The organism is Paenibacillus sp. FSL R5-0887, from assembly GCF_038002305.1.
In the GTDB taxonomy this organism is placed as follows: Bacteria; Bacillota; Bacilli; order Paenibacillales; family Paenibacillaceae; genus Paenibacillus_AQ; species Paenibacillus_AQ odorifer.
In genome coordinates this window covers 2,018,054-2,075,724 of record NZ_JBBOCE010000001.1, presented here as the reverse complement: position 1 = coordinate 2,075,724, position 57,671 = coordinate 2,018,054, and the positions used below count along the sequence as shown (strand labels likewise).

The 57,671-nt window shown below is 43.1% G+C and carries 49 protein-coding genes, 1 pseudogene and 1 other annotated feature (2 of these 51 running past the window's edge); of the genes and pseudogenes, 30 read left to right on the top strand and 20 right to left on the bottom strand.

The features are described 5' to 3' along the window. Positions 1-86: the 3' portion of a phosphate propanoyltransferase gene (gene pduL / locus MKY14_RS09265; protein WP_036688383.1), read on the top strand. 487 nt of this gene lie to the left of the window's left edge; the window shows 86 of its 573 coding nt (coding positions 488-573); its start codon lies beyond the left edge, outside the window; the stop codon is at positions 84-86. A gap of 862 nt (positions 87-948) precedes the next feature. Then, the gene (locus MKY14_RS09260) at positions 949-2,337 is read left to right on the top strand and encodes a DEAD/DEAH box helicase (protein WP_081383205.1); all 1,389 of its coding nucleotides are present in this window, start codon (positions 949-951) and stop codon (positions 2,335-2,337) included. Between the two features lie 150 nt (positions 2,338-2,487). Here the strand turns inward: MKY14_RS09260 and dapA are convergent, their stop codons facing one another. Beyond that, positions 2,488-3,384, bottom strand: coding sequence for a 4-hydroxy-tetrahydrodipicolinate synthase (gene dapA, locus MKY14_RS09255; protein WP_076179900.1), 897 nt, complete (start codon positions 3,382-3,384; stop codon positions 2,488-2,490). A gap of 121 nt (positions 3,385-3,505) precedes the next feature. On the opposite strand from dapA, the gene MKY14_RS09250 reads away from it, so the two are divergent. Then, positions 3,506-4,381: a LysR family transcriptional regulator gene (locus MKY14_RS09250; protein ID WP_076127886.1), complete on the top strand. Its 876-nt coding sequence runs from the start codon at positions 3,506-3,508 to the stop codon at positions 4,379-4,381. On the opposite strand, the gene MKY14_RS09245 is transcribed toward MKY14_RS09250, so the two are convergent. After that, positions 4,352-4,774 (bottom strand): VOC family protein, encoded by a 423-nt coding sequence (locus tag MKY14_RS09245; RefSeq protein WP_340976366.1) that lies wholly within the window; start codon positions 4,772-4,774, stop codon positions 4,352-4,354. The two genes, MKY14_RS09250 and MKY14_RS09245, sit on opposite strands and share 30 nt — an antisense overlap. Positions 4,775-5,054: 280 nt before the next feature. Between MKY14_RS09245 and htpG the strand changes: the two genes are divergently transcribed. Continuing rightward, the gene (gene htpG, locus MKY14_RS09240; RefSeq protein WP_340976365.1) at positions 5,055-6,935 is read left to right on the top strand and encodes a molecular chaperone HtpG; all 1,881 of its coding nucleotides are present in this window, start codon (positions 5,055-5,057) and stop codon (positions 6,933-6,935) included. Between the two features lie 61 nt (positions 6,936-6,996). On the opposite strand, the gene MKY14_RS09235 is transcribed toward htpG, so the two are convergent. After that, complete coding sequence (locus MKY14_RS09235; RefSeq protein ID WP_076301612.1) at positions 6,997-7,461, bottom strand: DUF4362 domain-containing protein; 465 nt, start codon at positions 7,459-7,461, stop codon at positions 6,997-6,999. Between the two features lie 125 nt (positions 7,462-7,586). Beyond that, positions 7,587-7,848: a binding site (T-box leader), on the top strand. Positions 7,849-7,891: 43 nt separating this feature from the next. On the opposite strand from MKY14_RS09235, the pseudogene metG reads away from it, so the two are divergent. Then, positions 7,892-9,538: pseudogene (metG, locus tag MKY14_RS09230) on the top strand (methionine--tRNA ligase). Between the two features lie 9 nt (positions 9,539-9,547). Here the strand turns inward: metG and MKY14_RS09225 are convergent. Continuing rightward, positions 9,548-10,417: a LysR family transcriptional regulator gene (locus MKY14_RS09225; RefSeq protein WP_340976364.1), complete on the bottom strand. Its 870-nt coding sequence runs from the start codon at positions 10,415-10,417 to the stop codon at positions 9,548-9,550. Positions 10,418-10,567: 150 nt separating this feature from the next. Between MKY14_RS09225 and MKY14_RS09220 the strand changes: the two genes are divergently transcribed. The 4 genes from MKY14_RS09220 (at position 10,568) to MKY14_RS09205 (ending at position 18,089) form a co-directional block, all read left to right on the top strand. Next, positions 10,568-12,304 carry an ABC transporter ATP-binding protein gene (locus MKY14_RS09220; RefSeq protein WP_076306620.1) on the top strand — a complete coding sequence of 579 codons (1,737 nt, stop codon included), beginning with the start codon at positions 10,568-10,570 and terminating at the stop codon, positions 12,302-12,304. Further along, the gene (locus MKY14_RS09215; protein ID WP_312148480.1) at positions 12,301-14,040 is read left to right on the top strand and encodes an ABC transporter ATP-binding protein; all 1,740 of its coding nucleotides are present in this window, start codon (positions 12,301-12,303) and stop codon (positions 14,038-14,040) included. Before MKY14_RS09220 ends, MKY14_RS09215 begins: the two co-directional genes overlap by 4 nt. Before the next feature lie 1,741 nt (positions 14,041-15,781). Then, positions 15,782-16,495: an ABC transporter ATP-binding protein gene (locus MKY14_RS09210; RefSeq protein ID WP_036688363.1), complete on the top strand. Its 714-nt coding sequence runs from the start codon at positions 15,782-15,784 to the stop codon at positions 16,493-16,495. Next, positions 16,488-18,089: a hypothetical protein gene (locus MKY14_RS09205; RefSeq protein WP_340033255.1), complete on the top strand. Its 1,602-nt coding sequence runs from the start codon at positions 16,488-16,490 to the stop codon at positions 18,087-18,089. Before MKY14_RS09210 ends, MKY14_RS09205 begins: the two co-directional genes overlap by 8 nt. A gap of 87 nt (positions 18,090-18,176) precedes the next feature. Here the strand turns inward: MKY14_RS09205 and MKY14_RS09200 are convergent, their stop codons facing one another. Beyond that, entirely contained in the window at positions 18,177-18,881 is a 705-nt protein-coding gene (locus tag MKY14_RS09200) for a TetR/AcrR family transcriptional regulator (RefSeq protein ID WP_076304461.1), read from the bottom strand. 230 nt (positions 18,882-19,111) lie between these two features. Between MKY14_RS09200 and MKY14_RS09195 the strand changes: the two genes are divergently transcribed. Next, positions 19,112-20,545 carry an MDR family MFS transporter gene (locus MKY14_RS09195; protein ID WP_340976363.1) on the top strand — a complete coding sequence of 478 codons (1,434 nt, stop codon included), beginning with the start codon at positions 19,112-19,114 and terminating at the stop codon, positions 20,543-20,545. Between the two features lie 94 nt (positions 20,546-20,639). Then, positions 20,640-22,250: an S-layer homology domain-containing protein gene (locus MKY14_RS09190; protein ID WP_340976362.1), complete on the top strand. Its 1,611-nt coding sequence runs from the start codon at positions 20,640-20,642 to the stop codon at positions 22,248-22,250. 100 nt (positions 22,251-22,350) lie between these two features. Here the strand turns inward: MKY14_RS09190 and MKY14_RS09185 are convergent, their stop codons facing one another. The 5 genes from MKY14_RS09185 to MKY14_RS09165 form a co-directional block, all read right to left on the bottom strand. Next, positions 22,351-23,067, bottom strand: coding sequence for a glycosyltransferase family 2 protein (locus MKY14_RS09185; RefSeq protein ID WP_076129813.1), 717 nt, complete (start codon positions 23,065-23,067; stop codon positions 22,351-22,353). Further along, a complete protein-coding gene (locus MKY14_RS09180; RefSeq protein ID WP_076190936.1) occupies positions 23,064-23,801 on the bottom strand; it encodes a glycosyltransferase in 738 nt (245 codons plus the stop codon). The genes MKY14_RS09185 and MKY14_RS09180 overlap by 4 nt, the downstream gene beginning before the upstream one ends. A 187-nt stretch (positions 23,802-23,988) precedes the next feature. Next, on the bottom strand, positions 23,989-24,975 hold the full coding sequence (locus tag MKY14_RS09175) for a phosphotransferase enzyme family protein (RefSeq protein ID WP_340976361.1): 987 nt from the start codon (positions 24,973-24,975) through the stop codon (positions 23,989-23,991). A 20-nt stretch (positions 24,976-24,995) separates the two neighbouring features. Continuing rightward, on the bottom strand, positions 24,996-25,868 hold the full coding sequence (locus MKY14_RS09170) for a glycoside hydrolase family 43 protein (protein ID WP_340976359.1): 873 nt from the start codon (positions 25,866-25,868) through the stop codon (positions 24,996-24,998). Between the two features lie 68 nt (positions 25,869-25,936). Next, a complete protein-coding gene (locus MKY14_RS09165) occupies positions 25,937-26,842 on the bottom strand; it encodes a helix-turn-helix transcriptional regulator (RefSeq protein WP_232061395.1) in 906 nt (301 codons plus the stop codon). Positions 26,843-26,997: 155 nt separating this feature from the next. Here MKY14_RS09165 and MKY14_RS09160 point away from each other — a divergent pair, with 155 nt between their 5' ends. Further along, a complete protein-coding gene (locus MKY14_RS09160; protein ID WP_076277801.1) occupies positions 26,998-29,073 on the top strand; it encodes a beta-galactosidase in 2,076 nt (691 codons plus the stop codon). A gap of 49 nt (positions 29,074-29,122) precedes the next feature. Here MKY14_RS09160 and MKY14_RS09155 read toward each other — a convergent pair whose 3' ends face one another. Next, a complete protein-coding gene (locus tag MKY14_RS09155) occupies positions 29,123-29,668 on the bottom strand; it encodes a GNAT family N-acetyltransferase (RefSeq protein WP_076129818.1) in 546 nt (181 codons plus the stop codon). Beyond that, positions 29,665-30,315, bottom strand: coding sequence for an NUDIX hydrolase (locus tag MKY14_RS09150; protein WP_076190947.1), 651 nt, complete (start codon positions 30,313-30,315; stop codon positions 29,665-29,667). Before MKY14_RS09150 ends, MKY14_RS09155 begins: the two co-directional genes overlap by 4 nt. A gap of 142 nt (positions 30,316-30,457) precedes the next feature. On the opposite strand from MKY14_RS09150, the gene MKY14_RS09145 reads away from it, so the two are divergent. Next, a complete protein-coding gene (locus MKY14_RS09145) occupies positions 30,458-30,982 on the top strand; it encodes a hypothetical protein (protein WP_340976358.1) in 525 nt (174 codons plus the stop codon). Between the two features lie 2 nt (positions 30,983-30,984). Further along, positions 30,985-31,425, top strand: coding sequence for a hypothetical protein (locus tag MKY14_RS09140; protein WP_312149812.1), 441 nt, complete (start codon positions 30,985-30,987; stop codon positions 31,423-31,425). A gap of 309 nt (positions 31,426-31,734) precedes the next feature. Here the strand turns inward: MKY14_RS09140 and kduD are convergent, their stop codons facing one another. Genes kduD through kduI form a run of 3 tightly spaced genes read right to left on the bottom strand, consistent with a single transcriptional unit; the run spans position 31,735 to position 34,157 of the window. Next, on the bottom strand, positions 31,735-32,490 hold the full coding sequence (gene kduD / locus MKY14_RS09135) for a 2-dehydro-3-deoxy-D-gluconate 5-dehydrogenase KduD (protein ID WP_036688326.1): 756 nt from the start codon (positions 32,488-32,490) through the stop codon (positions 31,735-31,737). A gap of 43 nt (positions 32,491-32,533) precedes the next feature. Further along, positions 32,534-33,289, bottom strand: coding sequence for a DeoR/GlpR family DNA-binding transcription regulator (locus MKY14_RS09130; protein WP_076129821.1), 756 nt, complete (start codon positions 33,287-33,289; stop codon positions 32,534-32,536). A 34-nt stretch (positions 33,290-33,323) separates the two neighbouring features. Beyond that, positions 33,324-34,157 (bottom strand): 5-dehydro-4-deoxy-D-glucuronate isomerase, encoded by an 834-nt coding sequence (kduI, locus tag MKY14_RS09125; RefSeq protein ID WP_036688322.1) that lies wholly within the window; start codon positions 34,155-34,157, stop codon positions 33,324-33,326. A gap of 229 nt (positions 34,158-34,386) precedes the next feature. Between kduI and MKY14_RS09120 the strand changes: the two genes are divergently transcribed. Together MKY14_RS09120 and aspA are read left to right on the top strand one after the other, a co-directional pair. Continuing rightward, the gene (locus MKY14_RS09120) at positions 34,387-36,063 is read left to right on the top strand and encodes a hypothetical protein (RefSeq protein WP_340976355.1); all 1,677 of its coding nucleotides are present in this window, start codon (positions 34,387-34,389) and stop codon (positions 36,061-36,063) included. A 398-nt stretch (positions 36,064-36,461) separates the two neighbouring features. After that, complete coding sequence (gene aspA / locus MKY14_RS09115; RefSeq protein ID WP_036689072.1) at positions 36,462-37,886, top strand: aspartate ammonia-lyase; 1,425 nt, start codon at positions 36,462-36,464, stop codon at positions 37,884-37,886. A gap of 146 nt (positions 37,887-38,032) precedes the next feature. Here aspA and MKY14_RS09110 read toward each other — a convergent pair whose 3' ends face one another. After that, on the bottom strand, positions 38,033-38,575 hold the full coding sequence (locus tag MKY14_RS09110) for a MerR family transcriptional regulator (protein WP_340976353.1): 543 nt from the start codon (positions 38,573-38,575) through the stop codon (positions 38,033-38,035). 213 nt (positions 38,576-38,788) lie between these two features. Between MKY14_RS09110 and MKY14_RS09105 the strand changes: the two genes are divergently transcribed. The 5 genes from MKY14_RS09105 (at position 38,789) to ybaK (ending at position 41,658) form a co-directional block, all read left to right on the top strand. Continuing rightward, entirely contained in the window at positions 38,789-39,409 is a 621-nt protein-coding gene (locus MKY14_RS09105) for a bifunctional transcriptional activator/DNA repair enzyme AdaA (RefSeq protein ID WP_076182533.1), read from the top strand. Continuing rightward, a complete protein-coding gene (locus tag MKY14_RS09100) occupies positions 39,399-39,932 on the top strand; it encodes a methylated-DNA--[protein]-cysteine S-methyltransferase (protein ID WP_340976352.1) in 534 nt (177 codons plus the stop codon). The genes MKY14_RS09105 and MKY14_RS09100 overlap by 11 nt, the downstream gene beginning before the upstream one ends. After that, positions 39,929-40,747 carry an SPL family radical SAM protein gene (locus MKY14_RS09095; RefSeq protein ID WP_340976351.1) on the top strand — a complete coding sequence of 273 codons (819 nt, stop codon included), beginning with the start codon at positions 39,929-39,931 and terminating at the stop codon, positions 40,745-40,747. Before MKY14_RS09100 ends, MKY14_RS09095 begins: the two co-directional genes overlap by 4 nt. 85 nt (positions 40,748-40,832) lie before the next feature. After that, positions 40,833-41,084, top strand: coding sequence for a YolD-like family protein (locus MKY14_RS09090; RefSeq protein ID WP_036688306.1), 252 nt, complete (start codon positions 40,833-40,835; stop codon positions 41,082-41,084). Positions 41,085-41,184: 100 nt separating this feature from the next. After that, on the top strand, positions 41,185-41,658 hold the full coding sequence (gene ybaK, locus MKY14_RS09085) for a Cys-tRNA(Pro) deacylase (protein WP_076129827.1): 474 nt from the start codon (positions 41,185-41,187) through the stop codon (positions 41,656-41,658). Here the strand turns inward: ybaK and MKY14_RS09080 are convergent. The 3 genes from MKY14_RS09080 to MKY14_RS09070 form a co-directional block, all read right to left on the bottom strand. Next, positions 41,647-42,399, bottom strand: a complete 753-nt coding sequence (locus MKY14_RS09080) for a YdcF family protein (RefSeq protein WP_340976350.1) — start codon at positions 42,397-42,399, stop codon at positions 41,647-41,649. The two genes, ybaK and MKY14_RS09080, sit on opposite strands and share 12 nt — an antisense overlap. Before the next feature lie 61 nt (positions 42,400-42,460). Next, a complete protein-coding gene (locus MKY14_RS09075) occupies positions 42,461-43,696 on the bottom strand; it encodes an MFS transporter (protein WP_248548812.1) in 1,236 nt (411 codons plus the stop codon). A 156-nt stretch (positions 43,697-43,852) separates the two neighbouring features. Continuing rightward, positions 43,853-44,335: a MarR family transcriptional regulator gene (locus MKY14_RS09070; protein ID WP_076182515.1), complete on the bottom strand. Its 483-nt coding sequence runs from the start codon at positions 44,333-44,335 to the stop codon at positions 43,853-43,855. 279 nt (positions 44,336-44,614) lie between these two features. Here MKY14_RS09070 and MKY14_RS09065 point away from each other — a divergent pair, with 279 nt between their 5' ends. From MKY14_RS09065 to MKY14_RS09045, 5 genes are all read left to right on the top strand, one after another. Continuing rightward, positions 44,615-46,216, top strand: coding sequence for a response regulator (locus MKY14_RS09065; protein WP_076190964.1), 1,602 nt, complete (start codon positions 44,615-44,617; stop codon positions 46,214-46,216). Positions 46,217-46,248: 32 nt separating this feature from the next. Beyond that, positions 46,249-48,030, top strand: a complete 1,782-nt coding sequence (locus MKY14_RS09060; protein ID WP_076182507.1) for a cache domain-containing sensor histidine kinase — start codon at positions 46,249-46,251, stop codon at positions 48,028-48,030. 202 nt (positions 48,031-48,232) lie between these two features. After that, positions 48,233-49,582 carry an ABC transporter substrate-binding protein gene (locus MKY14_RS09055; RefSeq protein WP_340976349.1) on the top strand — a complete coding sequence of 450 codons (1,350 nt, stop codon included), beginning with the start codon at positions 48,233-48,235 and terminating at the stop codon, positions 49,580-49,582. A gap of 83 nt (positions 49,583-49,665) precedes the next feature. Then, on the top strand, positions 49,666-50,604 hold the full coding sequence (locus tag MKY14_RS09050) for a carbohydrate ABC transporter permease (protein WP_076129834.1): 939 nt from the start codon (positions 49,666-49,668) through the stop codon (positions 50,602-50,604). A 1-nt stretch (position 50,605) separates the two neighbouring features. Then, on the top strand, positions 50,606-51,442 hold the full coding sequence (locus MKY14_RS09045; RefSeq protein ID WP_175619013.1) for a carbohydrate ABC transporter permease: 837 nt from the start codon (positions 50,606-50,608) through the stop codon (positions 51,440-51,442). Positions 51,443-51,520: 78 nt separating this feature from the next. On the opposite strand, the gene MKY14_RS09040 is transcribed toward MKY14_RS09045, so the two are convergent. Then, a complete protein-coding gene (locus MKY14_RS09040) occupies positions 51,521-52,435 on the bottom strand; it encodes a helix-turn-helix domain-containing protein (protein WP_076277792.1) in 915 nt (304 codons plus the stop codon). A gap of 173 nt (positions 52,436-52,608) precedes the next feature. On the opposite strand from MKY14_RS09040, the gene MKY14_RS09035 reads away from it, so the two are divergent. From MKY14_RS09035 to MKY14_RS09020, 4 genes are all read left to right on the top strand, one after another. Beyond that, the gene (locus MKY14_RS09035) at positions 52,609-54,720 is read left to right on the top strand and encodes a glycoside hydrolase family 52 protein (protein WP_340977038.1); all 2,112 of its coding nucleotides are present in this window, start codon (positions 52,609-52,611) and stop codon (positions 54,718-54,720) included. A gap of 183 nt (positions 54,721-54,903) precedes the next feature. Continuing rightward, positions 54,904-55,758: an AraC family transcriptional regulator gene (locus MKY14_RS09030; protein WP_076301593.1), complete on the top strand. Its 855-nt coding sequence runs from the start codon at positions 54,904-54,906 to the stop codon at positions 55,756-55,758. A 138-nt stretch (positions 55,759-55,896) separates the two neighbouring features. Then, the gene (locus MKY14_RS09025; protein ID WP_076182490.1) at positions 55,897-56,784 is read left to right on the top strand and encodes a DUF6923 family protein; all 888 of its coding nucleotides are present in this window, start codon (positions 55,897-55,899) and stop codon (positions 56,782-56,784) included. 33 nt (positions 56,785-56,817) lie between these two features. Next, positions 56,818-57,671 carry the 5' portion of an ABC transporter substrate-binding protein gene (locus tag MKY14_RS09020; RefSeq protein WP_339168347.1) on the top strand. It continues 523 nt past the right edge of the window, so 854 of the gene's 1,377 nt are visible here — the first part of the coding sequence; it begins with the start codon at positions 56,818-56,820; the stop codon falls past the right edge of the window.

The following is a 57,671-nucleotide window of genomic DNA, read 5'->3' as shown; positions in this document are numbered from 1 at the left end:
GCTTTAAACTGGATATGCATATTGACACTGACGAAGCTAACGCTGCAGGTGCCAACAACGGCGATACTGCTGAAATCGTAGAATAGTCATCATAGTTATAGCAAAGATAAGAAGCGGGGGAGAAATCCTCCGCTTTTTTTGCGTGTCTGATCGGCGTGCTGTAAGGATTGCGTGGCTGATCGGCGTGCTGTAAGGATTGTGTGGCTGATCTGTGTGCTTTAAGGAATGCGTGTCTGATCTGCGTGCTATAAGGATTGCGTGTCTGCTCGGCGTGCTGTAAGGATTGCGTGTCTGATCGGCGTGCTGTAAGGATTGTGTGTCTGATCGGCGTGCTGTAAGGATTGTGTGGTTGATCTGTGTGCTATAAGGAATGCGTGTCTGATCTACGTGCTGTAAGGATTGCGTGGTTTACCCGACGGCTTGTACTTATCGGACTGTATTGCAGCTATTTCAGCATTTTGATCTATTTTGCCAAGGTTTCGGACTGCATAGCTCTTATTGCCTTATATTTGTACTGAATTGGGCTTCGAAGGTGTGAATAACTGCATCTGAGTCCGATAGCATGTCCAAAATCCACGAATTTTCAAAATAAGGGCGTCTGAGTCCGATGGCTCAGCAGTCTCCAGGCTCAACAGGCTCAACAGGCTCAACAGTCTCAGCAGACTCAGCAGGCTCAACAGTCTCAACAGTCTCAGCAGGCTCAGCAGGATCAACAGGCTCAACAAAAGATACGCCGCAGGATAAATTGAGGAGGAGTATTTTACGGTTAGTAAAAATATTTTTGTAAGAGCAGAACGGATAGTATCCTGAAATGGATTATTAATGAAAATTGGTGTGATGATAAAGAAAATCTATTATTATGTAACTTATTGTGTTATGATTATGGTTTATGACGTGACAAAAGGATTTATTGTTAAGAATATATGTATTAGAAATTAAGGAGACCCAATGACATTTAATGAACTGAATATTGTGCCTGCAATTTTGAAGGCTTTAAGCAAAGAAAACTATACATCACCTACACCAATACAGGAGCAGTCGATTCCAGCTGTATTAGCGGGTAGAGATTTACTTGGATGCGCGCAAACGGGAACAGGAAAAACAGCTGCATTTTCCGTGCCTATTATTCAATTGCTAAGCGAACAATCGAGCCCAAACAAATCCAATAATGTGCGACGCATTCGCTCGTTGATTTTAACACCGACAAGAGAACTAGCGATTCAAATTGCTGATAACATAAAAGCGTATAGCCAATATACAGATATCCGCTCTGCTGCCATTGTTGGCGGTGTGTCACAGAAAGTGCAAGAGCGCGCACTGAATCAAGGTGCCGATATTCTTATTGCTACCCCTGGTAGACTTATCGACCTGATCAATCAGAAACGTGTAGATCTGCAATATGTACAAATTTTAGTTCTGGATGAAGCTGACCGGATGCTGGATATGGGCTTTATTCATGATGTGAAACGAATCATCGCCAAAATGCCTACGAAGAAGCAAACTCTGTTTTTCTCGGCAACGATGCCAACTGAGATTTCTAAATTGATCAAAACATTGCTTGTGAATCCAGTGAAGGTAGAAATCACACCCGTGTCATCTACTGCGGATAGAATCAATCAATCGATCTATTTATTAGAGAACGGAAATAAGCAAAACCAATTGAACCTGCTGTTACAGGATAAATCCATCGTCTCAGCATTGGTGTTTACTCGTACCAAACGTGGTGCAGACCGTGTTACCCGCGATCTGGCTAAAGTGAACATTGCTGCTCAAGCCATACACGGCAATAAATCTCAAAATGATCGCCAGAACGCTTTGCGAAATTTTAAAAGCGGTGCGACTCGTGTTCTCGTAGCTACGGATATAGCTGCCCGGGGAATTGATATTGATGAGCTGTCTCACGTAATCAACTTCAACTTACCGAACATTCCGGAAACCTATGTGCACCGGATCGGTCGTACAGGCAGAGCGGGATTGAGCGGAACGGCAATTTCTTTTTGCGAAGCTGAAGAGCTTCCTTTCCTTAAAGATATTGAAAAATTGATTGGAAAATCGATTCCGGAAGTTAAGGACCATCCGTATCCGATGTCTCGTAAAACGCAAATGAAGACAGATCGTTCGGCGAAACCGTCAGGTTCGAAAGCAGCAGCTTCGAGACCATCGTCTTCCAGACCGTCGAATTCCAAACCAGCAACTGCTAAACCTGCGGCAACAAAACCGGCAGCAACAAAATCAGCGGCATCTAAACCAGCTAAAGCAAAACCTAAGTCTAACCCTCCATTGAAGCCAAAGTCCGAGTGGTTCACAAAAGGAAGACAAAAAACGAGCAGCAGATAAGTTAGTTTGAATGCGTATCGTTTCTATAGCAAAATAAAAAAAACCGTCAGAGTAAATCTGATGGTTTCTTATGTTTTATTTCCTGATAATTTACAACAAAAAACAGCCGCTAAACAGTTCCTCACTGTACAACGGCTGTTGTTATATCATTTATGCGGTTGCTTCAATTGTATTGTCCTGAACATAGGGGCTCAGTTCTTGCTGAAGTCCTGCGCTGATGGAAGTCATAGGGAGGCGAAGCGTATCCGAGGACAGTAGGCCGTTTTGGCTAAGCATCCATTTAATTGGAGCGGGATTCGATTCCTTGAACAATAGGCGGATGATCGGCAGTAGTTGTTCAAAGCTTTCTTTAGCGAAGTCCACTTGACCAGATGTAAAGGCTTCAAAGATACGAAGGCATTCTGCCGGGAAAACGTTGGCAGTAGCGAGCATCCCCCCAGCTGCTCCGCAGCTAAGCATTTCATAAAAGAGGGAATCATCGCCGCCAAGCACAGGTTTAGCACCTGTACGGACTAACTCTGTAACCATTTTTGTACTGCCTGAGCAGTCTTTTAAACCGACAACATTATTCATTTCTAGGATTGTACGTGCAGTATCTACCGTCATGGCCGTACCTGTACGACTTGGAATATCATAAGCCATGATTGGTATGCCTACTTCTGCTGCTTTGCGGAAATGGGCAATGATACCCTCTTGTGAAGGACGACTATAATAAGGTACGACTACTAGTGCACAATCAGCACCAAGGTTTGCAGCAATTTCCGTGCGTGCAACCGTAGAGGCTGTATCATTGGTACCTGTACCAACTACTAAGGGGATTGATGTGGATTGTAGAAGCTCACGGGAAGTGTTTACTAGAAGCTGCATTTCATTTACGGTTACAGTGGGCGATTCTCCGGTGGTTCCATTAACGACCAGACCTTGTATGCTGTTGTTAATAATGTTCTTTACATAACGCTGATACGAATCCAAATCAACTTCACCAGCAGCATTGAACGGGGTGACCACGGGGACATAAACTCCATAAATCTGTTGTTCTGTAAGCATAAATTATCGGCCTCCAAAATATTTTAATTCCTCTACATACACTTTACCATGGAAAGTAGCATCGTCGTTAGCTATAATAAATGATATGGATCATCAAAAATATTGATGTTAGGGTGAGGTAATGGATTTAACCTATTTACGAACCTTCCGCGAGGTGGCTAAACGTCAGAGCTTTACGCGAGCTGCTGAAGAATTGGGATATGCACAATCAAGTGTGACGATGCAGATACAGAAGATAGAGAAGGAATATGGAGTACCTTTAATAGAGAGGCATGGCCGTCAGCTGCGGCTTACCCCGCCAGGAGAAGAGTTATTGAAGCTGTTCGTGGAGATTTTGGATTTATATGATCGTTCAAAAGAAACCATCGCCCAGCAAATCGGAGGTACGTTAACTATTGGGACAATAGATTCTTTAGCGGCCTTTTATTTACCTCCTTACCTGCAGCAGCTAAGGACTAAATTTCCGAAGCTGGATATTCATCTGCAAACGATGCAGGAAGCTAATCTTCTTGCCAAAATAAAAGATGGCGAAGTAGATCTAGGCTTAATGTTGGATCGCACCACTGCGGATTCCATCCTTGAGCGTACGATCGTCAGAGATGAGCCACTTGTTTTGATAGCTCCCATTCATCATCCGCTTGCCCAGATGGATACGGTAACCCTACAGGATCTGAATAACTGTGAGCTAATAGTCTCGGAGGAAAGCTGTATTTACCGGAGTTTGTTCGAGAATTTGTTAAAAGAGCACGGGATCATATTCCGCATAGGTTTTGAGCTTTCGAATCTGGAGGCCATTAAACGTTGTGTAATGAATGGTCTTGGAATTGCTTTGTTACCAAAAATCGTGGCAGAGGAAGAAATTGAACGGGGAAGCTTGGCTGAGCTGTCCTTTGTTCATCCCGAAATTCACTTTGATCTGCAGCTTCTGATGCACCCTAAGAAGTGGAAATCACAACCACTGCAATTTTTAATCCAAATGCTGTTTGCAAATCATTAGTTTATTCCCATCAGGGTCTTTTACTACAAACCATTTTTGATCTTGAATTTCGGTTACTATATCTACACCGAGCTCCTTTATATAGTTGAAAGAGGTTTGCAGATCATCGGTTATAAGCATAAGAGCAGGTGTTGTAATTGGAGGAGCCCCTTCAGGCTCTAAACCTCCCCACATGGGCATGGTGTCCAGAATGATCCCAGTGCTTCCTTGCATAGTTAACGGACATAAATGACCGTTTATAATCGAATGATCTGCTTCTTGGAGTCCTAGGACTTGGCAATACCAGTTACGGGCTTTTTCAATATCGTGTACGGGGATAAATACACTGCCAATCAAATTCTTAATGGGACTTGTTGCTGAAGAATTTACAATGGACTGTGCTTGTTCATGCATTTGAATCCCTCCAGAGAAGATGCTAGACCTTTATTTGTAATTTATGTATCTAATCTATTTAAAACATAGAATCATCCTATGTGCAAGTTGATTGTTATTTATCGATCAAATCCTAAATTTGTATGCAAAATACAGCTTTATTTAATGAAAGTCGCTGTAAATATTGACATTGAAAATGAGTTTATGTTATATAAAAAGAAGAATTAGCACTCATCTAAGAAGAGTGCTAATCACGATGTGCTGGATAAGAAGGTTATTTTGAAAGGAGATTTATTTATTCATGGCCAAAAAAGAGTTTAAAGCCGAATCGAAAAGATTGCTGGAAATGATGATTAACTCCATTTATACACAACGGGAAATATTCCTGCGTGAGCTGATTTCCAATGCAAGTGATGCGATTGATAAGATCTATTACAAAGCATTAGCTGATGAAGGCCTGGTCTTCAATAAAGAGGATTATTATATTAAAGTGACCGCCGATAAGGCGAACAGAACCTTGACGATTTCCGATACAGGTATCGGGATGACACAAGAGGAGCTGGAGAATAACTTAGGTACAATCGCGAAGAGTGGATCTCTTGCTTTTAAGAAAGAGAACGAAGCTAAAGATGGCCACAACATCATCGGGCAGTTCGGGGTGGGCTTCTACGCTGCGTTTATGGTGGCTGATGACGTTATAGTGATCAGTAAGGCATTAGGCAGTGACGAGGCCTTTAAATGGGAGTCTAAGGGCGCTGAGGGCTATACCATCGAGACTGTCGAGAAGGATTCTGTCGGCACTGATGTGATTTTGAAGATTAAAGAGAATACGGAAGAAGATCAATATGATGAATATTTGGAAGAATACCGCCTGAAATCCATCATTAAAAAATACTCCGACTTCATTCGTTTCCCAATTAAAATGGACGTGAAGGAGCAAAAGCCAAAAGAAGGCACGGAGAACGAGTTCGAAGAAGTTATTCAAGAACAAACCGTAAACAGCATGGTGCCTATCTGGCGCAAGAACAAAAGCGAGCTGACTACAGAAGACTATGATAACTTCTATGCAGAGAAACGTTACGGCTTCGATAAGCCGCTTAAACATATTCATATCAGTGCTGATGGTGCTGTAGTGTACAATGCAATCCTGTTCATTCCAGAAAATACGCCGTTTGACTATTACACAAAGGAATATGAAAAAGGTCTTGAGCTCTATTCCAATGGTGTGCTGATTATGAACAAATGTGCGGATCTGCTGCCTGATTACTTCAGCTTTGTAAAAGGTATGGTGGACTCAGAGGATCTTTCCTTGAACATTTCCAGAGAGATGCTCCAGCATGACCGTCAGCTGACTCTGATCGCTAAGAACATTAAGAATAAAGTGAAAAGCCAACTGCAAAGCCTGCTGAAGGATGAAAGAGAGAAATATGAGCAGTTCTATAATGCTTTTGGCAGACAGCTTAAGTTTGGTGTCTATAACGATTATGGGATGCACAAAGACACCCTTCAAGATTTGTTGATGTTCTACTCCTCTAAGGAGAAGAAGCTGGTTACGCTGGACGAATACGTCTCAAGAATGCCAGAAGATCAGAAATATATCTACTATGCTTCCGGAGAGTCGATCGACAGAATCGAGAAGCTCCCGCAAACCGAGCTTGTATCGGATAAAGGGTATGAAATTCTCTACTTCACTGATGATATTGATGAATTTGCGATCAAGATGATTCAGTCTTATAAGGAAAAAGAATTTAAATCCGTATCCAGCGGAGATCTGGGGATCGAAGCCGACGAAGCGGACAAGCCAACGGAAGCGGAAGAGAACGAAAACAAGGAGCTTTTTGAAGCGATGAAGGACATCCTGTCCGGCAAAGTGAAAAATGTCAAAGCTTCCAAACGTTTAAAGACTCATCCGGTATGTCTCTCTGCTGAAGGTGAACTGACAATCGAGATGGAAAAAATCCTGAAATCGATGCCGAATGGCCAAGAGGTGCAAGCGGATAAGGTACTCGAAATCAACATCCATCACGAAGTGTTCCAGTCCTTGAAGGCGGCAGCAGAGAACGACAAAGAAAAGCTCGGTTTATACACGAACCTGCTGTACAACCAAGCCCTGTTGATCGAAGGTCTACAGGTTAGTGATCCTGTTCAGTTCACCAATGATATTTGCAAAATCATGAAATAATATGAAGTACAGAGACCATCCAATTGTATTATGATTGGGTGGTCTTTTTTATTTCAGTATTTCATTTTGTTGTGCGAAAAAGGTAGTAATCAATTTCAGAGTCATTATTTGTGCAACCGCTGATCGAATAGATAATTTCACCTTGTGTGCTTTTTTTACTCGTCACTTCGGAGCAGGTATCGGTTCTGACTCCTGTGTTGCTTCCACCAAATGCATCATTAGAAGTATCATAGCTGTAATTAATCACGTTACCGTCAAATTTTAAATCCTTAAATATGGGATCGCCTTCATCTGTGTAACTTGTAACGCGTATATTGTCTGCTTTTTTGCTGGAGAGATTAGTTATAAATTTCTCGAATTTATCGAGGTTGTACACTTTTTCAAAAGAAACAATATCCCCTCTACTGATGGCTTCTTTGGAAGTATAGGGTTCACTTTTGGGAACAGAATTAACTTTATTATCGGAACAACCCCATACTCCTGCTAGTAAAAGAACAGAGAGTGTAAGCAAATTTACTTTTTTCACTGAGGGACCTCCTTGTAACGTATTTATATAAAAGACGGAGATTAACTGGAAAAGTTACAGAGAGCTTGATGTTTCACATTGACAATAAACAACAAATTGAGTATTATTTTCTCTAACTTGAATATGTAAAAGCAAAGAAGAGAAAGAGTACCACGGCAATTCTTTCAACAGAGAGCTCCGGTCGCTGAAAAGGAGTAAAGAAAACCCTTGGGAATATGGTCTCAGAGCTGCGCATCGAAACCTTATGGGTTGTAGGCTGCGCCGGAACCTGCATCCGTTACAGTGCTAGGGTATAAACGTTAATTAACGTCGTACCTGAAGAGGTAAATGTCATGAGGCATTTATAAAATTAGGTGGTAACACGTGAGTAGAACTCTCGTCCTTTGTGGATGGGAGTTTTTTGTTGTCTAAAAAAAGGAGGAGAAGGTTAATGAGTAATGTGTTTATAGGTGGCGCTTGGCCGTATGCGAATGGATCTTTACATCTGGGGAGATTATCAAGTGTGTTGCCTGGGGATGTGCTGGCACGATATTTTCGCTCCAAAGGGGATAACGTATTATATGTATCAGGCAGTGATTGCCATGGCACACCCGTAGCAGTTCAGGCTGCGAATGAAGGGATTACGCCGGGAGCTTTTGCAAGCAGATATCATGAAGAGTTTCTGAAGTGTTTTGAACAGCTGGGATTTAGTTATGATCTATATACTCGAACGGATCAACAGCAGCATCATAAGGTTGTGCAAGCGTTGTTTACAAAGCTGCTAGAGAATGGTCATTTATAAAAAAAAACCATTGCTCAATGTTACTGCGAGGTGGATCAGCGCTTTTTGCCAGACAGATATGTGGAAGGGACTTGTCCGGTATGTGGTGAGCGGGCGCGAGGGGATCAATGTGATTATTGTTCTACGATTCTAGATCCTGCCGATTTGTTAGACAGAGTCTGCAAATTATGTGGGAATACACCAACAGAAAGGCCGACAGAACATTATTATCTTAGCTTATCTAATTTTCAGTCTGAATTAACGGAATATGTAGAGGAAGCACAATTTTGGAGAGAAAACGCTATAAAACTGACCAAACGTTATTTACAAGAAGAGCTGCAGGACCGCGCGGTAACAAGAGACTTGTCTTGGGGTGTAGATGTTCCTGTGGCTGGATTTGAAGATAAAAAAATTTATGTTTGGATTGAGGCGGTAAGTGGTTATTTATCAGCCAGTAAGCAGTGGGCTGCACAGTCCGGAGGAAACTGGGAGGATTTTTGGTTAGAGGAAAAAGGGGCGATTACCGCTTATTATGTGCATGGTAAAGACAATATTCCTTTTCACACTTTAATATGGCCGGCTGTGTTATTAGGAGCAGGAGGTCTGCATTTACCGGACAGGATTATATCTAGCGAATATTTAACCCTTGAAGGGCAGAAATTCTCCACTAGCCGAAATTGGGCGGTCTGGGTACCTGATATTTTAGAGCGGTATCAGCCAGATTCTATTCGTTATTTCTTAATTGCCAATGGACCTGAGAAGCGGGACACGGATTTTTCCTGGAGAGAGTTTATTTATAGCCATAATGGAGAGCTGCTTGGAGCATTTGGTAACTTTGTGAACCGTTCATTGGCTTTTATAGATAAGTTTTATGAAGGGAAAGTGCCAAATGGGCAATTAGATAAGGGGTGGAAGGACAATATTGACCTCTTGTATCTGGAATCAGGACGGCTTATTGAGGCTGGGAATCTAAAAGATGCGCTGGAGTTTATTTTTTCTTATGTGCGCAAGGCAAACCAGTATTTCGATCTGCAAAAACCATGGATACAGATAAAAGAGGATCAGGTTTCTTGTGATTCTGCAATATACACATGTGTGCAGATTATTGCGAACTTAGCGAATTTGTTGCATCCGTTTCTACCGTTCTCTTGTGACAAGATCAGGGGGTTCCTGTCGTTAGAACTACCGAATTGGCAGCCTTGCTCGGTGCACCCTTACCAACAGGTTACTGATTTACAATTATTGTTTGAACGAATTGATATTAGCCGTATTAAAGAAGAAGAGGATAGGCTAGATCAACAGCAAGTGAATAAATAGAGCTGGTATTTATCCATTCCTGAAGCTTTCAATAAACTTGGAAGCCAATGATGATAAGTATTTATCCTTAATCCAGACGGCGGCGACCCGCGTGCGTAGTGATTCACTACTGATTTCTTTATAGATCAAATTATGGTTACTCGTTAATTCGAAAGCGGATTTGGGGATGATTCCGATGCCAAGACCAGCGTTTGCCCAGAGCAATGTTGTTCTAGCATCATCATTCATACAGAAAATCAGCGGATCAAAGCCGTTCTCAAGACATGTTTCCCGGATAAGCTGCTCAAAACGGCGGTAGATAATAAGTGGCTTATCCTTTAGCTCACCGATCTCAATAAAGGTTTCATCCGTTTTCCAGTCATACTCAGGTGTCATTACGGCAATCATAGGTTCAGCTTGTGTGTAAAGACATTCTAAATTTGTACCATTAAAGGGTGTCCTAACAATTCCGACTTCGACAATACCTTTATTCAGGAGGTCAATGATTCTAAAGGTATTTCCTTCATGAATCTCAAATTTCACACCTTTATACGTTTTGTGGAACTCACATAGCCGATCTTGAAGCAACGTAGCTCCAGAGGAGGAAACTGTACCAATGGCTAGGGTTCCTTTTAAACCTTTGACAAAATCAGTGAGCTCACGGGCAGTGGAATCTGCCAGCTCCAGGATTTGTTGGGCACGGTCCCGCAATATGGCTCCAGCTTCAGTGAGCTGCACGCTGCGTGGACCCCGTTCCACTAGCTTTACACCGAGTTCTTCCTCTAGGAGCTTTAGCTGCTGGCTCAGCGGAGGCTGGGCCATTTGCAGTTTTTTGGCTGCAGATGTAATCTGTCCTTCCTCAGCTATCGCCATAAAATATTTAAGTTGTCTAATATCCATATAAAAATCCTCCGAACTTGAGATATGCTAATCGTATGGGAGCGATACGAATCCAATATTATTAATATGTGAGTAGATATGCCATAATCATAACTGTTCTTATACATATTTCAAGTGGTTAAATACTTCTTATGTTGGGTGTGGATGAATTTGTTCAAAATTGCAGTATATTTAAAGCCGTACAAAAAAGAAGCGATCATTGGACCGATCTTCAAACTGATGGAAGCGATTCTGGAGCTGATTTTGCCTACCATTGTCGCATTGATCATCAACAACGGGGTTGGTAATCATGACAGCGCCTATGTTTACCGCATGGGTGGCCTAATGGTGCTGATGTCACTGCTTGGCTTCGGCTGCTCCATGGTATGCCAATACTATGCAGCCCGGGCTTCACAGGGATTCGGTACGACACTACGCAATAAGATGTTTAGACATATCACCTCTTTGTCGTATGCTGAGCTGGATACCTTAGGTACACCTACACTGATTAATCGGATTACCAATGACGTAAACCAGCTGCAAATTGCTGTGGCTATGCTAATTCGTCTAGTTATTCGTGCACCGTTTATCTGTATCGGGGCTATCCTAATGTCCATGATTTTGGATTTTAGATTATCGCTGATTCTAATTGCGGCAACACCGATTTTTGGCATTATTTTATATTTTATTATCACCCGTAGTGCTCCTTTGTACCGAAAATACCAGCAGAAGCTGGATGCCCTTGCGCTCGTACTGAGTGAGAATTTATCGGGGATTCGAGTGATTCGTGCTTTTGCCAAAAGACGTACAGAAAAAGAACGTTTTGATGCTTCATCCGATGATTTGACTACTACAGCGATCCGGGTTTCGCGGATTTCTGCTTTGCTTGGGCCGATGACTACACTTGTAGTAAATGCGGCGATCATTGCTATTTTGTGGGTAGGCGGAATTCATATCGATGGGGGCCGATTGTCTCAAGGGGAGATCATTGCCTTCATCAATTACATCACTCAAATCTTGCTGGCGCTGATAGTGGTCTCCAACTTGGTCATTATTTTTACCAAAGCCTCATCCTCAGCTAATCGTGTAAATGAAGTGCTGGGTGTTAAGGTCTCCGTGTCTGAGGAAGGAAATGCTGTGATTGCTGAACCTGACCATGCTGCCCCTGCTATACAATTCGATCACGTATCCTTTGGGTATAATACGACAGGTGAATCGGCATTAGAGGATATATCTCTAGTAATTAATCGCGGAGAGACCGTGGGCCTGATTGGCAGTACGGGTTCAGGTAAGTCTACTTTTGTGAATTTGATCCCTCGTTTTTATGATGCGGTGCAAGGTGAAGTAAAAGTGGATGGTGTGAATGTCCGAGATTATAAGCTGCAGCAGCTTCGTGAGAAGATCGGGATTGTACCGCAGAAAGCTGTGCTGTTTACAGGAACGATTGCTGAGAATATACGTTGGGGCAAGGAAGATGCAACTGAGGAAGAAATCATGCAGGCAGCCTCTATTGCTCAAGCGGAGGAGTTTATACGTAAATTACCCGAAGGGTTGAATACGCAAGTATCTCGTGGGGGATTAAATTTATCCGGTGGACAAAAGCAGCGCTTAACCATAGCTCGTGCAGTAGTAGGAAAGCCATCGATTCTTATTTTGGATGACTCCTCCAGTGCGCTGGATTTCTCCACAGATGCGGCACTTCGAAAGGCTCTCAAAGAGAGCAGCCAGGAAATGACCGTACTCCTTGTCTCGCAGAGGGTAAGCACTGTAAGGCAAGCGGATAAAATAATGGTATTTGAGGAAGGGCGGATCGCCGGTGTCGGAACCCATGAGGAGCTGATGCGTGGTTGTGAAGAGTATAAAGAAATCTGCCTGTCCCAGCTATCAAGTGAGGAGTCGGGCCAATGAACAAAAATAACATTTGGAAAAGACTTATTGTATACACAGGGCATTATAAAAAAATAGCTATAGGTGCAGTAATCTGCGCAATACTCAGTGTGATTGCCAGTCTAATTGGCCCGCTGTTCATCGGCAGCGCCATCGATTTTATGATCGGGCCGGGAGAGGTTGATTTTGACGCCGTACTTAGACTGCTTTTGATTCTGGCAGGGGTGTATATTGTCGGCAGCTTTTTCGGATGGCTTCTTACCTACCTGACTAATCGAATTGCCTATCGGACTGTATATGACTTACGGCGGGAGCTTTTTGATAAATTAAATGTTTTGCCGTTAAAATTTCACGATAACCACCCGCAAGGGGACAGCATCAGCCGGTTTGTTAATGACATGGATGCGGTCTCTGATGGACTGCTGCAAGGCTTCTCAACACTGCTCACGGGGATCATCACTATCGTGGGGGCAATTGTACTTATGTTGTACATTAGTCCTTTAATGACCCTAGTTGTTCTTCTGTCAGCACCCGTTACATTTTTTGTGGCAAGATTCATTACGATGCGCTCTCAGAAGATGTTTAAGGAGCAGGCTAAAATTCTGGGCGGTCTCAACGGATACGTGGAGGAAATGATTGGCGGACAAAAAGTGGTCACAGCTTATCATTATGAAGACCGTGCACTGACCCAGTTTGAAGAACGAAACGAGACTTTGTACCAGACTGGCGTGAAATCACAATTTTACGGTTCCTTGTCCAATCCGACAACACGGTTAGTAAATAATATTACCTTCTCTGTTATCGCGATGATCGGTAGTGTTATGGTGATTCGCGGGCTTGTGACGGTAGGGGATTTGTCCAGCTTTTTGATCTTCTCCAACTTGTTCGCTAAGCCGTTTAATGAAATTACAGGTGTGATTACGCAGCTTCAATCGGCAACGGCATCAGCGCAGCGGATCTTCGCCATTCTAGACCTCTCGCCTGAACCAGCGGATGCAACAGACGCCAAAATTATGAATACAAGCCAAGGGACGATTACCTTTGAAAAAGTATCCTTTGCTTATAATCCTGAACGTCCTCTGATTAATGATTTCAGTCTGGAAGTGAAACCAGGTACCCGGGTTGCAATTGTAGGGCAGACGGGAGCGGGGAAGACCACACTGGTTAATCTGCTTATGCGTTTTTATGATGTGGATAAGGGTTCCATCAAGATTGACGGCGTGGATATCAAGACGATTACCCGTGACAGTCTGCGGCGTAATTTCGGGATGGTGTTGCAGGACACCTGGCTTTTTGGCGGCACAATTAGAGAAAACATTGCCTACGGCAAACCTGAGGCTACCGAAGAAGAGGTCATCGCTGCTGCTAAGGCTGCAAATGCTCATAGCTTCATTAAACGCCTGCCTGAGGGATATGATACAAAGATCAGTGGCTCAGGAGATAATTTGTCGCAAGGACAAAAGCAGCTGCTTACCATAGCACGAGTGATGCTCGTAGATCCGCCTATGCTCATTTTGGATGAAGCCACCAGCAGTATTGATACGCTGACTGAGGTACGGATTCAGAAGGCTTTTCTAAAAATGATCGCTGGTCGGACCAGCTTTGTAATTGCTCACCGTTTGTCAACGATTCGAGAATCGGATCTCATTCTTTTCATGAAGGACGGAGACATTGTCGAAAGTGGCACGCATGACCAACTCCTAGCCAGCGGTGGATATTACGCCAGATTATATAACAGTCAGTTCGCATCAGCTTAGACTTTGCATTAAGAAAAAGAGCATTCAATCCCTAAATTGGGGGTGAATGCTTTTTTTGGTTGAGTTAGTTTTGTTTGGTTTGGTTTGGGTGTAGCCCGCCGTCACCAAAGATTTGCTTAGCGTTCGAAAGTAGTTAGCTCCTCGTCACCAAAGTCAGTCTGCTTAATGTTCCAAAGTAGCTATCTCATCGTCACTAAAGTAATTTGTTTACCGTTCCAAAGTAATTGTTTACCCTTACGGACCGTATTGCAGCTAAATTGTGTTTTTGGCGCCTTTTTTCGAGGTAACGGACTGCATAGCACTTATTCGGCTGAATTTGCAGGAAAAAGGAGTGGATATGGCACAATAGCTGCATCTGAGTCCGAACGATGTGTAAAAAGGCATGAATTTGCGAAATAAGGGCGCCTCGGTCCGATACATAGTAATGGCAGCCACCACCAAAGGTAGATTGCTTCTGATCCGGAGTAGATTGCTTAGAAAGTCGTTTGCTCAGTGTTCCAATGTAGTTAAATCATCGACAGTTTGCTTAGCGTTCCAATTTAGTTAGCTCATCGTCAGTCTGCTTAGCGTTCCAAGTAGTTAAATCATCGTCCCTAAAGTAGTTTGTTTAGCGTTCCAAAGTTAGCAATCTCATCGTCACCAAAGATTTGCTTAACGTTCGAAAGTAGTTAGCTCCTCGTCACCAAAGTCAGTCTGCTTAATGTTCCAAAGTAGCTATCTAATCGTCACTAAAGTTATTTGTTTACCGTTCCAAAGAAATTTTTTACCCTTACGGACCGTATTGCAGCTAAATGGTGTTTTTGGCGCCTTTTTTCGAGGTAACGGACTGCATAGCGCTTATCTAGCTGAAATTGCAGGAAAAAGGAGTGGATATGGCAAAATAGCTGCATCTGAGTCCGAACGGAGTGGAAAAAGGCATGAATTTGCGAAATAAGGGCGCCTCGGTCCGATACGTTGCAATGGCAGCCACCACCAAAGGTAGATTGCTTCTGTTCTGGAGTAGAATGCTTAGAAAGTCGTTTGCTTAGCGTTCCAAAGTAGTTAGCTCATCGTCACTAAAGTAATTTGTTTACCGTTCCAAAGTAGTTTGTTTAGCCTTGCGGACCGTATTGCAGCTAAATGATGTTTTTGGTGCCTTTTTTCAAAGTAACGGACTGCATAGCACTTATTCGCCTGATTTTGCAGCAAAAAGGAGCGGATATGGCACAATAGCTGCATCTGAGTCCGAACGGAGTGGAAAAGTGCGTGAATTTGCGAAATAAGGGCGCCTCGGTCCGATACGTAGCAATGGCAGCCACGACCAAAGGTAGATTGCTACTGTTCTGGAGTAGAATGCTTAGAAAGTAGTTTGCTCAGTGTTCCAATTTAGTTGGCTCATCGTCAGTCTGCTCAGTGTTCCAATGTAGTTAGCTCATCGTCAGTCTGCCTTAGCGTTCCAAAGCTGTCAGCCAACCGTCTCCAAAGTAGTTCGCTTAGCGTTCCAAAGTTAACTATCTCATCGTCACCCAAGTAGCTATCTCACCGTCCCCAAAGTAGTTTGTTTGTCCTTACGGACCGTGTTGCACTTAATCGTAATTTTATCCCACCCGTTAGAGGTGAAAATCTCAAAATAAAATATTTGCAAACGAATGAACTATCTGGACGGGCTAAACGTATTATAAGAAACGTATATTGAACACGACGAAGCTACAGTAAATATGGCATATTGAGAGTGTTATGAGATTGGAAGGGGAGTGGCAAGATGTTGACAATCAAACATTTTACCAAAAGCTATAAGGGTGGCAAGAAGGCAGTAAATGATCTGAATTTGGTGGTCGAAAAAGGTGACATCTACGGCTTTATCGGTCATAACGGTGCAGGGAAAACAACGACTATCCGAGCAGTGGTCGGAGTTTTAGATTTTGAGGAGGGGGATATCGAGATTGGTGGGTACTCCATTAAAAAAGATCCCTTAGCCTGCAAAGCGATTACTGCGTATATTCCAGATAATCCGGATTTATACGATCATCTGACGGGCATTCAGTACTTGAATTTTATTGGTGATCTTTTTAGCGTATCGAAAGCGGATCGGGAGTTACTGATAAAGAAATATAGCGATGAATTTGAGATTACCTCTAATCTGGGGGATTTGATCTCCGCGTATTCTCATGGTATGAAACAGAAACTCGCGATTATCTCTGCGCTTATTCATAAACCGAAGCTGCTAGTTCTGGATGAACCCTTTGTGGGACTTGATCCAAAAGCGGCACACACGCTCAAGAGAATTATGGCGGAGATTTGCAGCCAGGGCAGTGCGATCTTTTTTTCGACGCATGTACTGGACGTGGCCGAGAAGCTCTGCAATAAGATCGCCATTATCAAAGCGGGTGAATTGATCACTCATGGGAAAACAGAAGAGGTGAAGGGTGACAGCAGCCTTGAAGATGTGTTTTTGGAGTTGATAAAACATGATTAATATCTGGAGATTGACGAAAATTCAGCTGATCTCATCCTTTGGGTTAAATAAAGCTTTGCATACACGAGATATGAAAGAAAGACGAAAAATGCTTTTGCTGAGCATCGGTATCTTAATAGGGATAGTCATGATGGCAGTGGTTTCGTTTGGATATAGCTTCATGATAGCAGAGACCCTTGAACAGATAGGCCGTCCAGAGCTGCTGCTTGCGATTATGATGGCTGTTACATGCTTGATTGGATTTTTTACAACGATCTATAAGGCGAGTGGGGTATTATTTGGCTCCAAAGATTACGATCTCGTAATGTCGCTGCCTATCAAAACGAGCCATATCGTAGCAAGCCGTGTAGTTCAGCTCTACGTGCTGAATATACTGTTCTCATTGATGGTGATGGTGCCAGCAGGTGTAGTTTATGCTATAAAGGTAAATCCGGCAGTAGTGTATTATTTATTTTTCATGATAACGCTGCTATTTATCCCATTAGTGCCGATCATTGCTGCAACGATTATTGGGGCATTGATTAGTTGGATCTCCTCACGGTTTAAAGGAAGTCGTTTAATAAGTCTCATTCTGACTTTTGCCGTAATCATTGTTATTATTTTAGGTTCAGGCCAAATGAATGGGAATGACCCGCAGTTAATTGCGGATATGAGCACACAAATTGCCGATCAAATCTTTAACTTATATCCTTTGACGGTCATGTATGTAGATGCTGTCTGCTCGTATCAGGTAGCTCCATTACTATTATTTATAGGAATTTCATTACTTTCTTTTATGCTGTTTACCCTTATTCTTGGCAGCAAATATAAAGCAATACACACAGGCCTTACGACTTCTTACTCAAAGAATAAGTATCAAATGAGGTCACTTGCAGTCTCTTCACCGCTTTACACATTGTATAAAAAAGAGCTGCGCCGCTATTTCAGTTCTTCTATATATGTGCTAAATACAAGTATTGGTATGGTAATGCTACTTGTCATGGCGATCACCTTACTGTTTGTTAGCTCAGAGCAATTAGGAAAGATTATTGAGATACCAGAACTCTCTAATTATCTAAGCAGATTGGCGCCACTATTTGTTTCCTTCTTTGTAGCATTAAGCTGTACGACCTCGAGTTCGATTTCGCTTGAAGGTAACCATATTTGGATTTTAAAAAGCGCTCCCGTTCCGACAAAAACTATATTATTAAGTAAAATCGCAGTGAATCTCACCATTACTGTGCCGATTGTGATTGTTAGTAGTGTGCTTCTTATGATTTCTCTGGGCACTGGCTGGATGGAGAGCTTGTTATTGCTAATAATCCCCGTCCTATACGCTTGTCTTACCGCAATGGTAGGTGTGATCGTAAACTTGAAGCTTCCTAAACTAGAGTGGACCAATGAAGTCTCTGTAATTAAACAAAGTGCTTCAGTCCTTGTAGCGATGATTATAGGATTTATCAGCTTGCTGATTCCATTTGGTTTGAGTTTTCTTTTATCTGATCTAAATGGTAATCTCGTTATGTTAGGGATTGGTGTGGTGATATTAGTGGCGTGTGGAGTGATGTATAGATACATCCAGTCCACAGGAGAATTTTTATTTCGGGCTCTTTAAAAAAATAGGGCATTCCAAAAGCCGAAATTGGCTGCTGGGATGCCCTTTTTATGTGCAAGATTTATTTTCGTGAAAAATCCCTAAGTTCTACCGTCGCACTTGTTGTTCTTGTTGTTCTTGTCGCTCATTAGCTAACTGTTCAATTCCGCCCACCATTATTTTTAGACCTGTATAGAACATCTTATCGGAGCCAATTTCATTAAAAATATTGTTTTCGTACATTCGTTTTATAACATTAGGTCCATCCCCGGATAAGTGCTCAAGCGATTGTTTAAAAACCACTCTAGCATCTCCATTAGGTTCATTTTTCATGGCTAAGTCTATTCGATCCTGCTCATATTTGTCCAATTCGAATGAGATTACATAGTTTAACACGCATGCAATCAAGGAGAATTTATCACTATCGCTTAAAGGAAGATGATCCACGATCTGAAGCAAAGTATTCAGTAAAGATAGATAATTAGGTTCAGAAGGCAAGGTTCTCATCATCAGCTGAGCCGAGCAAGGATACTTATGTAAAACCCCACGAATTCGGTCCACAAAATTAAATAACTGTTCTTGCCAAGTACCTTCGAGATTCGCAGTTTCGAGGGCTTCTTTGGCGACCTCATTAGCAAGCGTCTGGAAAATGCTCTGTTTACTCTTAAAATGCCAATACAGAGAGGCGGCTTGTATTTTTAGTAGTTCTGCTAATTTACGCATACTAAATGCCTCTATGCCGATATCATCCAACAGCACCCAAGAAGCTTTTATTATATCTTGTTCAGTGATTTGCAGATTTTTGATTCTCATCGAAACGACCTCCTGTTACTGTCTTTCTTTATCATAAGCGAAGATGAATGGCTGGTCTACCATCGTTAGATTACTGCTTTATCTTACACTGTTAGATATTTATATTTACAAGTGAATAAACGGATGCTATATTAATCTTACACTGTTAGTTTAAAGGTGCGATTTTTAAAAAAAGGAGGCAGCAGTTAGCAATTTTATTAGTAAAAATTAAAAAGGATGTGTATAGACCCATGAGTAATCTTCAAGTGGAACAATCCCAACCAGTCACCAAAGAATTTTCTATAAAAGCAATACTTCCCGTAATACTGGCACTTATAACAGGAATGCTGCTGGTTATGCTCGACAGTACAATTATGAATGTAGCGATCCCGCAGCTTGAAAAAACCTTTGATACCAGCCTAAAAACAATACAGTGGGCCATTACGGGTTATACGCTGGCTTTATCCGTAATTATCCCATTGGCCGGTTGGTTCTCGGATAAGTTTACTGCCAAACGTGTTTTTTTAGCTTCGATCGTATTGTTTACCATAGGTTCTTTATTATGCTCTATGGCACAATCCACAACAGAGCTGATAATCTTTCGTATTTTGCAGGGATTAGGCGGAGGGATGATTGCTCCAATTGGTATGGCTATGTCATTCAAAATCGCACCTCCCGATAAAAGAGGTTCAATCATGGGATTGCTTGGACTACCGATGTTAATTGCGCCTGTTCTTGGTCCTGTACTGTCAGGATGGCTGTTGGAATATGCCAGTTGGCACTGGATTTTTCTGATTAATGTTCCAATTGGCATTATTGCAATGATTGTTGGAGTGAAATTTCTTCCGGTAATAGAGAAGGGGAATAAAGCTAAATTGGATATTTGGGGTGTGATTTTATCACCGCTCGCCTTCTCCAGCTTGGTATTTGGGGTGCATAGAGGGGGAGTAGATGGCTGGGGGGATCGTATAACGATTATATCTCTTGCGTTCAGCTTCATTGCTTTAGCCTTGTTTATTTTCGTGGAATTGCGCCAAAAAGAACCGTTATTGGAACTTCGCTCTTTTCGATCTCTAGAATTTAGTAAAGGTATGATTTTGACCTGGATTAATCAGTTCGCCTTATTTGGTTCGATTCTGTTAATTCCAATTTTTTTGCAGCAGGTCAGAGGTTTTTCTTCCTTTGAATCGGGGCTTTTAGTAATTCCCCAAGCATTAATATCCTTTGCTGGCATGATTATTGGAGGAAAGTTATTTGATAAGTATGGAGCTCGGCCCGTTGTGTTCTCTGGACTTGTGCTGCTGTCCACCGGACTCTTTCTCTTGTCACGTTTACAAAATGATACAAGTGTATACGTTATGATCAGTTATTTTGCCATTATGGGGCTTGGCCAAGGATTAACTACTATGCAGCTCGGTACACATGTGCTTAAGGCCGCTCCGAAGGATCTGATCAGCCGTGTTACCCCACTTACTGCCTCTGCGCAACAAATTGTGGGTTCCTTTGCTGTCGCTATAATGTCGGGCTTATTGACTTCCAATATAGCTACACATATGAGTCAAGGGAATCAGAAACTACCCTCAGCGGCTATGGTTGCAGGATTCCACGACACGTTCCTAGTTTCATTGGGCTTGGCGCTGTGTGGTGTGGTTCTTAGTCTCTTTTTGCGTAATCCGAAGAGCTGATCCTATCGTACTCTACCAATATTTTAGCGATGTTTATTGATTGTATCCTTGGTATAATTCAAAGATTGATAACCAAGGGGGAATCTCTTAACCCGTGAAAAATATATTTGCTAGATTTACTATAATAACCCTCGCTGTCGTGCTAGCCGCCGGAGTATTTATTCAGCATATATCGGCCGATAACGGGGTTCCTTTTGACGATATAAACACTAGTTATGCAAAAAAAGAAATCATAGATTTATATAACCGGAATATATTAACTGGCACCTCGAATACTAAATTTTCACCTACTCAATCGATTACTAGAGCTGAATTTATAACAGTTCTTGATCGACTGTTGAGGCTTGATCCAGCGTTGAGTCCGGTATCTCCTTATACCGACGTAGCCAAAAGCGCTTGGTATTACGGCTGGATCCAGGCTGCGGTTCAGCTTGAACTGGCGAACGGCACTTCGGCAACTACTTTTGCACCCGCAAAAGCAGTCACTCGGCAGGAAGCGGCTGTGTGGATAGCCAAAGCTCTAAAGCAAACAAACACTGCAACTGCCGCACAAACTAATTTTAAGGATCGGCAACAAATTGCTAGCTGGGCAAGTGCTGCTGTTGCTAAGGTTAATGATCGCGGATTAATGAAGGGCGATAATAGCGGGAATTTTCGGCCCACTGACCCGATAACCAGGCAAGAGACGGCAGTGTTGATGGATCGGGTGCTGCAACATACAAGCTGGGCGGCAGAGCTGGAAAGTAATCCGGACAAACGTATTGTTATAGGCTGGCAGTATGGTCTCACGACGGCACAATTTGAGAATCATGTTCTGCAATCGAACGTCAACACATTATCACCACGTTGGTATTATGTTGGGAAAACAGGGGCAGTAACGGATTCGACAGACGCCTCACTGGTAACTTGGGCAAAAAAGAATAAAAAGCAAGTCTGGGCGATGGTTGGCAATCGATCGGATCAAGAAGCGACGCATCAGATGCTGTTGAGTACAACCGCAAGGAATACGGCAGTTAATCAGTTAGCTGCTTTAGTGAGTAAATATGGATTAGATGGACTAAATATAGATTTTGAAAATGTAGCGGCCGAAGATCGTGTGTATTTGACTTCGTTTATTACTTTATTAGCCGAGAAAATGCATTCGCTCGATGTTATCCTGTCGATGGATGTATCTCCTGATCTTGGAACGGATTGGACAGAAGCTTTTGACTATGCTGCCCTAGGCAAGCAAGTGAATTATATGGTGATGATGGGTTATGATGAGCATTATGACGGGAGTCAAGTTCCGGGGTCCAATGCCTCGCTTTCTTATGATCAAAAGGCTGTGAATACAATCCTAAAAGTTGTACCTAGTCAAAAAGTTATATTGGCATTGCCCTTATATAATCGGGATTGGACATTGAACCAGAAGGGGACGGTTTTATCCTCTCAATATATTACGCTTCCGGAGCAAAATCAGATTATCAGCAGCTATGCATCGAGACCCGTGTGGAATCCTTCGCTGGGACAATATGTCGCGGGCTACTCGAAACAAGCTATAAAACATACGATCTGGATTGAGGATGGGCGTTCATTAATAACAAAATACAACTTAGCGGTTACTAAAAAACTTGCTGGAGTAGCTTATTGGTATATAGGCGGAGAAAGCTCTGATGTATGGTCCAGCTTAAGGAATGCAGAGAAATTTTACGATTATACTTTTTAAAAATATGAAAGACTGGATGCGAATAGCCGCTTAGCTATATTGCTGTCCAGTCTTTTTATTGGGTTACTAAGGCATAGCTGGTAGGATTAGATTGATTAAATCAGCCTCGCGTTACGTATTTTTTGAAGTTTTTCACGTTTAGAACTTTAACATTTTGAGCTAGAAGTTTCTTGTCGCTAACGACCCAAGTGTGATCTTTGGAGTTTTTTCTACGAATCGCAGCGAAGTTATACTTATTTCCTGCATAGATCTTAAAGCCCTGTGCAGCACAATCAGCACAAAACTTAACGCATTCACCTTTATTCCAATCTGGAAAGGAAATCTGCTGGAAGACATTTCGTTTTACGAGTAGGGTCGCACCCTGAACATTGGTTACCTGTTTATTTTCCATATGAAGATAACGAAGCAAAAGTAGCTTCTTATCAGTTAAATACATATAGTGAGCTCGTTTTCCAACGATATCAGCTTTAGTTTTATGGAGGGTGTTCATACTATCCGTTAAATAGTTGGCAGAGTAATAATCGTCGTCATCAAATTTAGCGATACAGCTATAATTCGCTAAGTGCACACCAAAATTCAGACAAAACCCCAGTGAACGATATTCAGGTAGTTTATAGATCCGTACATTTTTATGTTTTTTTGCAGCATGTATATAGTCTTCTATTTTCAAGCTATCATTATTAATGATCACGATAAGCTCTTTAGACTTGAAATTCTGTCGTTGATAGTTATCAAATATTGTTTTAATACAATCCATTCGTTTTGTACAAGTTAGAATAGACACAGCAGATGAAGTAGATTCAGCAGTTAATTTCATAACGAAATCTTTGGACGGCGTCCAACAAAATTCCTGTAGTTTTTAATATTCCGGATGATCTTATGGTTAGCTATTAGTGTACTATCACTGATGATCCATGTATGTTTTGAAGAGTTTTTTCTACGTATGGCAACGAAGTTATTTTTACTTGCAGAATAAACCTTATAACCTTTCTTTTTGCTTCTGCTGCAAAAGAGATCATCCTCACCTACGTTTTTATTAGGAAATTTCACATGATCGAATACTTTTCGTTTGAAGACGAGCGTAGCGCCAGGGAGATGGGTAACCATTCGGTGTTCATCATTTGCGAAACGAAGAATCAAAGTCTTTGAACCTAGTAAATACATATAGTGAGCCCGTTTTCCTAGGATATCAGCTTTAGTTCTTTTTAAGGTCAGAATACTTTCCGTCAAATAATAAGGGGCATAATAATCGTCGTCATCAAATTTGGCGATGGTATGATATTTGCATTTTGTTACGGCATAGTTTAAGCATGAACCGAGGGATTGCTGTTCAGGTTTACGATATATCTTAATATTTTTGTGTTTTTTAGCTAAGGTTTGGTAGGGGGGAAGTGGAATTTTATTATTATTGATAATAATGATAAGTTCTTTATTTGCATATCTTTGTCTGCTGAAATTTTGGAGTAGGTTGTTTAAATAATTATGGCGATTGGTACAGGTAATAATGGAAACACCTTGTTGCTTCGCTTTGTTGTGAGGTACAGCACTCATTTAACCAACCCCTCATATGCATTTTTGGGAAAAGTCTCATAATACGATATGTCCAAGTTAGGATAGAGTAACGGCATATCAACCTCTTAAAAGCAAAAATGGACTTGTTTAAAGAACACAAAACCCACAGTGATAGCTGTGGGTTTTGTAAGAGAGACAATTCATATGAAACGCTTTGGATGTTTGTTCAGAAATAAGATTCAATGATGGATACGCTATTCTCGATTCTCGCCTTACTCTGCGTTAAATAATCTTTGGTCCAATCATCTAGGTTAGACATATCAAAACTCCGGTACATCCCTGTATAAACAATAATCTCTCTTAATCGAAGAAAAAGAGGAATTAGCTTCAGCTCATTTTCTGAAATCCTGTTCTCTTTAACGTAGCCTTTCAGAAAATGCTCCATAAAACGCTGACATTGAAGCTGCCTGTCCTCCATACTATCATCCCCGTAAACGTAGACTAGATAATACAGTTGAATGGCGATATCTTCTACAAACCAGCTGTACTGAGCTTCATCAAAATCAAACAAAGTCAGCTTACCATTGTCGACCAAAAAGTTGCCTACATTGATATCCCCATGGATGAGACCATAGGTATTTATTTCAGCGTCGAGATGCTTTAGCCGATTCATAAGCGCCTTACAGCTTTCCAAAACGCCACTTTGGGATGGAGGAATAAACCTGGTTACATTCTGTAGGTAGTAGTTCTGATGCCACGCCTGTCTTTTGGACTGTGGTTTATAAGATTTTGCTAATCTGTGCATTTGTCCAGTGATCATGCCACACTGCTCATAGAGGTCTAGATCCTTCAGGCAGTCTGGGTAACCTATTCGTTTCCCTTGTGCTTTTTCAAAGGAAGATACCATAAAGCATGAATCACCAATCTCTATTTGCTCAACTAGATTACCCAGAAGAGAACCTACGGGTCTTGATACGGAAACGCCATGATCTGCCAGGTATAGAATCCATTCAAGTTCAGCCGTTAACAATTCCATACTGCGCAGCGAGCTATGAGTAAATCTTAGAATATATTGATGATTGCTAAGTTGATATTCATAAACAAAATTTTGAAATCCGCCAATGAAGCTTAGCTCATCTATGGGGATACCGTATTTCGTGCAGGCAGCACTTACAATCTGGTCATTAAATAAGGACTTAATCTTTTGTTCCAAGGGTTCTACTCCGTTCTACACTACAATGATTTTATCGAAATCGTTCTGGAGCTTTCCTGGACCTCAATAAGCAGCGGCCGTTCTTGTGGGTTGAGATTTGGGGCATGAATGGCCAGCATAAGTCTGCCCGTCAAATCACGAAACAACATTCCATGTCCGCCATCTTTGGCATAAAGAGGCTCAGGATCATGTTGCCAAGGTCCACTAATGTCACCGCTGACGGATCGGGTTATACCCATGGCATAACCACTAGCTCCACTGCTAGACCACAACATAAGCAGCTCACCACTGCTAGTCTGATGCATAAAAGGACCGTCAGTTACGTATTGCCCTTCTTTGCCGCCTACCGTCCAAGGAGCTTGTGAAGCCTGGAAAAGCAGCATAGGTTCGCCAATAGTAGCACTTAAATCCTCCTTCAGCCGAACGGCATACATTTCTCCATCCGTCACTTCAATCCATTCACGGCAAAAGATCATCCAAGGTTTGTCTTCTTTATCTACATATAACGTTCCGTCAAGGCACTCCCAAGAAGCAGGGGTAATCGGATGATTGCTGATAGGGAGATAAGGACCCTCAGGTGTTTCCGCGCTTAATATTTGTGTCCCCCGTGGAACGCCATGTCTTTTAAAAGAAGCGAACATATAATATTTTCCGTTGTAGCGATGAACCTCTGGTGCCCAGAAATGATGATCAGCCCAAAAATCAGCATCTGGACGAAAAGCAGCAATGGGCCCGGACCATTCCTGAAGATCTGAGCTGATATATACATCGAAGCCGTGAGGTGCGCCACTCCAAGCTGTTAGGCCATCTGTGCCAAATAAATAGTATTGACCAAGTTCAGGAACAGATAGGATATAGGGATCTCTAAAGTTAATATCAGATAATGTTTTCATTAAGGTGCCCCCAATTTACAAGCTATCATCTGCTTAATTTTACAATATCTTCTTTAGGCTTGGAAGCGTTACTTCATTTGCTCGCCTTGTAGCAAACGTATTTTCATTACTCCGGGTGTACAGCCGTAGTTTTTTCGGAAGACACGTATAAAATAATTAGTCTCCATGCCCAGCTGAAGCGCAATATCTTGAACGGGGATCTCCACATCCTCCGTCATTAATTGCAGCGCCCGCTCCAGCCGCAGATTCTGCAAATATTTATGCGGAGTGACCCCATATTCCTGCACGAATAAACGCTGGAAATGCTGCACAGAGTAGCCGACTGCTGCTGCAAGATTGGAGATCAGAAGCGGTTCTGTGTAATGCTCGTTGATCAGCCCGACGGCTGTAGTTAGGGCTTCATTTCGGACCGACTCGAAGGCTAGACGATTACCGGAGCCTTCTGAACTCTTGGCAGGGCGCAGCATTAAGAGCAGTCTATAGAGCGTGATAGACAACTCCTGCATCCACATCTCGTCCTGCCGATTGGGGGCAGGAGAATTCACCGTATGCCAGATTTGGCCGATTTCTTCCCAGCATTGTTCAAAACGATCCGTTCGATAAGGAACAGAAGGGAGCAGTTCAAGCGCTTCCAGCAATCCATGAGCTTGACTGCCTTGAAAGCCGATAAAGCCAACATGCCACGGTTCATGAGAGGTAGGATAATATTCATGGCCTCGATCGGGCGGGAAGGCAAAAGCCATCCCCGGTTCCAGTATGATTTCTGTGCCACTTTCCAGATCACGAAATAACCCGGTTCCGGTCCGGATTAAAAAGATTTGATACACAGGAAATCCTGCTGGGCGCACATGATGGAATTGGATATGGCGACCTACAGAGTAGGGGGATAGGGGCAACGTTCCAGAGTCGCGCGGTAATTCAATCAGAGAAAAAGGCAGCAGGTTTATCACCTCATCTTCATTTTGTGCTATCACTTCGAGACTATATTCCTACTGATTGAAATGAATTTTCTTATATTATAAATAGTATAAATGATGATTACTGAATAAGATAGCTTACGCTTCTAGCCTATCATCAGAGAATAGTCCCATTCTATAAATGGGCAGAATTGAGAGGATGATCGTACACAATGAATAAAAAACATTCCCCGATAAGCAGTAAAGCTGGTGTCATGCTGCACGGTGCTGATTATAATCCTGAACAATGGCTGAAATATCCGGAAGTATTGCGTGAGGATATCCGATTAATGAAGCTGGCGGGCTGCAATGTCATGTCCGTAGGCATTTTCTCGTGGGTATCTCTTGAACCAGAAGAGGGTGTGTTCACTTTCGAATGGTTGGATGGTGTACTTGATTCTTTTGCAGAGAATGGGATTTACGCTATCTTGGCAACGCCAAGTGGTGCCCGCCCAGCATGGATGTCGCAAAAATATCCAGAAGTCTTAAGAGTGGAGCGTAACCGTGTTCACAATTTGCATGGCTTCCGTCATAACCATTGCTTTACCTCACCAGTGTACCGGGAGAAAACTGCAATTCTGAATGCAAAGTTAGCGGAACGGTACAGCCAGCATCCAGCCATTATCGGTTGGCATATTTCGAATGAGTTCGGTGGGGAGTGTCACTGCGAGCTCTGCCAGGATGCTTTTAGAGAATGGCTGAAAGTGAAATATAATAACAGTTTGGATGAGGTGAATCATGCTTGGTGGGCTACTTTTTGGAGCCATACCTACACTTCATGGTCACAGATTGAATCCCCAGCTCCACATGGTGAGACACAAGTACACGGCTTGAATCTTGACTGGCGGCGTTTTGTTAGTGAACGGACGATTGATTTCTGCCAGCACGAGATCAATACCGTTCGTCCTTATAATCCAGAGCTGCCAATCACGACGAATATGCATATGATCGATGGCATTGATTACCGCGAGCTGGCCAAAATCCTGGATGTGGTCTCATGGGACGCTTATCCAGACTGGCATTATACCGAAGACGGTGACGATACTAGATTGGCAGCATGGACGGCGATGCACTACGACTTAATGCGCTCTTTTAAAAAGAAACCGTTCCTGCTGATGGAAAGCACGCCATCCCTTACGAACTGGCAATCGGTCAGTAAGCTGAAACGTCCCGGAATGCACAAGCTGTCTTCCTTGCAAGCGGTAGCGCATGGTTCGGATTCTGTGCAGTATTTCCAATGGCGCAAAAGCCGCGGATCAAGTGAGAAGTTCCACGGTGCAGTTGTAGACCACAGTGGCCACTCCGAGACTCGAGTATTCCAAGATGTAGCGGAAGTAGGAAAGACGCTGGCGGGAATGACGGAAGTAGTGGGTACGTCCACTCCGGCGCAGACGGCGATTATTTTCGATTGGGACAACCGCTGGGCGATAAAGGATGCGCAAGGCATCCGTAATTCCGGATTACGTTATGAGGAGACGGTGCTACAGCATTATCGTGCACTTTGGGAGCTGGGCATTCCAGTTGATATTATAGGCTCTGGAGATGATCTGTCTGCCTACAAGCTGGTTGTTGCCCCTATGTTATATCTGATTAGTGAAGAGAATGGAAAGCGCATTGAGAAATATGTGGAGCAAGGCGGCACTTTCCTCGCAACCTATTGGTCAGGAGTAGTTAACGAAACGGATTTATGTCATCTGGGAGGATTCCCTGGTCCACTGCGCAGAACACTGGGGATTTGGGCAGAGGAGACAGAAGGGCTGCACAGCCGTGATCTGAACGGGTTAGTAATGGAGGTAGGTAATAAACTTAAGCTAAGCGGTGACTACGATGCGCATGAGATAGCCGAGCTGATTCATTTGGAAGGTGCAGAGGCTTTGGGGCATTATCGCAACGATTTCTATGCGGGCCGTCCAGCGCTTACAGTCAATCGTTTTGGTGAAGGAAATGCGTACCATCTTGCTACCCGTGTGAAAGACACTTCGTTCTATGTTGAGCTATACGCAGCGATCACATCTAAGGCAGGAATTACCCGTGCGATGGATAGTGAGCTTCCAGCAGGTGTGACTGCACAACTTCGCACAGATGGCGAAAGTGATTATGTTTTTGTGCAAAATTTCAGCGGCAGTCCGCAAACGGTAGAGCTGGATGGAGCGGAATACACAGACTTGGAAACAGGTCTTTCAGCTCCGGCCCTATTGAATCTAGCGGTGAATGGACTTGCGATGTTGAAGCGTAAAGCATTAGTATAATAAAAAGGCAGGACCTGAGTTTCAGGTTCTGCCTTTTTTTTGAATAGAATCAGTTCTTAACTCTTCCCATCATAATGGTGTTATACAATTTGCCGTCCGATAGAAGTTTATCTTTCTTTAAAATCCCTTCAATTTCAAAGCCAAGCTTTTGATATAGCTTAATAGCGTTGGTGTTCGTTTCCAGCACATTTAGGGTGATCTTTTGAATACCATTAGTGTCAGCCCAGGCAATCGATTCGGCGAGAAGATTTTTTCCAATACCATATCCCCAATAATCCTGCAGCACACATACTCCGAATTCTACTTTATGAGCAAATCTTTTTAAGGGATAACCTTCGCATCTGGAGAACGCAACGATTTGATTATCAACTACTGCGACTAGAAAAAGGTTATTATTTTTCTCAGAATCGGCTTGAATAAGCTGTTCAAACCCTTTTTCGTCAATAAAGGCTTCGCCTGGTTCCCGATCTAAATTCTCGGTTTCTCCATCGATCCGCACCCTTAATTCAGATAACACTTTAGCATCATGAGAGGCCGCAGATCTAATGCTGTATTGGATTCCATTCACTGTAAATGTTTGAGGATTAATGATCATATGTCCTCCGTGACGATGGGTGATGTTAGAATTATTGCTTCGATGCCCTCAATGATCCGAGTGAAATAGGCTGCTTCATGAGGCACAAAATGAGTCCGATCCACACTTTGTTGAATGTTGATTTTTTGTCCGTTTGAATCCACTTTGAAACCATTGATTTGTAGACTATGTATTTCTCCCTGCCAAAAGCTTCGGAAGTCGGCAAACTTTGTGATAACTATTCCTGCGACCTCTTCTTCTTGCAGCTTAAAATCGTCCAGAGGATAAGGATTGTTATAAACAAAAACATGCGCTCGTTCTTTATCGATAAGATTTTCTTTGATCATACTGTAAGGAATCGTACCTAAGGGAATCAGTTCATCAAAAGCTAGCTCCAAACCGAGTTCTTCTTGAACCTCGCGAATCCCGTCCTCTACCGTTTCGTGTGTCAGCAAATGTCCAGCGGCCGTGATGTCCAGCAATCCTGCATAATCTTGTTTCTGCTCACTACGAAGCTGTAAATAAATATAGGGGATTTCTTGAGTTTTGCTTATAAACCAGCAGTGGAAGGTCTCGTGCCAATGTCCTAACCGATGTACTTCTGCCCGTGGAGCTGTACCGATTCGGTGACCCGCTTCATCAAATATAGTAAGTATCTCATTATGCATAGAAAAGCTCCTTTGTGAAAATATCTACTGCTTAAAGCCTATCATAAAAACGATCGAATTGCTTAATGTCCCCAAGTGATTTTTATTGACATCGTTAAGAAATATATGTATATTTTTGGATGTTAATCAAAGGAGGAGTTAAATGAATTTAGTAGCCATGAAGCGGGAAGACTTGGACACTTTAAGTGATGAAAGGTTAGGATGGGCCTGTATGGAGCCTACCTTTCAGCTGATTCGCGGAAAATCGCCATCGAACAAATCAGAAGTGATCTCGAAGCTCACAGAGGGGCAACAAGCCTTATGTATGTTCAGAGTGCTATATGGTCACAGCTGTAATTCCGAAGGGGAATATTATGCTTGGATTTCCTACATGCAAGACCTGCCAGGGTATTGGACAGGGGTGATAGGAGGCATACGATTTTTTGACGATTCACCCATGATTCTTTTGCTTCAGGAAACAAAGACATTTCTCGAGGAAAGAAATCATCGACTGGGTAAAGAGTGGGCGGATGCGGCCATCACGGATTTGGATCGAGACCCTCAGCTGTTAGAAGTAATTAGTGAGTTATTCGAACGATATAAGAACCTGACACCAAATACGCATAGAATTATCGGCAATTATATTCGCACTCATCCAGAGGAGTTTGTAGAAATAGGGTGTTCATAATTATGAATATGAAGAAACGTTATGTATTTCTCGTACTCATTTTTTTATTAATCGAAATCCCTGTAATCATTAATCTCTACCATAGTTATAATTCATTTGAGAATTTAGTGTTGGATCAAATCGATGAAACTGAAATCACCTCAATCGAGATTGAGAAATCTTTAGTGGATGAAAAGGTAGTGATTGAAGATCCGAAGGAAATTGAAAAGATCATTTATGCTTTTTCAGATGTAAGATTGAGAAGAAGTAGTGCTTTGGACAAATCTACGGAGACCTACTGGATAAGTATTATTGTAAATAACAGCTTGAGGTTTGGCATGAATCTTACGGATACTAACTTCCTGTATGTGACGGATCTTGATAAGAAGGACAAATACAGTTCGGGAAACTTTAGAATGACTAGTGATTTTGATGTGGATTCCATTGCAAGCTTATTTAAATGATGCAGAACGATCCACAACCACTGATACTGAGATTTTCGGACCCAGATGCCCCTATTTGCGAATTTATCGTCTTTTGAGCAGGTTTTCGGACTCCAGCGTCGCTATTGCTCATGAAAGAGCTTATAATTGGTGTTTTTTGCACCAATAGCGGCTATGAGGTCCGATAGCTATCCAAATAGCGGATAAAACGGTGTATAAGGTCAGCTGAGTCCTTTAGCTACTGCGTGTGCAGATCGGTCAGCTGAGTCCGATAGTGCTTCATATCCACACAAAAAATGGGTGCCCCTATGGGACACCCATTTTTTTGGATTATCTAGCCATCCATCCGCCATCCACATTAAGAACGTGACCGTTCAAGTAGTCAGATGCTGCGGAAGCCAAGAATACAGCAGGGCCTTTAACGTCATCAGGCGTTCCCCAACGTGCTGCAGGGATACGGTCTAAGATAGAGTCCGAACGACTTTGGTCGGCACGGATTGGAGCGGTATTTTCAGTAGCCATATAGCCTGGTGCAATTGCATTGATGTTCAGACCGGAGCCTGCCCATTCATTGGCAAAAGCTTTAGTAAGACCCGCAACCCCGTGTTTACTCGCAGTGTAACCAGGGACATTGATTCCGCCTTGATAGGAGAGCATGGAGGCGATGTTAATGATTTTGCCGGATCCTCTTTCCAGGAAGTGGCGGCCTGCGATTTGCGACAGAAGGAAAACTGTGTTCAGGTTCAAATTGATGACATCAAACCAGTCTTTTTCACTATGATCTTTTGCCGGTGCACGGCGGATCATTCCTGCGCAGTTTACGAGAATGTCAACATGTCCGGTCAGCTCTAGCGCTTGGTCAAAAGTGCTTTGCAGCTTGCTGTGATCACTTAAGTCAGATTCGATACTAACTGCTTTTACTCCAAAAGCTTTTGCTGCATTTACAGTTTCTTCACTCGAATTAAGGGAGACAGATGCAACGTCTGCACCGGCTTCTGCAAATGCAAGCGCGATTCCTTGTCCAAGACCTTGAGCTGCGCCTGTTACAATAGCTGTTTTACCTGCCAAGCTGAATAATGATGACATATAAATTACGCCCCTTTATTGTAAATGGATTGTTATTCCGGGTTTACCCGCATTCAATGGTAACGCCTGCACTGCGGAACTGATCTGCCGTTTCGGGGGAGAGCCCTTTGTCCGTCAGAATCACGTCAACTTCTTGTAGGGAAGCAAAGGTACGCAGTGCAGTATGGCCGAATTTATGATGATCTACAACCGCGAATACCTTACGGGCTGTAGATACAAGGGCTTGCTTGAACTCAATTAAATCTCCGGTATAAATGGAGAGCCCATGCTCTATATGAATAGCAGTCGATGAAAGGAATGCTTTTTGAATATTAAGCTTTTGTACATAGGAGACGGCTTCAGGACCAGCCAACATATTACGGACACGATAACCACCGGGAACGACCAGACGGATGTTATCTTTGGGAACCAGTTCGCTGATGATGTATACATCATTGGTGACTACCGTTAGTGGCATATTGTCCAGACGCCGAGCAATTTCAAGCGTAGTGCTACCGCCGTCAAGAGCGATAATATCGTCCGGTTCAATATGAGCAAGCGCACGCAAGGCAATCTCCGTCTTCTCGTCAGAGTATTTATCCAGCGGATCCTTGGAGGGCAAAATACCAAACTGGTCGCTTTGTGCCAGCACAGCTCCGCCATGTACACGTACGATCAGCCCTTGTTCCTCCAGCCTGCTTAAATCCTCGCGTATTGTTTTTCCAGTAACCTGAAGCTTATCGCTCAGTTCATTCACCGTTACATCTTTTTGGTTCAGCATAACTTCCATAATCATCTCGTGTCGTCGTATCGGGTTCATCCGCCTGCCTCATCTTTCCGTAGTTGATTTATCTCTATTGTAATTCTTTCATGGATACGGGGTCCATATCATCATATCTTTTATTATCGCCAGCCATACTCCAGATAAAAGTATAGTTATGAGTGCCGACACCACTGTGGATGGACCAGCTTGGAGAAATAACGGCTTGTTCGTTATGCATTACGATATGGCGGGTTTCGTCTGGTTCTCCCATCAGGTGGAACACAACGGAATCGTCCGGAAGATCAAAATAGAAATAGGCTTCCATCCGGCGTGGATGGGTATGTGCTGGCATTGTGTTCCACATGCTGCCTGGTTTCAGTTGGGTCATACCCATAACCAGTTGGGCACTTTGCACACCATTTGTGTGAATGAAGCGGTGGATTGTCCGCTCGTTAGAGTTCTCCAGACCACCCATCGCACCGGATTCAGAATCGGCCAGTGTGGTTTTGGTAGTAGGGTAGGACTGATGGGCAGGAGCAGAATTCAAATAGAATTTAGCAGGCTTGGAAGCGTCTGCACTTTTGAAGACTACATCTTTAGAGCCTTGACCTACATAAAGACATTCTTTGAAATCCACTTCATATTCTGTGCCATCTACAACCACGGAGCCTTTACCACCGACATTGATGATGCCCAGTTCACGGCGTTCCAAGAAATAAGTAACCCCAAGTTCTTTAAGGTCAGTAGTTAGCGCAACCTCTTCTTTTACAGGATTAGCTCCACCAACGATCATACGATCTTCATGGGTTAGGACAAGCTTTAGCTCATCAGGAGCAAAAATAACGGGAATGTGGAATTCCTTACGGAGGCGCTCAGTGTCAAATTGTTTTACTTCATTAGGATGGGATGCGAAACGTCTTTCCATTGAATGTTCAATCTCCTTTGTGTACATATTATCGTTCGTATAGGTACACTTTAGTCCATTTATGTTCATTTTACAAGTACTAATCTTTTTTATTTCGTTTATTTATGTTTATTTATTGGTTTTTCCAATTGCAAAATGAACGGAAAGTGTGCACAATAGAGCTATTATGCTCGATTTTCATGAATGACGGAAGATGATATAAAACTGAAATGATGGAGGTTGAAAAGTAATGCCGGGGTTGAAAAATATCCAGAGTACTTTTAAGGAACGTCAGCAAGAAATTATTTTTAATATAGCACTGGAAGCAGAGCAACGCCCTTTATTGGAAAGTGGACTCTGGTTCCATGATGATGTGCGAAATAACTTTTATTATGCTTCGTATCTTTTTGCAGCGGCTGTTGATGATTCTTTTGAGCTGCCTTTTGATCGTGAGCAAGCGAAACAGAAAGCACAGGATGTGCTGCTGGAGATCTTAATACTTCAGAACCGGCAGCCCGGCACGGAGTTATATGGTCATTGGCCGCTCGGTTTGAATCCGGTTCCGCGAGATGCGTCACCGCATGAGTTACCAGTGGAGCTTATGGGCAACCTGCTGGCGTATTTTTGCAAAAGATACGGAGGAGCATTAAATGCTCAACTTCGCATAGTTCTGAATACAGCGTTTGGACATATTTATCGCAGTGATTTCTACCGTAAGCCGGTGGTTACTTTTGGGCATCATGAAGCTAAATATACAGCTGCTAAGCTGATTTTTGGCACCCTGTTTGCGGATGAAATATTGCTTGAGGATGGCCGGCAGAGTCTGAAGGATACGCTGGCTTATATTCGTACTAAAGGGATGCCGGAATACGGCAGTCTACCGTGGTTTTGGCATTGGGTGCAGGCATTCACCTGCGCGTTGGAACTTGTCCCGCCTGAGGATACGGAGCTTACTACGAGCCTTAAAGAAATGCTTGACCATTTATGGAATGTACGAGCTGAATTCTATCTGCGTGGCGCTTGGGTTGGTGCGCATTCTAGAGGCTGGCCGCATGATGTTCCCGGCGATGCTAATGTACTTCATGATTATGTTCAGTTTGGAGATTTCCAGCTGCCTGAGAGGATGCCGCGCACTGAGTATGCCGGTTTATTATTCTATCAAGCATCCGATGAAATATTAGCCGCAGCTATGAATCGCCAGATACCAATGGAAGTAGGGAAGATTACTCAGAAGGTTGTCCCAACGGATCCACAGCCGCAGCCTTTGCTTCATTCCTATGCTTATATTACAGAGGAGTTTGCAGCAGGCGGGATGTGGGAGCGGGTTGAGGAATTCGATAATGAGCAGCTTCGCTGGGCTTTTTCGTTACCTGTGAGTGGAGAGGGAAGCGCAAATCAGCTGTATTTCTTCCATCCGGGACAAGGCTACAATGAGGGAGATCCCCGCCATCAAAGCCGTTATATGGAGGTTCTCTATCACAAGAATGTCATCATTTCTTTATTCCCAATCCCCCAGGGTGAGAAGAATACGATCATCGGTGTACTTCCCCAAGGGGAATGGAAACAAGAGCCGTATACATTGTACGGGCAAGTTGGTGAGACGTATTTTGTTATTTATTTATCTCACCCTTATCAGCTGCAGGAACGGTCCAGATTCATAGAGGTATCCGTCGCAGGGATGCCGGGCGGTGTGATCGTTGAAGCATTGGGCATTAAGAAAGCTGCCGAATGTGGTATTATTGGTTTAGAGGCTTTTGCCGCAGCTATGGCTCATAAAGAAAGGAATTTCGAAGTGGGAGAGGTATTAGCAGCGAATTATACCAACATGGATGGTGAAAGCTTAGTTTTGAGTATTAGTAGGGAGTTAGAATTACCGCAAGCTCAGCTTAATGGAATTCAGATCTCATTAGATCATTATTCAGTATAAAAAACACAATTACTGTGATAAATAGTAATCCGAGTCGGCCTTTTTGGCCGGCTTCTTTAATAAGGAGCTACATGAAAGGATGTGATGCCCCATTGCACAGCCCGCAATAGATACCTAAGTATCCGTAAACGTGATTTTGTCCAAAATACTTATAATTGGGGTGAGCGACGATTTATCTGGATAAACTAGACCTAACGATTTGGTAATTCAATCCTTCCTAAGCACATTTCCCTTTAGAATAGCGGTGTTAGGTTACTAAATAGTAATTAATTACATTAAACCCTATTTTTCTGAGAGACATTTGTCACAATAAAGGTTAATATCTAAGTGAGATAGAAATGATTGCGCTTACTTATTTTCTAATAAACCTAATCATAATGAATGCGAGGGATATAACAGTGATTGAAACTGAATTTCGTGTAGAAAATGACTTTCTAGGCAGTAAACAGGTAGATAAGAACGCTTATTATGGGATTCAGACACTACGCGCAGTCGAGAACTTTCCTATTACGGGCTATCGGGTTCACAAAGAGTTAATCAAAGCGATGGGGATTGTAAAAAAAGCCGCTGCGCTTGCAAATATGGAAGTTGGCCGTCTCTATCGAGGGCTTGGAGAAGTTGTAGTGAAAGCAGCAGAAGAAATCATCGAGGGTCAGTGGCATGAGCAATTTATTGTAGATCCTATTCAGGGTGGTGCGGGTACCTCGTTAAATATGAATGCGAATGAGGTTATTGCTAACCGTGCCTTAGAACTGCTTGGCCATGAAAAAGGAGACTATCGTCACTTAAGTCCCAATTCACATGTAAATATGGCGCAGTCTACAAATGATGCGTTTCCGACAGCAATTCATATTGCCACACTTTCACTGCTGGAGCAGCTACTTGTAACGATGCACAGAATGCATGATGTGTTTGCGGTAAAAGCGGATGAATTCGATCCTGTGATAAAAATGGGTCGGACACATCTTCAAGATGCAGTGCCGATTCGTCTGGGTCAAGAATTCGAGGCTTATCGCAGAGTGCTTGAAAGAGATATCAAACGTATTGAGCATACACGCCATCATTTGTATGAAGTCAATATGGGAGCAACAGCAGTGGGTACAGGATTAAATGCTGATCCTCGTTATATTGAATTGGTGGTAGAGCACTTAGCTGAGATCAGTGAATTGCCGCTCGTAACGGCAGATCATCTCGTCGATGCCACCCAAAATACGGATGCCTATACAGAAGTGTCTGCTGCTCTAAAAGTGTGCATGATGAACATGTCCAAGATCGCTAATGATCTGCGGTTGATGGCCTCCGGTCCGCGGACTGGGTTTAATGAGATTTCATTGCCTGCACGCCAGCCTGGATCTTCAATTATGCCGGGCAAAGTTAATCCGGTTATGGCAGAGGTCATTAATCAGGTGGCTTTTCAAGTCATAGGGAACGATCATACGATCTGTCTGGCTTCCCAAGCGGGTCAACTGGAGCTGAATGTTATGGAGCCAGTGCTTGTGTTCAATCTTATTCAGTCCATCAGCATCATGAACAATTCCTTCCAAGTCTTCACAGACTTCTGTCTGGCTGGGATTGAAGCCAATAAGGAAAAGCTTGAGCGGGATGTGGAGCGGAGTGTCGGAATCATTACGGCTGTGAACCCGCATCTGGGGTATGAAGTGGTATCGCGGATCGCTAGAGAGGCGATTTTGACTGGGGAATCTGTACGGGAATTGTGCATTAAATATAATGTGCTGACCGAAGAAGAGCTTAATCTGATTCTGGACCCATACGAAATGACACACCCGGGAATTGCAGGAGCAGCTTTATTGCATAAAGAGTAGAATGTTCCGGAGGATCGAGCTTTTTGTTTGGAAAAAGCAAACCCCCGCCACCGTTTAGGGTGACAGGGGGAGATCCTAAATATGTTTTACTTATATGAATCTACTTCGCGATTGTCTGAAGTAGGTTCTTTTTTTACATTTCAGGCTTAAAAGAAAAATAAAGAACGTAACAGGCCGCGTTTTCTTGGCGGAGCCGTTAGCCTGGTAGAGGCAGTGGACTGGGAATTTTCATAAGAGGTGAGCGGTTTGCCGTTAGACACTTGCAACGGTTCTATGGATGCCGCGATTTGCTTGATCATTATTCGTAGGTCCTCAAGCTCCTCACGCTGCTGGAGCAGTTGGATCAATACTACTTCATCGGCTTTTTGATCGAGTGCACGTTCAACATTGTTGATGCGAGACAAGATATCCTTCATAGGCTCAGCAACTGTGTGCTGTAGTGGATTTTCCTGTTGTGATGTGGAAATTTGCTGCTCATTCGTGAGTGTGAGTTGTATACATTCCAAGGCCTCTCCGTGATTAATACGGTCTTTAATATGATTGAGCAGGTCGATTTGCTGCTCCGAGAAAACATAATGGCCAAATCGGTCTTTTGGAAAAAAATCAGGGAACATGGCAGCCCAACGTTTAATTGTGGTTAGACTAACTGACAGCAGCTCTGCGGCATCTTTTGTTTTTAGAATATCCATTTCGATTCCTCCAGTTCACGTAGTCATGTTATGAGTAATATTCGTTGTCCAGCAGCGGCTCCCTGCACGGTTGACAAAGGTAGTGCGTATTCGCTAAACAAAGTGTAATTACGAGCAATCTCACCCTTTTGGATTTCACTATCTTGCTTTTCCATTCCAAATTGAGTACAGATGAGCCTGCTCAGGGGTATAATTGCATTAGAGGTGAAGGCGATGAACAGGATTGAAGATGAGGAACAAATGACTGAGGAGCAATGGCAGGCTATTTTGCAAAACGATGTTGCTTATAACGACATATTTTTTTATGCGGTGAAGACTACAGGAATTTTTTGTCGACCCTCCTGCAAATCCAAAGCACCCAATCGGGAGAATGCGTGTGTTTTTCAGAATGCTGAACAAGCGCTGGCAGCCGGATTTCGTCCTTGCAAAAGATGTAAACCGACAGGTGAGCGTCTTCCTGATAAGGAATGGGTAGCTGTGGTGACGGAGTACATTGATCATAATTATATGGCCCCCCTCACCCTTGAAACGTTAGCTGAGGTATGTCATGGCAGTCCTTATCATTTACATCGAACCTTTAAGAAAGTAACAGGAATCACTCCTGTGGATTATATACAGCAAAAGAGAATCGCTAAGGCATCTGAGTATTTGCTTACTACAGAGCAGGCAGTTGCTGAGATTGCATTGCGCGTGGGTCTGCCCAATACATCGTATTTTATTACTTTATATAAGAAAAAAACAGGGTATACGCCCACACAGTTTCGTCAGCTTAACAAACAGAAAGTAACGTTGGCTTCTGATTTTAATTTGGAGGGACCGAATCATGGAGAATAAAACAAATGCTATTCTATACTGGACATTATTAACCGATAAGGACTGGAGTTTTTATATTGCAGCCACAGAGAAGGGTTTAAGTTATGTGGGTTCGCAGCAGCAACCCTTTGAGGAATTAAGCGAATGGGTTAGACGTCGTTTTCCGGGGAGTGAACTGGTGCAGAACGATGAGAAGATGGCGCCTTATTTGAGGGAGCTTAGTGAATATTTGCAAGGGAACCGGCAGAGCTTCGGCATTCCTTTTGATTATCAGGGAACTCCTTTTCAGCTTGCGGTATGGAAGGCGTTATGTGAAATTCCATATGGGCAAACCTGGTCCTATTCAGATATTGCTACACATATTCAAAAACCAGCTGCGGTACGCGCGGTAGGGACTGCCATTGGCGCGAATCCGATTCTGATTACGGTGCCCTGCCACCGGGTTATTGGAAAGAATGGGACATTAACAGGATACCGGGGTGGTTTGGATATGAAGACCAAGCTACTTCAGTTGGAGAGAGGAGAGTATACAGCAGATATATGAAAATAGAGTCCAATTACACCTCCCCAAAAACCTTGCTGAATAAAGGAACAGGTTATCTGTCAGGCTACAGTCATTCCTTAAATCCATATACGGGCTGCACTTATGGCTGTTCCTATTGTTATGTACGTCAGATGCCTGTCTCGCTGTTCCGAAAAGAGGAGTGGGGGACGTGGGTAGATGTTAAACAAGAAGCGGCTGCAATTTTACAAAAAGAACTGCACAAAGCGAAGGCGAAAGGTCCCGTCTCTATTTTTATGTCGTCAAGCACAGATCCCTATCAACCGGTAGAGCACAAGGAAGAGGTGACGAGATCTTTACTGGAGGTTATGGTTCAAGATCCGCCCGATTTCCTATTCGTGCAGACGCGTAGTCCGCTGGTTCGCAGAGATATAGATTTATTATTACGTTTAGAGGATAAGGTTCGTGTAAGTATAACTGTAGAAACAGACCGAGAAGATATTCGCCAAAAATTCACACCAAGCGCTCCTCCCATTGCTGCAAGACTGAAGACGTTACAGCTTCTACGTGAAGCTGGCATCCCCATTCAAGCTACTATAGCGCCAGTACTGCCAAGCAGTCCAACTTTTCCAGCAACCTTAAGGGCTTTGGTGGATAGAGTCTGTGTGGATGACTATTTTATGGGCGACGGCAGCGGCGGCAAACGCACACGGAGATTAGGGATTTATTCCCTATATGAAGAGCTGCAACTGGAAGATTGGTATGATCCTGCAGCATATCGCAGAGTGTATGAAGGACTTGAGCAAGTTTTTTCCGAAGAGGAGCTATTCTTGAGCCAGAAGGGGTTCGAGCCTTAATCTGAAACATGGTATAATAAATGAGAGCATTCATACTTAGTATTTAATATACTTAATATCCGTAATAGCTTATTGGAGGATTAGTGTGGCAAAAGCAAAGGTGGCCAAGCGGCCCACAAGAGATGAATTTGTGCTTGAGGAGTTAGGTAATCAGTTAGTTGAAGCTAAGCAAGAAGGTTCTGAGATTTTATTGACCGTATGGGGAAAAGAAGAAGAGGTACGCGGCATGATCGTGGAAATGGATTCGCGAACCGGGAAAGTACACCTCAGTAACCATGAAGAAATCATAAAAGTTCCTTTTATGGATATCATGCAGGTTAATTATCCCAGAGATTAATGGGCACGGCAGCAACAGGAGGTCCTGAAAGCTATCATAGCTTTGGGGCCTCTTTGATCATAAAGGTAAGGAATAGAGGATATAGAAAGGGAGGTCAACAATGCAAGTAACCAAAACCAACGCGATGCGAATGCTGGATGCCAAAAAAATCGGCTATGAAGTGTTCGCCTATGACAATGAAGATGGACTAATCCATGGCACGGCGGTGGCTGAGAAGATTGGAAAGGCGGCAGAGACGGTTTTTAAAACGTTGGTCGCTCATAGCGGTGCAAATCTTTATGTATTTGTTATCCCAGTTGCCGAAGAGCTGGATCTCAAAAAGGCGGCCAAAGCCGCCGGAGAGAAAAAAATTGAGATGCTGCCAGTGAAGGATCTGCAGAAATGGACAGGGTATATCCGCGGTGGTTGTTCACCTGTTGGAATGAAAAAGCTGTACCCCACGTTCATTGAGAGCAGCGCAGAAGGGCTGGAAACGATGGCTGTCAGCGCTGGGAAGATTGGCCAGCAAATGGATGTAGCCCCACAGTTACTCGCTGAGGTTGTACATGCGAAATTTACAGAACTAATCAAATAGCCGAGCAGCAAGCTGGCCTAAATATTCCTTCAATGCTAACCCTGTTATGGAGATCGCTCCCGGGGATGGACTGAACTTGGCGGGCTGCAGTGCAATATCAGCGCTGGCGATATAATCCGTAGGATAGGCTTGCGCTGTTAGCCCTGCATTCTTAAAGTGCAACATCGCTCGGGACATATGAAAACCTGAAGTAACTAGTATAGGTTTTATAAGTCCGGTTTGTTGCAGGATGGCTGCGGTATTTACAGCGTTTTGCTCCGTGTTGAGGGATTGATTTTCGATCAGGATGTCCTCTTCGGGTATGCCGAGACCCAGTAGTTGTCTTTGCGCGATATCCGCTTCATTACCACTGTCGGAGAATACTTGTCCGCCAGAAAATAAGATTGGCAGACCTGTCTGCCGATGGAGGCGAACAGCAGTAAGCAGGCGATTTGCCGCTGATCCGTATAAATTGCCCTCGCCGTCTATATCCGGTGTGCCAGAGCTGGCGCCCCCGCCGAGTACGACGATGACATCTCCTTGCAAAGTTTCCGGCTGCGGATATTTCCGTTCTAGACTGCCGATCAGCGCATCGCTGACTAAGGGTGTCATGGAGAAATACATTAATAGTGTAACCCCGAGTAGAACTAGTGCTGGCCGGCGGTTTTTTTTCCATAACCAAATGACTAAACCTAGCAGAAGCACGATAAACAGGCCGGGAGGAAGCACAAAGCTGTATACAAATTTGATGATGTAAATCAACAGTATCAACCGCCTTCTAAAAATATAAGTTCAGGTTGTATTGTAACATGAGATTGCAAGATTACATATTTACATGCGTATCCTTATACAAAACGGATATTGCCGCAGCTATCAGGATCATCCCCATAAAAGCGGGTGCAGCATGGCCAAGTGATACATATATTTGACCTCCAATGACAGGCCCGATCATTCTTGCTAAAGCCTGAATAGATTGGCTACCGCCTTGAATCCTCCCTTGTTCACTAGAATCGACAGACTTGGAAAGCATCCCATTGAATGAAGGCCCAAAGATCGAATCCCCAAAACCAAATATAAACATTCCAGCGATAAAAAGCGGATAGTATGAGAACAAAGCAGATAGTGCAATAAGACTGTAGCCTATAATCTCTGAAACCATTCCAAGAATTGCGATCTGTTTATCCCTAAATTTCAGCAAAAGCTTAGGCATGATGAAACCCTGTGAAATGATGTCTTGGAAGCCCATAATTGAAAACATCAGTCCGATTAGTGCAGGCTTCCAGCTGAAAGTATCCATTGTGAATTGTGAAAAAACAGCCTGTAAAGATCCGTTGGGTATCCAAAGTAAGAATGCTGAGACCAGTAGCCTTTTTAAGTTTTTTATGGACAATATGCTTGCAAGCTGTGTAAATGGATTCAGTCTTACCAAGGTAATTTCTTTTAGTCTATTGTTCTTGTCAAGGCTCTCAGGCATAAAAAAGAATCCGTAAACAACATTTAATAAGGTTATTATTGCTCCGAAATACATAGGTACAGAATAACCAAACTTGGCAAGTAAACCGCCTAGCGTTGGACCAATGACGGTGCCTACACCTACAACCGCACTCACCCAGCCAAAGTATTTGGTTCTCTGTTCTGGTGGAATGATGTCAGCAAAATAGGCGAAGATAGTACCTATGCTTCCGCCGGTTATACCTTCTATTAAACGTCCAACAAAGAGAACCCATAACGCTCCTCCTATCCCAAAAACTAAGTATCCAATCGCGGAACCCAAAAGGCATATCAAAAGTAATGGACGACGCCCGTATTTGTCGCTCAAAGCTCCAAGTGCAGGGGCTGCAAAAAATACGCAGACTGCATAAACAGACGTCAGCAGCGTGACAACTATAGCCTGTTCTCCCGGATTGCTTATATAAGGCTGCACTAAAAATGGGACAACGGGCATGATGATACTGAAGCCTATTCCGCACAGAAACACAGAGATCAAACCGAAGATTAGAGCGTGTTTATCTACGGTTTGCTCTGTGTTCTGTTCATTATGTGATCTGAATTTGAACATTAAATTCTCTCCTCAAAAGTTGATTTTTTGATTCCTTGGAAACAAATCTGGTACATCACCATTTTTATCACGGTTTTGTTTCCGTGTCAACAAAATAATGACCATAAAAATGCAGCCTTTCTCATAAGAGCCCGGCTGCATGGAGTTTCATTTTCATTATTCGAATTTATTCGGATTAAAATCTATACCCTGTTTCTTTATTTCTGCATCCAAATGCCTACTATACTTTTCTACGAAGCTAAGCATACTGTCAAATTGCTCCTCAGTTACCTGCTCAAATACGGCTTTATCCCGCTCTTGGAACTCTTTGTGCAGGTCCTCATGGATTTTATAAATTACTTTCCCTTGCTCAGTAAGCCTAAAATAGATTTCTTTTTTGTTATCCGATTTTTGGTAGCTTTCGATGAGGCCCTTTTGGATGAGCTTCTTAGTTAATTTACTTATGGCACCGCGAGTCATATAAAAGGACTCTGCAAGTTTTGTGACGTTGGAATCTGCATTTTTTTCAATGTATTCGATGCAATGTACTTCAGAAGGTTTATAACCCTTAAGACTGTCTTCCATCTTATCCTTATTAAGCCAAACCATCTTGTTATATACATCCCTGAAACCCATCATGACCTGATCTTCTTTGTTCATGGCCTGTCCTCCCAGCGCTCTTACATTAACAAATTATATTGATTTTTTGTTTCTATTTCAACAATATTAAAGTTGAGGATAGTTTGTTTCATTGAACTTTAGATAAAAATAACAGGTGAGTAGTAACAAGCGTAGATATAATATTCTTAAGAAACTGCGGTTTCTTCTTAAGAAAGTTCATCCGCTTGAAGCTGCACCAAAGATTGTTTGTCTGTTATCATAAGATTAAGATGATTGGACAGCTGTGGGATGATTTCTCTAAGGTAGGAGGACTGCATAGTGAAGAGTATTCGGGTACTGCTCGCAGATGATGAACCGGTGATTTTGCGAGGCCTAAAAAAACTGATTTCATGGGAGAAGCTTGGACTAACCATTGTTGGAGAGGCCAGTGATGGAATTGAGCTGAAACAACAGATCGAGGATTGTGATCCTGATCTGATTATTAGTGATATAAGCATGCCAGGATATACAGGGATTGATATCATCCGCGAAATTCATGAAGCTGGCAGAGCGGTGAAGGTTATTTTTATAAGCGCTTATCAGGAGTTTACGTATGCCCGTCAAGCACTGCAATATGGTGCGCTGGATTATTTGGTGAAGCCCGTGAACAAAAATCAGCTGGAACAGGTTGTGAGCAAAGCCGTCTCCCTTATTCGTCAAGAAACAGAAGGCGAGCGCAACAAAGAGAAGCTGAACCATTATGAACAGAGAAACCGCAGATTAACGATCGAAGAATTGCTCGACAAGCTGACGGACGGCAATAAGGGAACAGCAGACACCTTACTTGATATGGGGATTATTGCGCTAAGTCGCTACGTCAGTATTTGTTTGGTAGAGACGGACGAGTCGTCGGGGCAGCCTTCCAGATGGGAAGAACGCGAACGTAAGCTAATTGATTTTGCACTGTCTAACATTATTAAAGAAACCGTGGAGCAAAGCGATAATAGCTATATGTTCCGTAAAGGGGAACGTTTTTGTATCCTGCTCCAGCATGAATATGCTGAGGAACCAGCGAGAATTGCCTTAGACCTCCATGACAAAATTACAAGTTTTCTGAAATTAAAGGTGACTCTTGGGGTAGGCAATCCTGTTGACGGTATGGATGATGCTGATGAATCTTATCGCCAAGCTTTGAAAGCGCTAAATTATAAATATTTTACAGGGCCTAATCGTGTGATTCCTGTTAAAGAGAGCAGGTATGAGAGTGAATCATTGATTCAAGCTCCGCTGCATGAAATCCAGTCCGCCCTTGGGATTGCCATGAAATTACAACACAAAGAACAAATTGAGCAAGAGTGCCTGCGATTATTTCAGACGATCCGGCAGACGGCAGGCGGGAATAGAAACCAAGCCGTTTCTACCGTATACAATACATTCTTGCAGCTTGAACAAGAGCTTATTCAATTCGGTGTGGAGGCAGGTCCATCACTTCAGGATACAAATCCGATTCTTGAACGATTGGCTAATTATTCTACCTTCCAAGAGGTGGAGGAAGATTTCCGTGTGCTTTTGAGCAAAATGTCCGGGCAAATTGGCAGTCGCATGGGCAGTAAGGAACTGAAGCAGCTATCCCAGGTGAAGGCTTATATTGAGGAGCATTATCCAGAAAATATTACACTGGAATCTATGGCAGGGATGATGTTTATGAATTCCTATTATTTCAGCAGCTTTTTCAAAAAACATACCGGACAGAACTTTAAGAATTATGTCACTGAGGTGAGGATGAATCATGCCCTTCGTTTATTGCTGCAAAGCGATATGATGGTTTATGAGATTGCCGATAGTGTAGGCTACAACAATGCCCGGCATTTTAGCGATATGTTTAAGAAGAAATATGGCAAGCTGCCACAAGAATATAAGCAATCCTTCAAAAGCCAATAGTCAGATGGATAGCAAAGGGGATGCCTTCATTCATGTTTATCTGGGGCCGAAGATCCAAAAGTATATTTGTTAAATTCTCCGCTTCCTTTTTATTAGTCGGCCTAATTCCGCTTTTTGCACTTAGCTACATTTCTGTGCAGACGTTTTCCGGATATGTCGAGCGTTACACAACAAGCAATTTGCAGCAAATGGTGCTATATATGAGCTATAACCTGAATTCAGCCTTTAATCAGTACAATGAGGTCTCTAAGCTGATGTATACGGGACGATATGAAGGTTTTATCGAGAGTTATTCGCAGAATCAAACCTATAATGTAAATGAGCTGGAGCAGATCAATACGATTCCTATTGAAACCTTTCTAAAAACAGTTCTCTACAGTGATTCCTACATCACCAGTGTTTATTTTCATAGGGAGTCAGACGATAAGCTCTACTATCAGGAAAAAGAAAACAGAGGGGTCAATTTTGATTTGCTGCCTTATCAAGAGTGGTTAACTAAAATGGCTCCAAATCCTTCACAAGTGGCAATTTTCCCTACCCATTCCGAAGAATATTATACAGGTTCAAAGCGCAGTGTGTTCACCATCGGCCGTACTTTAATTGATATTTCCGGGCGTGTCACCAAAGATCCCAAGATAGTTGGGACCTTGTTTATGGATGTGGATGTTTCGTTATTTAATCAGTTCTTCAGAGAATTAAATCTGGGGGGACAGGATGAATTATTTCTGCTGGATGGCGACGGAAATGTATATTTCACGAATGAGACAAGGTCAGCGAATGGAGAGGCTTTTCGGGCTAAAAAGGACGAGGAGATGATCGTTCTCAGTGAAGAGATTCCTTTTCTTAAAGGCACGGTGACTGCCAGAATTCATCGAGCAAATTTATTCGATCAGCTTTTTTCAGCCCGTACGACGGTGTTTATAGCGATGTTTATTTGTGCGATTGCAATGATCATCATGGGCGTCTGGTTCTCTAGGCGGCTGGCTGCTCCGATTCGGAACTTAATTAAGCAAATGGCTATCGTAGAATCCGGTAATTTGGATACCCAGATGGTCGTGAACAGCAATGATGAAATGGGTAGACTTAGCCATGGTTTTAACCGAATGGTCGAGCGTTTACAAGCCTATATCGATGAAGCTTACGTTGCCCAGATCAAGCAGAAGCAAACGGAGTTAAATGCTCTGAAGAGTCAGATTCGTCCGCATTATTTATACAACACCCTGGAAGTCATTCGAATGAATGCGGTGGATAAAGATAATGATGAGGTCGCAGATATGATTTTATCACTCTCTAACCAGTTGAAATATGTAATCGACTATGGAGAGGACAGGGTAAGCATACGACAGGAGCTGGAGCATCTACGGGATTATTTCTATATTATCTCTGTGCGGTATGAGAATAAATTTGAGCTTGTAGTCGATCTCTCACCCGAAGTGGATCTGAACTGGTACATTCTGAAATTGTCACTTCAGCCGATAGTTGAAAATGCTATCCAGCATGGCTTACGCAGTCAAGGCAGAGGGACAGTTGGATTGACGATCGAAAAGAAAGATGAAATGCTGTTGGTTACGATCTATGATGATGGAATCGGTATGAGCAAGGAAAAGGTACAGCAGTTGGCTGAAACCTTGGAAGAGCCTAGTTCGCCTAGCAAAAATGTTGGACTAAAAAATGTACATGAACGAATTCGTACAGTGTACGGTGCAGAATACGGGGTATCTATCAGCAGCCGTGAGCATATTGGGACATCAATTCTATTGTTGCTTCCGATTGTAGAGGATCCGTATAAAATCTCGGATTCGGAGAATGCGTAAAGGATAGACGATGAACGGAAGACTGCGGTCTTTCGTTCTTTTTTTACTTATTCTTAAATTCACCGCATATCCCGCTTAAAAAAGTTCATTCTAACTATTTATAAGGAATGCTATTCTATTAGCAACGGAAACGCTTTCGAGAGATGATGCGCACATCTTGCTTCAGTTTCCACGGTTCACTAAAAGGGGAGGCTATTATGATATGTACAAAAAAACAATGATGAAACTATCCGTATTGTTACTTGCCACAACAACAGTTTTGACTGCTTGCGGTGGAAATAATAATAATGCAGGAAGTAAGGCAACTAATACGCCAGCATCCGAGACGCCTTCAAATACACCGCAAGAGAACAAAAAAGAGGTTAGCTTTACGATAGGTTACGCCTCCGGAGATCCGGCCACCAAAAAAGCTATCTCAGATACGGTCAAAAAGTTTACTGCAGCTAATCCGAATGTCACTATTAAAGATTTGAGCGAAACTTCATCCGCTGCCTATCTTGACTGGCTGAAAACCAAGGATGCTGTGGGTGAATTCCCGGACCTGGTGGAAATGCGGGATACAGAAGTTTTTGCCGATGCGGGTAAGATTGTAGAGCTGCCTTCCGATCTGCTAGATTTGTTCGAAGCCCCTCCACAAGTGGATGGTAAGGTGTGGAACGCACCGCTGCAAGTGAACGCTCCCCAAGGGATTATCTACAGCAAAAAAGCATATGCGGATGCAGGGATCACCGAGCTTCCAAAAACCTATGACGAATTCATCGCCATCCAAGAAAAATTGAAAACATCAGGCATTACTCCGATTGTAGTAGGCGGAAAAGATATTTTCCATATGGGCTTTTGGGTTAACAAATTCCTGATTGATGAGGTCTACTCGAAAGATGCAGATTGGAACTCCAAACGTACCGCTAAAACGGTCAACTTCACGGATGCTAATGTAGTTCAAGGCATAACGGACTTCAAAGAATTGTTCAAGAATTATGTAGATAAAGGTTGGCTCAGCACGGGCGACAATCAGACCGCTTCGATTCTTGTTTCTGGCAAAGCAGCACAATTGTACTCCGGTACGTGGATGTTTACACAAATCGCTGAAGCAGACCCGAACTTTGAATTTGGCTTCTATGCTCTTCCTGACCGTGAAGGGAAAATCAATGTCATAGGTCTTCCGTCACCTGCAGGCTGGTCTTTATCGGCTGAAGCCGCTAAGGATGCAGACAAAACAGAAGCCATCAAAGACTTTATCCGTTTCTTCTTCGCCCCAGAACAGTATTCGAACTATTTAGCAACGATAAATGCGATTCCTTCAACAAAAGAGAAAGTAACCTATGACACAAGTGAACAAATGCAGGTGGCTTTGGATCTTATTGCTGACCCGAATGTAGTGAAATCGTTGGCGATCAATAACTGGTGGGGAGACAATCTAATCCCTCCACAATTCCGTAACTGGTACTACAAGCTGTTGCAGGATCTCGTGGTAAAAGATGGAGATGTAGCGAAGTACATGAAAGATGCGGATACAGAGTATGACAACCAAGTGAAAGCTAATCAGATGTAAGAGCAGCGCCTGATCGAGCAACCTCTGCTGCTGCAGAGGTTCTCTTTTTAACAAGCGCGGTCTTTAAGGGAGGGAGAGTAGCCATGGCTACATCCGCAGTAAATGCTGACAAGTCATTGATAGGCACTGTGCAGCACAAAAAGAAAAAGAAAAAATGGCAGTCCTACGCTCTGCTGTTCATATTACCATCATTTATTTTGTACACCTTGTTCGTTATCGTCCCTACGGTAGGCAGTGTCTATTTAAGCTTCACCTCATGGGATGGCATTAGCGACAACGTAAGGTATATCGGCTTCGCTAACTTTGTGGAAATTTGGAATAGTCCAAGGGTGCATAACGCACTGAAAAATACGATGATCATGACCATTTCACTTGTTGTTCTAGAGAATATTGCAGCAATTGCAATGGCTATGATGGTCGATAAGGTACGCTGGTTCCGGAATTTATTCAGAAGTGTATTTTATTTCCCTACGTTGCTTAGTGGAATCGTAATGGGTTTCGTCTGGGCGATGATCCTGAATTACAACTTTGGTGTATTTAATCAGATTCTGGAGTCTGTTGGGCTTGGAACCTGGATTGTGGATTGGTTGGGCAATCCTAAATATGCGATGCTGTCGATTATTTTGTCTACCGTTTGGAAAGGCGCGGGGTATTATATGATCATTTATCTCGCTGGATTGCAAGGTATTCCGCAGGAATTGAATGAGGCGGCCAGTATTGATGGAGCAGGGGGCTGGCAACAGTTCCGGCATATTACCTTTCCGCTGCTTGCGGGGTCAATGACTGTATGTATGGTATTATCGATGATCAGCGCCTTGAAGATTTTTGATCAGATTGCCGTCATGACTGATGGTGGTCCGGGCTTTGAGACGGAGACATTAACTTATATTATTTATAAGGTTGGGTTTGGTGAATTAAGACAAGGTTTTGGTACTGCGCTGGCGATGGTCTTGTTCTTAATCATACTTATCATTACAGTCTTCCAAGTGAAGGTTCTCCAGAAGCGGGAGGTGCAGCTCTAAGATGACGATGCAAACACGCAAAAGAGTTGGGCAAATCGCACTTTTCATTGTTACATTATTAGTGGCTATTATCTTTTTCTTTCCTATTTTCTTTAATTTGATGTCAGCCTTCAAGAGTAATGCAGAGATTATGAAGGATGCCATTGCTTTTCCGAAAACCCTTTATCTGGACAGCTTTAAATATCTGTTAACCGAAACAGAGTTTCCACGGGCTATTCTGAATAGTCTGATTTTGACAGCATTTTCTATTGCGGCACAGGTCTTGATTATTCCGATGGCGGGCTACGCAATTGAACGCAGAAATGCCAGATGGACCCGGTTCATGTTTGTTTACTTTTTAGCAGGAATGATGATCCCTTTTCAGGCGTATATGATTCCTCTGTTTAAAGAGCTTAGAATGCTGGGGTTATACGGCAGCCTTGCCGGTCCAATTCTAATTTATGTAGCCGGTGCGGTGGGCTTTGGGTGCCTGCTGTATACAAGCTTTGTCAAAGGCATTCCTAGAGAAATTGAAGAAGCGGCAGAGATCGACGGATGTTCTCGTTATGCGATATTTTGGAAAATTGTTTTCCCGCTGCTAGGACCCGTCACAGCCAGTATGGTGGTCTTAAACGGACTTGGAATCTGGAATGATTTCCTGATGCCGATGCTGGTATTGCCTTCAGGACAGGCTAAAACTATGGTCGTGGAAATTTACCGTTATATCGGAGAATTCTCCTCACGTTGGGATATGATTTTTGCAGGAACAGCAATGTCGGTTGTGCCTGTGCTGATTGTGTTTATCGCCTTGCAGAAGTATTTTGTTAAGGGGATTGCGTCTGGTGCAACGAAGGGTTAATTCATAAAAAGGGATATATCCTGTAACCACTTTGTGGGCTGCGGGGTACATCCCTTTTTTTTGTATGGAAAACAATCACTAAAGTGTATTTGGATTCGCGGTTAAACGGCGGTAGCCCATTGGCGGGAGACCTGTCCAGCGTTTGAATTGCTTGCTGAAATGGGACACATCCCGGTATCCTAGCCGGTGGGCGACCGATTCGACAGATAGACTATTATCCATTAGCAGCAGTTTGGCGTGACGAATGATCAAGCGGGATAAATATTGTCTTGGCGACATGCCATAAATTTGGTGGAAAACACGATTGCAGTGAGTTGTACTGTATCCGAGTTTTGCCGCAATGTACTCAATACCGCCGCCTCTTTCGCCTGTGCTTGCAGCAGAGGAGACAGATTCTTGCAGCAATCCTTCGATGGCGTTAGCTAAGGCGACGGTATTTTCCGTAGCTTCTGTATCTGCCAGGAGGGGCATCTCCGAAAGTACCCAGCCGCTGAGCGCGGTTAGAAGTTGCAGCGAAGCATGCAATGTAATCAGGCGATTTCTGTGTGTGTCCTTTGACTCTGACAGGATGGAAGAATTTATGATGACATCTAGAGCGGAACGAATGGCTCGCAGCTCCGGGGTATTCCCACTTAGACTAACAGCGTCTGCTGTTAGCAAAGCTCGCCGTAAAATCAGATCATCAATATCAAAATGTAGGCAGTAATAAGTCATGTCACGACTAGCATTCGAACCGAGGCTGCTATGTTCTACACCGGGACGAATGAACAAAATATCACCGCTTTGCTGGATAAAAGATTTATTGCCGACCGTCATATGTTGCTCACCCTGCAGTACAACGTTAATCTCAAACATAGGATGAGTGTGTACGGGATATTGCCAATCCGGATTTACTTTTCTCCAATGCGCGGCGAAGATATGGAAAGCCGCTTGGATGTCTGGAGACATCTGGCCATCAATAGAATTATGAAAAGCGGGATCATTCGAGATCATTTCAATCCTCTTTTACTGTAAAGTTTGGCTTCATTATAACATAGGTTATTATCGATGTTTGATTTGCCCAAATAAAAGAAGGCTTTAACCCTGTTGTACTTCCGGAAAGATCGATAACATGGAGATATAGCCCGGAGGTATCCGGGACCATGCTGGAAGGAGTGTTATTATTTATGGCGCATAATCAATTTTTTAATGCCCATCATTCACCGATTGGTGCATTTGCGAGTTTCACTTTAGGATTCAAAGGAGCTAGTGGAGGTTTCGATCTGGAGATTGGAAAACCACCTAGACAAAATATATTCATAGGATTAGAACGTGCTGACGGGAAGGGATATGATACACTGCCATTTCATGAAATCGGGGGTGAGGACGAAAGCAAACGTTATGATATTGAGAATCCGGATCCTAATCCTGATAAGGAGAATATTCTGTTCCCTTTTCAAGAGAATGAGATTTCCAGAGATTTTCATGTAGCCACAGACAGCTGGAGTGCGGGTGATTTGACCTTACGGATTCTGTCCCCCGTTCGTTCTGTACCGGATCCAGAAACTGCCTCTATAGAAGAAATGAAGGATGTGCTGCTGCCTGCAGTGCTGGTTGAACTCGAAGTGGACAACTCCTCATCCACCACCTCGCGCCGTGCATTCTTTGGTTTTCAGGGAACAGATGTGTATAGCGGAATGAGAAGACTGGATGATGTATCATCGGAGATTACAGGCGTTGGCCAAGGAAAATTTATTGCGATTGCTGCGGAAAAAGGAACTGCAAAGTCCGCACTGCATTTCACGATGGAGGATATTCTAACGGAGGAGCTGCAGGAGAATTGGACCTTTGGACTGGGACGAGTCGGCGCTTTGATCATGGATGTTCCAGCCGGAGTAAAAGAAACTTACCGCTTTGCTATTTGTTTTCACCGTTCAGGTTATGTCACCTCAGGAATTGATGCTTCTTATTACTACAATCATTATTTCAACAATATAGAGGCAGTGGCTGAATATGCATTAGCTAGATTTGATATCCTTAAGCAAGAAGCGGAGCAAGCTAACGATAGATTTACTCATGATGACCTATCCGCAGATCAAACCTTTATGTTAGCGCATGCGATTCGTAGTTATTATGGCTCCACGCAATTGCTGGACTACAAGAATAAGCCATTTTGGATCGTCAACGAAGGCGAATACCGGATGATGAATACCTTTGATCTTACCGTCGATCAGTTATTTTATGAGCTGCGTTTGAATCCTTGGACTGTACGTAATGAACTAGATATGTTCGTGGAAAGATTCAGCTACGAAGATACGGTGCGTTTCCCGGGTGAGGATACAGAGTATCCAGGTGGAATTAGCTTCACACATGATATGGGTGTAGCCAACGTAGTTTCACGTCCGGGATATTCTGCTTATGAGGTCTATGGCATTGATGGTTGTTTCTCACATATGACACATGAACAATTGGTTAACTGGGTGCTGAGTGCAGCAACTTATGTAGAGCATACAGGTGACCGGGGCTGGATGGAACGTAATCTGAGTATTATGGAGAAATGCCTGGATAGCATGGTAAATCGCGATCATCCAGATCCTGAACAAAGAAATGGTGTCATGGGGCTTGATAGCTCACGTACGATGGGCGGAGCCGAAATTACTACGTATGACAGTCTGGATGTGTCTTTAGGTCAGGCTCGTAACAATATTTATCTTGCAGGAAAATGCTGGGCTGCTTACTTGGCTATGGAGAAAATATTTGCAGAGCATGGGCGTGCGGAACAGTCCAAAACAGCAGGGGATCAGGCTGAAAAATGCGCCGCAACAATGGTGGCAAGTGTTACAGCAGACGGGTATATTCCGGCTGTCATTGGAGAAGGCAATGACTCCAAGATCATTCCGGCTATCGAAGGCCTTGTCTTCCCTTACTTTACAGGCTGCAAAGAAGCTCTTGATCGTAATGGACGGTTCGCCGCCTATATTGGCGCACTCGACAAGCATCTGCATGCGGTGTTACAGCCGGGAGTATGCTTATTCGAAGACGGAGGCTGGAAAATCTCTTCAACCAGCAATAATAGCTGGCTCAGTAAAATCTATCTCTCCCAATTCATCGCCCGCAGCATTCTGGGACTGGAATGGGAGGAACGGGGAGCGGCAGCGGATCGTGCCCACGTAGCTTGGCTCACCCATCCGGAGCTTTCCATCTGGAGCTGGAGCGATCAGATTATTTCCGGTGAGATCACGGGCAGTAAATATTATCCGCGTGGCGTTACAGCGATTTTGTGGTTGGATGAGAAATAAGAGTAGATAGTTTCAATAAGTAGAAACGGAATATGCAAAAATACTAAGAGGGGGCTACCCCTCTTTTTTGCTGTTTCGAAGTATCACCTATCGAAGCTGAGAGGAAATTAATATAGCTTTTACAGCTCATTGACGCGGAGCGTATATAGGCTTGTTATATTGAGGGGAAAAGGGGGATGAAATATGAGAGAAATGGAAGAATCGTCCTTTACCACTACCCAGCCTGTTCTTGCAAGCGATACTTATGGTTGGGATAAGCTTCAGGTTTCACAATGGTATAGCCCGCAGCAAGCTTTCACCCCATCCTCGGAGTCAAAATATTTAATTGGGATTCACTGCACAACCTACTACGAAAACTATTACACCATTCATATTATCCCTTGTAATGAGAGCCTTCTTTGTCCTTGGGGCAGAACCTCGCTCTATTTTTTGAAAATTGAAATTACACCAGCGGTCATCGAAGAGATTGCTCGTGAATCAGGTTATCTGAAGGAAGGACATATCCAATTGGACCGCAAATTTCATGTCAAGGATTCCAAGCTGCTGCAATTAGGGCTTTGGATGCTGGAGGAATTGCAGAATGGCGGTGCCAAAGGGAAAATATACAGTGACTCTTTATCGAATATGTTAATTATTCATTTGTTACAACACTATTCTTCTGTGATCCCCCTGCACTCAAACAGTAAAACGCCCGCCAACCAAGAGATATTTCAGGTCATTCAATTTATGCGTGAGCGGTTGGAAGATGAGATTCAACTGACTGATCTCGCAACCATGGCTAATATGAGCCAATCACATTTTATTCGGATTTTTAAACAACAGACAGGATATACCCCCCATAACTATTTAATCCGGCTGCGAATCGAACGTTCTAAATTTCTTATTCGTTCCGGGAAAATTGGGTTGAAGGAAATTGCGTCTCAGGTGGGTTTCGCCGATCAAGGACATTTTACTAGATTGTTCAAACGAGAAACCGGCCTAACCCCAAAGCTGTATGCGAATCAAAGCGCCTCCAAGCCTAATCATATGGTTTATTAATTTTATTCTTGTAAATGAGAGTTTTATTCAAGGAATGAAGTGTTTTGTTCAATTAGAGAGCTGCAGCCAGCTCCTATAATAAGGTTGAAGTAAGGCGTACAAATGCCGAACTACAACCTTATTAGGAGGAGAGAAAACATGAGATTAAAAAGATTATTCAGTCTGATTTGCGCGGGGGTACTTACGACCAGTTCTTTATCTTTAGTAGCATCTGCCACACCTGTCGGACCGGATAACCTAGTAAACACCGTGGTAGAGTCCAGCGCAGAGTCAACTTCAGATTCAATGATCACTGCTGGATGGCATGAAGTATCCAAGCAAACCTTTTGGTTACTAGATGCTCTTGAAAGAGGACAAGGGGTGGCTACAGACGGGAATTCATGGATCTTTAATTCCTCGTATGGGCTCTTACGGACTGGACTTGATGGAAAATCCGTAAAAGCAAGGAATGAATTGGCTATTCCACTGGAGATTGCCTCTCAAGGTGGAGACCATATCGGTGATATTTCCTACTATAACGGTAAAATATACGCTCCTATTGAAGACGGTAAAAACTATCAGCATCCTTACATCGCCCTTTATGATGTGAACACTTTGAAATATACAGGCACATCCTATGCTTTGCCGCTGAATTTGCATATTGGCGGTGTACCATGGGTAGCGGTGGATGCCGCTCGCGGTCAGGTTTATACAGCTCAGTGGAGTAATGCAAGCGTCTTGAATGTCCTTAGCCTCGACGATATGCATGTAATCACAACCGTTCCACTTTCCCAAAGCATTGATCGAATTCAAGGTGCCGAAGTGTACAACGGTATTCTATATGCCTCTACGGATAACGCGACCCAAACGGTTTACCAGATTGATCCGGAGACTGGAAACGTATCTGTGGCCTTTGATCGCAATCTGCCTAGTGGTACAGAGGCTCAAGGAATTGCTGTATTGCCCACCGCTGATGGTGCCCAGCTTCATATTCTTGATGTAGGCTCAAATCGTATTAGTGTGAACTTTCGCCATTATGCATTCTAATTCAAATCCAAGCGAAAAAAGGGGCTAACAGAAATGCTAAAGCAATCCAAAACCATTCTAACGCTATTATCCATTTCCATGCTAGCAGTAGCGGGCTGCGGTCAAGCCAATAACAGTACAGTTGAAGCCAAAGCGAAAACTAATAACGCTCAGCCTACAGCAATCGCAGCAACTCCTGAATCCACAGAGACTCCAGCTACTAAGCCGGTGGAGATTACCTTTTATTATCCGGTTAATGTGGGGGGGCCTCTTACTAAAGTAATCGATGGGATGGCTAATGCATTCATGGAACAGCACCCGGAAATTAAGGTTAATCCCGTGTACACAGGCAATTACGGTGATAATACCGTAAAAATCCAAGCGGGTGTACAAGCCAAACAGCCACCGGATGTCGCGGTCATGATGTCAACAGAGCTGTACAGTATGCTCGATATGAATGCAATCATTCCGCTGGATGATTTTATTGCAAAGGACACGAATATTCAAATGGAAGACTTTTATCCCGCCTTTGTGGAAGATACTCAGTCTGAAGGTAAAACGTACAGCCTGCCCTTTCAGCGAAGCACGATTGTTATGTATTACAACAAAGAAATGTTCAAAGCCGCAGGACTTGATCCAGAGAAGCCACCCACTACATGGGATGAGCTTGTAACTTATGCTGAGAAGCTGAACAAAGACGGTCACGTTGGGCTGGAAATTCCGGGCAATGATGATTCATATTGGATGTTTCAAATGCTTGCTCGGCAAAATGCTTCTGATCCGAAGCAAAACATTATGTCTTCTGATGGCAAAAAAGCGATGTTTGATACACCGGAGAATGTGGAGGCATTGCAGTTCTGGTTGGATTTGTCCCATAAATATAAGGCGATGCCGGAAGGTGTTATTGA

Bases quoted from the DNA above. Each gene is read 5' to 3' on its own strand.
- MKY14_RS09030 (WP_076301593.1), top strand. From the start codon at position 54,904: ATGAGAGAAATGGAAGAATCGTCCTTTACCACTACCCAGCCTGTTCTT.
- MKY14_RS09210 (WP_036688363.1), top strand. From the start codon at position 15,782: ATGTTGACAATCAAACATTTTACCAAAAGCTATAAGGGTGGCAAGAAG.
- MKY14_RS09245 (WP_340976366.1), bottom strand. From the start codon at position 4,774: ATGCATGAACAAGCACAGTCCATTGTAAATTCTTCAGCAACAAGTCCC.
- MKY14_RS09130 (WP_076129821.1), bottom strand. From the start codon at position 33,289: ATGAACCCGATACGACGACACGAGATGATTATGGAAGTTATGCTGAAC.
- MKY14_RS09070 (WP_076182515.1), bottom strand. From the start codon at position 44,335: ATGAACAAAGAAGATCAGGTCATGATGGGTTTCAGGGATGTATATAAC.
- MKY14_RS09205 (WP_340033255.1), top strand. From the start codon at position 16,488: ATGATTAATATCTGGAGATTGACGAAAATTCAGCTGATCTCATCCTTT.
- MKY14_RS09195 (WP_340976363.1), top strand. From the start codon at position 19,112: ATGAGTAATCTTCAAGTGGAACAATCCCAACCAGTCACCAAAGAATTT.
- MKY14_RS09035 (WP_340977038.1), top strand. From the start codon at position 52,609: ATGGCGCATAATCAATTTTTTAATGCCCATCATTCACCGATTGGTGCA.
- ybaK (WP_076129827.1), top strand. From the start codon at position 41,185: ATGCAAGTAACCAAAACCAACGCGATGCGAATGCTGGATGCCAAAAAA.
- MKY14_RS09225 (WP_340976364.1), bottom strand. From the start codon at position 10,417: ATGGATATTAGACAACTTAAATATTTTATGGCGATAGCTGAGGAAGGA.
- MKY14_RS09045 (WP_175619013.1), top strand. From the start codon at position 50,606: ATGACGATGCAAACACGCAAAAGAGTTGGGCAAATCGCACTTTTCATT.
- kduI (WP_036688322.1), bottom strand. From the start codon at position 34,157: ATGGAAAGACGTTTCGCATCCCATCCTAATGAAGTAAAACAATTTGAC.
- MKY14_RS09055 (WP_340976349.1), top strand. From the start codon at position 48,233: ATGTACAAAAAAACAATGATGAAACTATCCGTATTGTTACTTGCCACA.
- MKY14_RS09180 (WP_076190936.1), bottom strand. From the start codon at position 23,801: ATGAGTGCTGTACCTCACAACAAAGCGAAGCAACAAGGTGTTTCCATT.
- MKY14_RS09145 (WP_340976358.1), top strand. From the start codon at position 30,458: ATGAATTTAGTAGCCATGAAGCGGGAAGACTTGGACACTTTAAGTGAT.
- MKY14_RS09075 (WP_248548812.1), bottom strand. From the start codon at position 43,696: ATGTTCAAATTCAGATCACATAATGAACAGAACACAGAGCAAACCGTA.
- MKY14_RS09105 (WP_076182533.1), top strand. From the start codon at position 38,789: ATGAACAGGATTGAAGATGAGGAACAAATGACTGAGGAGCAATGGCAG.
- MKY14_RS09140 (WP_312149812.1), top strand. From the start codon at position 30,985: ATGAATATGAAGAAACGTTATGTATTTCTCGTACTCATTTTTTTATTA.
- MKY14_RS09110 (WP_340976353.1), bottom strand. From the start codon at position 38,575: ATGGATATTCTAAAAACAAAAGATGCCGCAGAGCTGCTGTCAGTTAGT.
- MKY14_RS09185 (WP_076129813.1), bottom strand. From the start codon at position 23,067: ATGAAATTAACTGCTGAATCTACTTCATCTGCTGTGTCTATTCTAACT.
- htpG (WP_340976365.1), top strand. From the start codon at position 5,055: ATGGCCAAAAAAGAGTTTAAAGCCGAATCGAAAAGATTGCTGGAAATG.
- MKY14_RS09050 (WP_076129834.1), top strand. From the start codon at position 49,666: ATGGCTACATCCGCAGTAAATGCTGACAAGTCATTGATAGGCACTGTG.
- MKY14_RS09060 (WP_076182507.1), top strand. From the start codon at position 46,249: ATGTTTATCTGGGGCCGAAGATCCAAAAGTATATTTGTTAAATTCTCC.
- MKY14_RS09025 (WP_076182490.1), top strand. From the start codon at position 55,897: ATGAGATTAAAAAGATTATTCAGTCTGATTTGCGCGGGGGTACTTACG.
- dapA (WP_076179900.1), bottom strand. From the start codon at position 3,384: ATGCTTACAGAACAACAGATTTATGGAGTTTATGTCCCCGTGGTCACC.
- kduD (WP_036688326.1), bottom strand. From the start codon at position 32,490: ATGTCATCATTATTCAGCTTGGCAGGTAAAACAGCTATTGTAACAGGC.
- MKY14_RS09150 (WP_076190947.1), bottom strand. From the start codon at position 30,315: ATGCATAATGAGATACTTACTATATTTGATGAAGCGGGTCACCGAATC.
- MKY14_RS09200 (WP_076304461.1), bottom strand. From the start codon at position 18,881: ATGAGAATCAAAAATCTGCAAATCACTGAACAAGATATAATAAAAGCT.
- MKY14_RS09215 (WP_312148480.1), top strand. From the start codon at position 12,301: ATGAACAAAAATAACATTTGGAAAAGACTTATTGTATACACAGGGCAT.
- MKY14_RS09250 (WP_076127886.1), top strand. From the start codon at position 3,506: ATGGATTTAACCTATTTACGAACCTTCCGCGAGGTGGCTAAACGTCAG.
- MKY14_RS09155 (WP_076129818.1), bottom strand. From the start codon at position 29,668: ATGATCATTAATCCTCAAACATTTACAGTGAATGGAATCCAATACAGC.
- MKY14_RS09120 (WP_340976355.1), top strand. From the start codon at position 34,387: ATGCCGGGGTTGAAAAATATCCAGAGTACTTTTAAGGAACGTCAGCAA.
- MKY14_RS09170 (WP_340976359.1), bottom strand. From the start codon at position 25,868: ATGAAAACATTATCTGATATTAACTTTAGAGATCCCTATATCCTATCT.
- MKY14_RS09040 (WP_076277792.1), bottom strand. From the start codon at position 52,435: ATGATCTCGAATGATCCCGCTTTTCATAATTCTATTGATGGCCAGATG.
- MKY14_RS09100 (WP_340976352.1), top strand. From the start codon at position 39,399: ATGGAGAATAAAACAAATGCTATTCTATACTGGACATTATTAACCGAT.
- MKY14_RS09160 (WP_076277801.1), top strand. From the start codon at position 26,998: ATGAATAAAAAACATTCCCCGATAAGCAGTAAAGCTGGTGTCATGCTG.
- MKY14_RS09260 (WP_081383205.1), top strand. From the start codon at position 949: ATGACATTTAATGAACTGAATATTGTGCCTGCAATTTTGAAGGCTTTA.
- MKY14_RS09095 (WP_340976351.1), top strand. From the start codon at position 39,929: ATGAAAATAGAGTCCAATTACACCTCCCCAAAAACCTTGCTGAATAAA.